The sequence below is a fragment of the Lederbergia galactosidilytica genome (assembly GCF_017873565.1).
Classification (GTDB): domain Bacteria; phylum Bacillota; class Bacilli; order Bacillales; family Bacillaceae_C; genus Lederbergia; species Lederbergia galactosidilytica.
This window is the reverse complement of the sequence record NZ_JAGGKH010000026.1, coordinates 1-50,831: the sequence shown is the minus strand read 5'-3', so window position 1 is coordinate 50,831 and position 50,831 is coordinate 1. Positions and strand designations below refer to the sequence as shown.

Below are 50,831 nucleotides of genomic sequence, written 5' to 3'. Positions count from 1 at the left end.
CGTGTTTGTCAAGAGCGATTGCGGTAGCTTACCACCACATTTAGACCGTAGAGCTACGTTTAGGCTTTTGTTTTCATAGAATTTTTGACACTACCCTATCCTGACTATTATTTACGTCTAAAAAACGAACCAAATATTCCATTTTCCCTACATTTATGTTTTTCACGAATCCTTTCATTTCCTGCATATATTCTTTTTTCAGCATGTGACAAACCTAAATCGGCTAAGGGGAGATTTAAACTTCTTGTTATTCTTTCATTTTCTTTCCTTAATCTTATTGAATGATTGGACGGGGTGATTGTAGGTATTTTAACGCTTACTTTTTTATATTTGACTTGACTACTATTTTTATTTGAATTTATGACTTCTTTGCTGATTGAAGAGCAAGGATCGCTTTCTTTCCTCTCTTCTTTAGTTTGTGGATAGGTAACCTGCACTTTAAAATCTTGCCCCGTCAAATCTTTTAGCACTGCAATAAAATGGTGCACGTATCTTTCTGCAATCCACTCCTTAGCAAATTCACTGGCTGCATTGATTACAATCGTATTACCCTCCGCTATTTGTCCGGATAATGGAGCAATCCACGTGTCGTACATAGGCTTTGATAGTCGTTGTTGTACCTTTTGTAAGACAATCTCCCAAAGCTCCTGTGCTTCGTCCCTGTCCATTTTACCCACCCCTTTAATTTCGATTTGTGCATTAACTTCCCGTGATTCTTTCCATTACATTGACTATAGTCAAAATAAAAAAACACCTGTTTAGTTACAAGTGTTTTTGCTTCAAAATTTTATTAAATTGTGAGATGAATGAATACTGGTTCATTTTCTACACCCTGTTCAATTGATTTATTAACCATATTTTAGCTTTCTATTTTACTATATGCAAGCCCCTTTACCCTTTTAAGCAAGGAGTAATTACTTTCCACTTCGGTCTTTTCTTTTGGAATGCTTTCTTTACTATTTTTTCTCAATCAAATCTCGTAAAAACCCTAAAAAGTCATCATCTTCCAAGTAAAACAAGTCAACAAAAGCCATTGGTTGCTTATCTTTTCTTGAATTCACTTCGTAACCTTTTCGATAACCAAACCCATTATTTTTATTTGAATATTCATGTTCTAGTGAATCAATTAATTGAAAGAAACGCATATCTGGCTGCTGTTCCCATAATTCATTTATAAAATCTAATATTTTCTTCATTCTTTTCGGATCTCTCATCCAGCTATCCCTCCCAATTATCTCTTATTTTCATCCCAAACTGCCTCTACTCCCATTTCACTATGCTTAAATATTGCTTATTTCTTGAACCAAATCTTTTAATGTTTATAATTTTGGTTAATATAACCCAACAGGCACTGATAGTGATACATAAGAAGAATTAACTGCCAATATTTAATAGTTGTTATAATTATAATATATATTCAAAAATTAAGTTCATAACTTATGGGTGTGGAACCGCACTAGATAATGAATACACATTAAGTAAGTGGAAGGAATGTAATGATATGACAATTGATAAAAATAATGAAAAAATTAGAGAGGAAGTAAAGTTAGATATTGCAAAATCCTTAATTGATACACTTTCTGTACCATTCATAGCAGAAAAATTGGATTTAGACATTGAAATAGTACAAGACATAAAAAAAGATTATGTACAAAATGTAAATATCAATAAAGCCAAACAAGAAATAAGAGAGGAAGTTGCTAGATCTTTAGTAGAAAGTCTTGCTGTTCCATTTATTGCTTCAAAAGTTGGTGTTCATATGGAAAAAGTGATGAAATATAGGCAGGAGTATGAGCAGGGGCTGAAGAAGTAAGCCCTGTCTCCTAATCAAAGCAGTGTGGTATTCCTATAAACGCCACACATTTTGGTACCAATATTAGCAAGGTATTTGAAGGGAATAAAAATAGAAAAAAGACTGAGTCGCTATTGGACCCAGCCCAATTTATGGATATAGATTAGCTGATGTTAAAGACAACTATTATTCTTGTCTTTATTTTCAAATCAGAGATTTGACTTTTGCAAAATCCAATAAAATCCCATTTCTAACATCAATTGCGTTTTCTTTCTTACTTTGCATAGATTGTGATTGGAAACCTACACTTAACTCACGAATTACCTTTAGAAAGTCTGGGAACACATTATCGAGATATAGATCATAAATATCCTTCACAATTCTGTAAACTTGAATTTCTTGCAAATAATCACCACTGTACATTGTAAAAGTAAACGCATCTAAATCATTAAAGTGTTGAACGTTAATCCAAGTTTCAACCCCTCACAATATTTTCGGGCGTAAGATGGTCAGGGTTGGGAGTACGCATTAGGTGTCCTTCATAATCAAAATACAGTACTTGGAAGTCTTCTACTAACCCATCAATAATATGTTCCCCCAATTTAGGATCAACACCCCACATTTTCAAATTTTCAGCCTCTTGACCATAAACGGATTTCTTAGCGATTGGTAACATAATAACTTTGTTGTCAGATTTCCCCACCAGCCCCACTTCAATTTCAGTACCGTTTAATAATCTTACATTTTTAGTATTTTTCAATGAAATCACTCCTAAACGCTTTATACTTTAACAATACAACATTCATGCAACATTTCAGTTTCACGCTTTTTCGTCCCTATACAATGCGTTTTTCAATTTGATATGTTAATGTAGCACTTGAATGTTTTACTTTAATTATTAGAAAGTAGGAATGAAAGTAAGATGATCTATTCCCCAAAACAAATTTCAGAATATCTAAATGTTAGCACCACCACATTAAGGCGATATGAAGAACAAGGCTTAATTGTAGATGTGCCAAGAACAAACGGAAACCATAGATATTACACACAGATTCATTTTCAAGCATTTATTACGATACGAGCACTTCTTCAATGCTATGAAATCCCTGTTGTTTATGAAGTGATGAGAAAAATAAAGGTTCAAAATATCAAAGCAGCATTTTGGCTAATCAATGAGCAACAATTCGAATTAGAGAAAGAAAAAAAGCGTGTAGTAGAAATTTTAGACGTGATAAAAACCACGGATTTCAAAAGCTATGAAGGAATAAAAGTAAATGACAGGATGAGTATTGGGCAAGTCGCTGAAATTGCTGGAGTAAACACCTCTGCGATACGTCATTGGGAAAATGAAGGCTTAATATGTTCAAAACGTGATAAAGACAATGGGTATAGAATGTATACCGTAAATGAATTACGCAAAATTCTTCTTATCAGTAGTCTTAGAAAAACTGTTTACTATATAGAAAATATCCGGGAATTACTGAAAGACTTGGATACTAAAAGTTTTAAGAAGATAGACCGCTCATTTACTTTAGCTTTGGAGAACCTTGACAAAAAACTTCAGAAACAATTTTTTGGAATAGGAGAATTGATAAAATACATAGAACTTTTTTAAGTTCGGCAGCAATAAAACTAGTTTATGCTGAAAAGCACGATGTTCACCTAAAATTTTGTTTTAGGGTATGGAACATTTAACCACTACAATTGAGATACCCCCCTATTCGGGGCAGTAATCAAGAAAGCAACAGGAGATAAAAAACAGAATCACCACCTTTTTCCTCCCTTTTCTCCGTAGCTATTATGTATTCTTCCAGACTGTATAGAAAAAAATTAAAACAACATAAAAATACGCATTGCCCCCTCGGACAAGAGATTGAAGAATATCGAACAAACAAAAAGGACTGAACCCTTATTGGATCCAGCCTGAATTTGTATTGAGTTAGGTTGGTAAAAACCAAGGTGAAAGTAAATTTCCTCCTCAACTAATGAAGGAGTTTGCAAAATAAGTATCATTCAAATCCTCGGAGTTTTTCTTCCTGTAACTCCATTCTTCCCTGATGGAACTATGTTTGTATCGAAGTGGAAAAAGAATCAAGAGAAGAATGGTAGAAGCATTTTTTACCGATGAGGTACACATCATTATGCTGGTCCATTACCCTTCATTAAGGTGATAGCAAAGTTGAACAACGCCTGATGAAAATCTTTTTGTTTCAACCAATCTTAGATTCACTCTCTCTTTTATGTCAATAAACAACGGTTTCCCTTCTCCCAAAACAACCGGGTGAACAGATAATCTAAATTCATCGACAAGCCCTAAATTGATAAAACTGGTAATAAGACTTGCTCCACCATATAACCAAATACCTTTGCCAGGCTTCTTCCTCAATTTAGTTACTTCTTCAACAATATTATCTTTTATGAAAGTCACATTTTCTTCTATCCCTTCTTGTGTTCTGGAAAAAACATATTTCTTTTTACTATGAACCAACTTCCAAATTTCCTTATCGGCTTCGGAGTCATCATTGTTTGGAATATATTGTCCCCATGAATCATAGCTCTTTCTGCCATATAAAATAGTATCAATTTGATTCAAAAAATCAGTGAATCCCATATCAGGATCCATAATGCACCAATCAATCTCTCCATTCGGTCCCTCTATAAATCCATCTAACGTAACCGCTAAATCTAAAATTACTCTTCTTGCTCTCTCGTTAATGGTCATACTTTTATCTCCTTTTATTTTATAGTGTTTACCTTGTTGATAACAATCATAAGGTATAAACTATACTATACGTAAAACATGACAAGTAATGACATGATTAAAAGAAAAAGGTGAGAAAAATGTCAAAAGCCAAGCGTCTATTAGATATTCTTATGTTTGTTACCAAAAAACAAAAGTTTACTGCACAAGAAATAGCAGATGAATTTCATATATCCATTCGCACTGTACATAGATACATTTTAGATTTGTCTGATATGGGATTGTCAATTTACTCTGAACAAGGTCGAAATGGGGGATATACAGTATTAACAAGTAGACTTCTTCCTCCTATTTTATTTACAGAAGAAGAAGCTGTTTCTATCTTCTTTGCTTTCCTATCTCTGAATTACTATCGCAACTTGCCTTTTGATACTGAAATTTCCTCGGTTGAACATAAATTATATAGTTCACTCCCAAGTGAAGCTAAAATAAAAGTAGATAAAATTCGTTCTTATATTGCTTTTTGGAACCCTAAAAGAACGATTGATACTCCATTTTTAAATGATGTTTTGAAGCATTCTATTGAGAATAAAAATTTACACATTCAATATGAATCTAAATCAGGTATGAGAAAAAAACATATCCGTCCAATCGGTGTATATGCTCATGATGGATTATGGTATTTGCCTGCTTACGATTATCATAAGAAAAAAATATTACTGTATCGTGTAGATCGCATTCTTTCCATATTATCAACTGAAAAAAATGAAGATGAATTCATGAATTTAAAAGAATGGTTCAACTTTCATGAAGTAAAAAGCCCAATTCGACTGTATGTGCATTTAACTACGGAAGGTGTCCGTCAATGTAAAAGTGTTCCTTATTTAGATGGCATTGTAGTCACCCAAAAAGATGGAACTGGTTACATAGATACTATCATAGATAGAGGTGAAATTAATTTTATAACTTCACTATTTTTAAGACTTGGAATCCATGCACGTATTTTAGAACCAAAGGAATTAATAGTTGGATTACGTAAACAAGCTCAAGAAATCTTATCTATGTATGAAGATAAGGATTAAAGTATTTATTTTTTATCCCCCTAAAACGAGAGGCTACTCAAGTTCTGTAAAAAAACCACCCTTAGCTTTTGGTTGAGCGATTCGGGGTGGTTTTCTTTTTTTATTAACTCATTCTTCTATTCTGTTGCCCTCCCAACTGTATCAATCCGAAGGGCTTTGGATCCCCTCCGATGTTTTTTCAATATCATTTCAATTACTTTCTCCACATTCATTCTTGATTTCCCCCAAAAAAACTTAGAAATTAATGGAGCGTACCCTTTATCAGTATTTGCCACCTAATAGCATTACAGTATTTCTACTATTTCTCCCTCTTATATCCCAAACCCATATTATGGATGAAATATTACAAACCAAACTAAATTCTTTTCTCTACTATGTGTCGAGATTTTAAACTCCTCCGAAATCCCCCACCCCCAACCCGCATTCCTTCGTCCGAGTTAAAATAATGTTTTCCGACCGAACCCCGTTTTCCACCCTTTTTTGGTTCAAAAATGACCGTTTTCCGTCTCTTTTTCACGTGTTTTGTTCACGTTTTTTCAGAGTTAGAATAAAGTTCACCGAGAATGGAAGTAAGAGAAAATCGAGAAATGAGTATTGGAATGAAGAAGAAACCACTGGTAAAACCGCTGGAATGATCTTGGGCTGTTCTTGGAACTGTTATGGAGAGTAAATTGGATAAAGTGAGGAACCACAAGGGATAGAGGAGAAAAGAAGCTGGGAAAGAAGAGATGGTTTGGTGGTTTTGAGTAAGAAAAAAACCCCGGAATTCCTGTTGGGGAAAACCGGGATAATATTGAATTAAACATGGAAATCGGAAATGTTTATTATTATTGAAACAAGAAAAATTGAGCTGAAAATCGGTAAAGTATATTATCTGTCGGAAGTGTTTATTTTAGTTAGACAACTTTCAAAACAAACTTCACTATCACCTCAACATGACTCGTCTGCGGAAACATATCCACTGGTTGCACGTATCGGACTTCATATTGTTTGCTGATCGCTTGCAAGTCTTTGGCGAGTGTGGATGGGTTACAGGATACATAGATAAAGGTTTTGGGTTTAATTTTTAATAAGGTTTTGAAAAATTCAGGATCACAACCAGTCCGTGGCGGGTCGACGATGATGACGTCAGGATGCCACCCTTCCCGCTCCCATTTTGGGAGAATGTCTTCGGCTTTTCCGGTGACATACATCGCATTGTTGAGATGATGTTTGGCTGCATTCTTTTTCGCGTCTTTGATTCCTTCGCCAATGACGTCCATTCCTCTTATTTCTGCTGCTCCCTCTGCTAACCATAATCCTATTGTTCCTACACCACAGTAAGCATCAACGATTTTTTCTTTTCCTGTTAAATTTGCTGCCTTTTTTACTTCATCATATAATTTGATCGTTTGTTCTGGGTTTAGTTGAAAAAAAGCGCGGGCCGATAATTCATAAGAAAAGGCACTCATTTTCTCCTCGATATAGTCTGTACCTGCTAGTTTCTGTGTTTTGTCGCCAAAAACTAGAGACGTTTTCTTTGGATTGATATTTTGCATAACAGAGACGACCTCTGGAAGCCGCTTTTTGATTTCCTTCCCAATCATGTCCTTACGCGGGAGTTCTTTTCCTGTCGTCACAATCACGACTTGCACTTGCCCTGTTTCTACTCCCACACGTACTACGATCGTCTTCACAATCCCTTTTTTCGTTTTTTCATTGTAAATTGGTATACGAAAATCTTCAAGGATTCTTCTTACCTCATTATTCACTTTATTCGTTATCGGGTGCTGGACGATACATTCAGGTACCGAGATGAGTCGATGAGAATTCATGCTATAGAGACCCGAAACAATTTTTCCTTTCATTTCTCTAAGCTGAAATTGACTTTTATTACGATATTTCCATGGGTCTTCCATTCCAATCGTGTCTCGTATTTCTAATTGCTCAACGGAAAACTTCGTATACCGCTCCAGCGCTTGAATCACAATATCACGTTTGGCTTTAAGTTGTTGGGCATACTCTAGATGTTGTAGTTGACAGCCACCACATTGTTCATAAACAGGGCAAGGGGCTTTAACGCGATGTGGGGAACGCTTCCTTACCTTTTTCACGATCGCTTCGGTAAATTTCGGGTGGGCTCTGACCGCTTCTACAACGACTTCTTCTCCCGGCAACGCCCCAGGTACAAACACTACTTGTTTTTTGAAATAGCCGACTCCTTCTCCATTAATTCCAATTCGTTTTATGGTAAGGGGGAATTTCTGATTTTGCTGTATTTTTTCCATATGATCACTCCGCTTGTGGTTCGATGCTTCTCCATAAATAGAGGGTGGCATAACTTAAATATGGTTCCCATTCCCGGCTATACTCCAACATTTCTTCTTTCGTCGGTTTTAGCTCAAGCGCAAATAACTTTTTTATCGCATTTTGAATACCGATATCTGCCATCGGAAATAGATTCGCTCGCCCTAGGCCCGACATTAAGAAAGACTGGGCTGTCCAAGGTCCAATACCGCGAATCTTCACTAATTCTTTCTTAATCTCTTCATCCGAAAGCTTAGCCAATTCAGCTAAATTTAATTCTTTGTTTGCTATTTTCTGCCCTAAGCCAATTACGTATTCTGCTTTTCTCTGACTAAATTTTAAATCCCTTAATTGCTCAGGTTTTAGTTGAGAGATTGTTTCAGGTGTTGGGTAAAAAGGGACCCCATCCATTTGAAAACCAAACCTATGTACAAATTCAGTTGTTAGGCGAATGGCAAATTTCATATGGATCTGCTGGTGAATCATCGCTTTAACGACAGTTGTATAGGGAGCAAAATCCAATACAATCGGTGTTCCGTGATGGAGAATAAAAATATCTTTTAATGAAGTCTTTAAAAAATGGTCATGTATTTCCTTTAAGGAAATATTCCATTGAAAAATCGTAAAGATCCTGTTTAATACTTTTTCTTTTGTTGCTTCTTGATGGCCACTGACTATAAATATAGGCTGATCTGTAGTACCTATCGCTTGGATAGTCGCAACCTCAGGTTTTTCACCATAAATCGGGACACAGGCCCATCTTTCAAAACGATTCAATTGATTTAATGGATCCATTTCTAAACGACTTAGAGCTAAATCAAAATCATAAGGACCGTTAATCGCAATCTTTTCTTTCCACATGAACAAAACCCCAATAAAAATATTTTCTTTAGTATAGCACATGGGAAAAATCAATGAATAGTGTGGTTAATCCTTTTTCCGGGATTTTATCTGGGTTGATTAGCTTATGCATTATCAAAACTAAAAGGCCATCCAAAGCTTGGATAGCCTTTCATTCCTCTACATTGTTAAAGCCGGATTTTTTATTTGTTCTTTCATTACAAAATCATCCAAGCTTTTGAAACTGTAGCCTTGTTTTTTCAAGTCTTGAATGACCTTTTCAAGCGCATCTGCATTGTCCTTTGAAACGGAATGAAGGAGCAAAACAGCTCCTGGATGGACTTGAGCTAAAATCTGGTCATACGCATATTTCCAGCCTTTTTGATGGTTGACCTCCCAATCTTTATAGGCTAATGACCATAGTACATGCGTATACCCCGCTTCTTGGGCAACCTTTAATGTACGCTCACTTAAAATTCCTCTTGGTGGTCGCAGATACTGCATTCCTTTTTGTCCGGTGATTCGCTCAGTTTCTTTTTTTACCTTATTTAATTCTTGTTTAATTTTCGGGACACTCATATTCGTTAAATCTGGATGGCTCCAGGAATGGTTGCCGACAATATGACCTTCATTCACCATTCGTTTTGTTAGATCAGGAGCCGTTCTTAAATAATGTCCTGTGACAAAAAAAGTTGCCGGTACTTTTTCTTTTTTCAATACATCGAGAACTTGTTTTGTATAGCCGTTTTCATATCCATTATCAAAAGTTAAATACAAAATTTTATCATCAGGGCTTCCTTTGTAAAAAGCGCCATATTTCTCAAGTAAGGCTTCGTATTCTTGGCCAGCATCTGCTTGTTCCCCATTTCCAGCTTTCTTAAAGCCCCAATGGATTGCATTATTTGAAATCGCTGATACTGACTGAACAAATCCAAATAGCAGGAAAAATACTAAGCCAATATTAATTACTTTTTTCATCTATTTCTCCTTTCCACCTTTTTCATAGCTTTTTCTTATCGTCCATTTTCATGTGTGACAAAAAGAACCATTTGATCAAGGTGTTACTTGAAAGGTGAAATATAGATGATCTTGGATTGGTAACCATGCCCCTATTTTTTGTGAAGTAACATTTTTCACGACAATTTCACGCTTCATCCCGCGAATGACGACATAGACCTCTCCATAAGTGACTTCCCCTTTTTCGACGATGGCTGGGACATAGGCGTTTAAATGACCAACTTTTTTCGGGTTTACATTATAGACTTGATGATGTTTCGTTCCTGCTCCAACCATTGTTTCCAAACTTAAAGGCAGCTTCGTTTTTTTTCTAGTTTTTAGTAAGATCATGTTCTGCACATCCTCGGCTTGTTCAACCTTGGAAGTTAATCCGCCTTTAATTCTTTTCTGGATTTGTTGAGCATAACTCATTTGTTGATTTACTTTCCCTGAACTATTATCATACGTATTTGTATTCACTTTTTGATACTGCCAATTTGGGGTTGATTGTTCAGATTGATAATTCAATGGGAATGTTCCCATAAAAATTGTCGCCCGCATTCCGAGGGCAAATGGAGATTTATTGATAGATGATTCATTCAATATTTTAATTAAATATGGATTTTCAATTGGTTCATTTGAGGATTCCAGTAATTCTTTCGTAAATTCACTCGGTTTTAAATGAGGAAATTCTTCGTCTTGATTTGGATTTGTGTTTTCTTTTTCAATATTAATGATAGAAGATGGTAGTTCAATGGTTTCTTTTTTGGACTGTTCTTTTGCTAAAGTATAAGAGCTTGGATCACTTAGTAATAAGGTAAAGACCAGTCCAAAAGCTAAGGTGTATTTTAACATAAAGGCAAACCCCTTTCTATTTTGAAATTGTTTAGTTGTTTGCCTTTATGTTTTTCAGAAAGTCTCCAGTTTATCCATACTTACAATAAATAAAACCCAATCCCCATAATTAAATAGGCAGCAACAAGAGTAGCCCCTTCAAACCAATTGGATTCCCCATCATTTGATATCACAATATTAAGAAGAACAGCTGTCACCATTGCGATGATTTCTGGGACGGTAAAAACAAGTGGCATGGATTGTGAGAAAAATAAAGAAATCAGCACTAAGAGTGGGGCAACAAACATCGCAACTTGTAAGGTAGAACCAACAGCAATTTCCACAGCAACATCCATTTTATTTTTAAAGGCCATTAACACTGCGGAAGCATGTTCTGCTGCGTTCCCTACGATCGCTACAATAATAACCCCAATAAAAAGTTCCGTCCATCCCATTTGTTCCCCTACCGTTTCGAAAGTATGGACTAGCTTTTCAGAAATATAAGCAACAACAAGGGTAGCTAACGCAAGAATTAAGATTGCCTTGCCTTTACTCCATTCTGGCTCTTCTGTTACGACATTTTCATCTGCATCCTTCGTATAAACACCACGATGGGTGACTAGTTTAAATAATAAAGCTGCGATATATAATAAAATTAAAATGATCGCAATTCCTACACTTAGAGTCATCGTCTTTGTCTCTGTTAAATTTTGACTAAACATTTCCGGGATAACAAAGGCGACAATGATAGCGAACATTAATAATCCCGAATTATGTCTCGCATCAAACACATTAAATTTTTGTACTTTAAATTTAAGGCCGCCAATAAAAAAGGATAACCCACCAACAAGCAATAAATTCCCAATTACGGAACCTGTTAAGGATGCTAGTACAACTCCGATCAGACCTGCTTTTAATGAAAAGATCGAGATGATTAATTCAACCGCATTCCCGAATGTTGCATTTAACAGCCCACCTACTCGTGGACCTACAACAAGGGTTAAACTTTCAGTTGCTCTCCCCATAAAACTTGCTAGAGCAACGATCGTTAAACAATAAATGATAAACATTAATATGGTTGGAAAATGAAGCAAACCTCCAATAACCGATAAAGGTACTCCGATAATCAACATAATTAGAAATATTCTATTCATAATCGCTTTAGCCTCCTATGAAAGACACAAGCGCCTTGTAAAGCTAGGCGCTTGGAAATCACTCGAAACACGACTCATATTTATATTTCCAAATTCTATCAAAAAAATTCGTCTTTCCAACTATGCCCTATATTGAAAACCGTTATTTGAACTTAATTAGCGATAAACCCTATTTTAAGAGTCGCCTTTCTGATTTTCCCATTAGTTAACTGCTTAACTTACGATTGCAAATGTTTTCTCCATTTCGATTGAGTCTATTATTGATTGAATCATTATTGATTGAATCATTCCACAGTTTCATTCCGTTACGATTAAAGCTTTTTCCATTTTCTTTTTATCTAGATCTTGTCCTTTTATTTTAAAATGAATTGAAATCTTTTGAACGGGTCGAGGCTCTTTCTCACTTCTTTATGCATCAACTTTCGATATCTTCAAATGCCATTCGCATTTTCTCTAACACTTCCCTGAGCATACCAGCACTACAAACAGCAATCGCAGAAATCAATAGCGGATATGGACGAACCCTCTAACTTTCATCCCCCGAAACATCCAACCTTCCGTATGGAAACTCACTATAAAATCCTCCAGCACTCATCTTAAACACCATACATTCCCCCTTCCTGTAACCGTGATCGTTGCTTAAGTGTTTGGTCTTCTATTGTCTTCACGTTCACCTAACAAAGAGTTCAATTCTCCTCCCACCATGATAATGATAGCGGAAAGATAAAACCATAACATCAACACAATCATTGCTCCTAAGCTCCCATATGTAGAAGTGTAATTCCCAAATTTAGATACATAGAAGGAAAAGCCAAAAGAGACGATTATCCAACCAAGACTAGCGAATAATGCTCCTGGTGCCGCAGTCTTAAATTTTACTTTCGTACTTGGTGCAAGTAAGTAAATCGCGAAAAAAATAATAAATAAGATAATCGGCGTTAATGTCCAACGTATGACTCCCCAGATGTGCAGGAATTCGTTAGAATAACCTAAATAGGAAAACACAAACATACCCAATTGTTTCCCGAAAACAGGGACCAATAACGCAAGCAAGAAAACGAAAATCATTGCTAAGGTTAAAATAATCGCCAAACCTCTTGCTAAAATAAAAGGCCTTCCCTCTTCCACGTCATATGCACGGTTCAAAGATCGCATCAGACCGTTCATTCCATTCGATGCAGACCAAATTGTACCGATTATCCCGATCGATAACAGACCACCATTTCGATTAGCCATCACTTCATCTAGTGTTTTGCGAACCATATTAAATGAATCTTCTGGCGCAAATTCTTTTATGACATTAAACAGATCATCCTGACCCAATGGTGTGTAAGCCAAAAGAGTTGTCATAAAGATTAATAACGGGAATAAAGATAACAGAAAAAAATAAGCTAGTTGTGCAGCCATCCCCGTTACATCATTATCCATAATCTTTGTTATTAAGCGTTTAATAAATTTGATCATGAGCTGGGATCTTTTACGCATCTTAATTTTTCGCGTTCGCATACCGCCCGCCTCCATTCCATCCATTGCTGTTATTTTACCTTTTTAAAGCTAAACGAAACATCCTTTTCCGCTTTATTGCTTAGTGTCAGGGTATTCTTGTTTCCTATCTAGACTTTCTGATATTTGACAATTTTTAAAAGTCGTGAAAAGATATGAACGATAGTTACATAGGGAAAGGATGAAATGGGATGGATTTATCACAGAACACACCAGAAAATATTGAATATATGGTCAATCAAATTGTAACGAAAATTAAAATGGTTAATGCCAGTGCGATCCAATATACAGATATGGGGTCGGAAGAATTTGAAGAATTAAAAGAGATTTATGAGATGGTTTTAAGAAAAAACAACTTCAGTCCAAGAGAAATGCAGGCATTAGCCGAGGAATTAGGTCGTCTTCGGAAATAGCCAATTAGCGGGCACCGGGCTTTCTAGTTGCTTAAAATTGTACAACCTCAATAAACAAGCTCTATCAGTGGGGGAATGGCTCCGTTCTTGTGGAATCAGGTAAAACAAAGGCTTACTGTATATACTTTTTAAAAAAAGAGGTTGAGACATAACTAAAATGCTAAGCTGCAAAGGCGAACAACCCATGGCCTAAGGAAAATATACGTAGACCTTCTGCGGGAGTATGGTATCGGTGAGCTCCCGTAGTGCGACTTAAGGATGAAAGGCTAACCGTGGGCATCCTGCCGACAGGCTTAAAGTGCAACTTCCTGTTGCTTCACCTGCACTAGTACATCCTTGTACGTAGCAACGTCTTCTCGACCAACTTTCTTTTGGCTTGAAGCTTACCAACCGCCCGCGGAAAGTCTAGTATATTTTCGGAACTGCTCATATGCATTAGGGTAGTTCTTTTTTCTTTGGTGAGAACATTTTTGTCTCAGCCCCTTTTTATTAGAAAGAATAATCGCTTAATATCGTGGCATCCTCCTTATCTCTGAATCTGGATAAAAGTTCAAGCAGCTTTTTTATATCTTTTTCCGATATTCGATTCATACATGAAATTTGCAGCCAATTCCTCTTTTGTAAATAGCTACTTTCATAATGAAGGAGAAAACCATTTAAAAAGAGATTATCGCCAATCGTTTTTGCTTTCTTTTCTTCTGAAAATTCAATTGTCATAATAAGAGAAGCAGCAACTTCAGAAGGAGCTAATACCTTCCAGCCCATTTCCTCGATTACATTTCTAATTTTCTCAGAACGGTTTTTTATTTGATCATATACATCATTAGGCTGCTCATACTTTTTCAATGCTTGAGCAAGCGCCTCAACTAAATTGGATGATTGGGTATAAGGGACTCCACCCGCTTCCACATATGAGCCTAAGTCTAAATATCGCGGCAGACATAGGCTTGGCCTCACCTTTTCTTGATGGAAAACGAAAGATAGTCCTGTATAGCTTCCTAATGTTTTTCCGCTTACACCTGAAGCAAAAGTGACACCTTCTAAATTAAGTGGAACAGCCCCTAAAGAACTAACACAATCCACACAAAGCTTCAAGTTATGCTTTTGGCTGATTTCTTTTAAGGATTCCAGATTGTTTAACACTCCTGTTGATGTTTCACAATGGACAGTCCATAACCATTGATACTCCTTCTCTTCGATGAGCGCTGATATTCGCTCATATTGAAAGGCCTCTCCCCATTCCACTTCATAATGATCACACGATAGTTGCCAACGCTGCGCATGATCCTTCAGTCTATTGCCAAATTCTCCATTAATCAAAATTAACCCTTTTCCATTCAGTAATGACAATTGCCCTGCAATCACATCATTGGCTAATGTCCCTGTTCCATGAAAAACCTGAACATATTGGGCTTTGGTTAATGTTGTAAGCTGTTCTTGAATATAAGTAAGCTTGTGATCAAATTCTTTGGATCTATGGGAATATGGACTACTTAAAAAAGCTGACTGTACTTCATCCACAATCGTAGCCGGGCCAGGCATAAAATTAACTGGTTCTTTTAAAATTTTCCCAATATCGGATGCTTCAAAAATAGCTTTCGTTAAATACATAGGCTGAAAAGCCGCTTTGTCATCTCCAGTTAAATAAGCGAAAGGTTGAAAGCCTAGATGCTTATAAAGTTTCTGTTGCCTCGTTGTTCCAGAAATAATCGCCGCATCATAACCCATTTTTAAGCAATAGCGAATAAGGGCCTGTGTTAATCCTACAAACACCCTTCCATTGCGATATGCCGGGTCGACGGCTAGAAGTCTAATCTCACAAAGATTTTCAACTTGTACTGGAAGATGTTGTTCCACTTTTCCTATTTTTTGGTCTAGAGAAAAAGGGCGTTGATTTCTCACACAAATCATGCCAATCACTTGTTCTTTTCTCAAACCAATGATATATGTATTTTCTTCATGGAAACGATCACGCAATTTTTGACTTGAATTTTCTCCATGTTGTGGAATTTCTTCTACAAATGTTTGATAGTTTAATCTTTCTATCTGTTCAAATTCCGCGGGATGATCCGCTATTTTAAAGAATAGGCTCATAATCTATTGTCCCCTTCTCCCAAAATTTTCTCTTTAAAGTGGATTTTCAAATTTATCTTTGTTTTCCACTGTCTTCGAATCACAAAACCCATTTTTATTTTTTATCTCGAAGATCAAACAATCTACATGACATACTAATATGAAAAGCGCTGACACCTTTCTATAGGAAGTATAGCTAAATGCACGCAAAATGTGGATGAACTCACAAATTTTCGGGCCTGCTAGCCAACTTATATGTTTTTTATCTTCTTAAAAAGAAGGGAATCTAGAATTCTATTTACCTTTCTTTTGCAGATACTCTTTTATATTCTGCCGATGGGCAAATATTACAATTACAGAAATACAAGCACATAACACAATTGCTGGCAGTTGATAGATAGAGAAGGTCATTATAATTGGATACGATAAAACTGCCACCATCCCTGCCATTGTCAAACTCCTCATAAGTAAATAAAAACAAAGAAATATCAAAATAAATACCATAAATAAAACAGGTTGAAAGACGAGAAATCCTCCAATAAAGGTGGACATCCCTTTCCCTCCATGAAAACGAAAAAAGATCGGAAAGATATGTCCTATGATAACCAAGGATAAGGCGGCAACCTGGACACTAGGAGAAAAATCAAAATAGCGACTAATGAGGACAACTATCCCCCCTTTTGCCGCATCCCCAAGAAAGGTAAACACAAAAGCTGATTTCCCAAAAATCCGGCCTGCATTCCTCGCTCCAGCGTTCCCGCTACCCTCTTTATAAAGATTTTTTCGATAAAAGGATTTTGCAATAATTTGTCCGGTTAATAGATTTCCTAATAAATAGGCAAATAAAAACAGTATTATTTCGCTCATAAGTAAAATCCGTTCTTTTTTTTCATCATACCATGAAATTCCAGTCCATCCTATACAAGATTTAGATTTTTCTATCGGCCCATTTTAAAAATAAAATTTATAGAATTATTTTAGATTTTTAACTTATTGATTAAATTATTGTTGGGACTAAGATAGAAAATTGTCAATTCCTGTTTCCATATTGTGAAAACTTCGTTATTTAAAGGATACACGATCATAGTGGAGCATGTTTTATCATCAACCAGACTACATCATCTGATCACGTTATATACCAGCTTATTATGAATTATTGTAAAATTCCACGTTTGAATGAATTTTCTTAAATCAGTAGTATTATAAGTGCCTGCGTGGGGAAGATATCTTTTTTGAATATTGTCTCATGCAAATAACAAGTTTCTTATCACTTAGGAGGTTTAGGTTTTTGAAGAAATCATTACTTATGTATGTATTAGGAATGGCTCTTATCCTGCTTACAGCATGTGGGTCAAGTGAAGCAGGTGGGGACAAGGAAGATGAAGACAATTCATTAGCCAAATTGAAAGAATCTGGTAAGGTGACAATCGGTTTTGCTAATGAAAAACCATATGCTTATCAAGATGAACAAGGGGAATTGAAAGGCGCTGCCGTCGATATTGCCAAGGCCGTATTTGCCGAATTGGGGATTGATGAAGTGGAAGGTAAGTTATCCGATTTTAGTCAACTTGTATCAGGTGTCAATGCAAGACAATTCGATGTTGTGACAGCCGGTATGGCGATCCAACCAGACCGTTGTGAAAATGTCGCCTTCGGAGAACCGGAAATGCAATATGGAGAAGGGCTTATTGTGCAAAAAGGAAATCCTGCCAATATTAAAAGTTACAAAGATATTGCTGATAATCCTGATCTTGTAGTTTCGGTGATGGAAGGTGCAACAGAGAATGGCTTTTTACAACAAGAAGGTGTAGATGAGAAGCAAATTCAAAGCGCCTCTGATATTCCCGCAACTTTCGCTGCAGTTGAATCTGGCCGTGCAGATGCAACAACAGGAACTGAAGCTACAGTCCGGATGGCCTTAGAATCCGCTAACTCAGATAAGCTTGAATTTGTCGAGGATTTTGAGCAACCAGATATTGAAGGTGTTCCGAGCTATGGAGCTGCTGCTTTTCACCCTGAGGATACTGAACTCCGAGAAGCTTATAATGAAGCATTAGCAAAATTAAAAGAGGATGGAACTGTAGGAGAAATTCTAGACAATAATTATTTTAGTGGGGAAGCCAATAGTGTACCCGATTCAATTACAACCAAAATGGTTTGTAGTGGAGAAGTTCAATAATTTTATATTCATATGAGGTTTAGGCAGTGTTCAAAAAGGAGGATAAGCGGAAGTGGATGCTGGCATCCTGCTAAAGCCAACACGGGGCACATCTGCATTTAATCAAAGATCCCACTACCCATAGTCATTCTTACCAGACTTTTTGAACATTCGCTTATACATGCAAAAACTCCACAGGGTTCTGCTCCCCTACCTAGGGAGGCAGACCCTTTTCAATTCACTACACAAGGAGTGATTATAATTAATGCCATTATCGAAATTTTCCCGGTATTAATGAAAGGACTTAAAGTAACAGTTACCGTACTCATTTTTTCTGCCATACTTGGGTATCTTTTTGCTTTCATTACCGGTCTATTACGTTCTTCCAAATATTTTATTATTCGTTTTATCCCAAATATTTATGTTGAAGTTTTTCGTGGAACTTCTTTAATTGTCCAACTTTTTTGGTTTTATTATGCCTTTCCCATGTTATTCAATTTTCAATTGGGTAGCGATTTAGTGGCAGGTGTGTTAGCGATCTCGCTAAATTATGGGGCCTATATGTCTGAGGTTGTTCGGAGTGCGATCATATCAGTCGATAAAGGGCAAACAGAAGCTGCCACTGCCCTTAATATGACATCCTTCCAAAGGATGCGGTTTGTCATTCTCCCGCAAGCAGTCCGGATGATGTTACCAGAGTTTGGCAACTATCTTATTCAAATGTTAAAAGCCACTTCACTCGTATCCCTAATAGGCATGACAGATATTCTTTATCATGGTGACATATTACGTAGTACAAACTTGTCTATGGCGCCAACGATTTATATTGTTGTTCTATTATTCTTCTTTATTTTAGCGTTGCCATTAATCTTTCTTACTCGCAAGATGGAGAAGTTCGCAAAGAAAGGGGTGGCTAGTCCATGAATTGGAAATCGGATTTATTTTATGAAGCAATCCCTGTCGTGACAAAAGGATTGTATATGTTAATTGGGTTAACTTTTACCTGTTTCTTGTTTGCCCTCCTTTTCGGCTTTGTCTGGGTATTTCTAAAAAGAATCCCTTTCAAACCACTTAATTGGGTTGTAACTTGGGTAATGGAATTCATTCGCTCAACCCCACCCCTTGTACAATTATTTTTCATTTTTTATGCCTGGCCAATGGTTCCACATGTCGGCATGACTTTAAGTCCTTTTACAAGTGCTGTACTTGGTCTCGGTCTTCATTTCAGTACGTATATAGCTGAAGTCTACCGTACAGGGATCGAAAATGTGGATAAAGGGCAATGGGAAGCAGCGAAAGCATTAAATTTTACAACATGGAAAAAGTGGAAAAAGATTATTTTACCGCAAGCAATTCCACCTACCATCCCCATGTTAGGAAACTATTTAATCATTCTTTTTAAAGAAGTACCCCTCGCCGCAACTATTGGCGTTTCTGAGATCTTGCATTTAGCAAATGGATTTGGTGCCCAACATTTTAGATATCTAGAATCTTTAACATTAGTGGCGCTAATCTTTTTAATTCTCAGCTATCCATCTGCTTTATTAGTCAATGCACTAGAAAAGAAATTAAATCGGCGTTTTGATAAAAATGCGGCAATCAAAAGAACAAAGGCACAAGTTTCTGCTTAAAATGAATGCAAAAAATTGTGGGGGACCTAGCTATTCCATAAAGTGTAGGGAGTCGAAAATTATCCTTTGCTCTCCATTGTTCAGCGGGAGAGTGAAGAGCTCCCATTGATTAATATTATCTATTATTTCCAAAACAAAAATAGGAGTGATGGCGTAAATGTCAGAAACAGCTTTAAAAGAAAAGATTCTTTCTTCCCCATCGCAAGATTCCATTCAACCGATCGCAAGTTATAAAGATGTGTACAAATCATTTGGGGAAGTCGATGTATTAAAAGGAATTGACTTAGAGATTAAACCAGCTGAAAAAGTAGCCTTAATTGGCCCCAGTGGTTCCGGTAAAACAACGATTATCCGGATGTTAATGACTTTAGAAGAGCCGACAGCTGGAGAAATCATTGTGAACGGACAGAATCTTTGGCATATGGAAAGAAGAAGAAAACTTGTACGAGCGAATGAGAGTCATTTACGAGAAGTGCGAGGGGATATTGGGATGGTGTTTCAACATTTTAATCTCTTTCCTCATATGACAATTCTTGAAAATTGCATGTCCGCTCCCATCCATGTTAAGGGTGAATCGAAAGAAATGGCTAGGGATTATTCAGTAGAAATGTTAAATAAGGTAGGACTCGGTGATAAATTGGAGAATTATCCAAGTCAGCTTTCAGGTGGACAAAAACAACGAGTAGCCATGGCACGTGCCTTAGTAATGCGACCAAAAATTATGTTATTTGATGAAGTGACCTCTGCACTAGATCCTGAACTTGTTGGCGAAGTTTTAGAGGTAATTCGCCAAATTGCCAAGGAAGGAGAAATGGCTATGGTCCTAGTCACCCATGAAATGGATTTTGCTCAAGAAATTGCTGATCGAGTTGTGTTTTTAGATAATGGAGTAATTGCAGAACAAGGGACACCGGATGAAGTATTAATGCATTCTGAAAATGAGAGACTTGTTAGTTTTCTAAGCCGTTTTCGTAGTTAGAGATTGAAACAATGGATACACTACGGTGCGTTCTGTCTTGCTTTGTAACACTATCAATATTAAGAAAAAGGACACTTTTGATGTATGATGTCAAAAGTGTCCTTGTTATTTTGTAAAAATCAACTTCCATGTAGACCAACTCACCCGCGGAAAGCGAGTCTCTTCTTTGGAAACTACCGTATCTTTGCCCCAAAAAAGTAGTTCATTTTCTCTTTGAAACAGCCCAGTATACATTTTACAGTAATTTTAATGATTCACGGTTAAAAGCAGGAATATCATCTGGTGTACGGCTTGTTACAAGTTGATTGGAACAAACTACAACCTCTTTATCGTGAAAATTAACTCCTGCATTTTCGAGATCCACCTTAATAGATACATAACCAGTTGCATCACGGCCATCCAGTGATTTTGCGGTAATCAATAATTGCGGACCATGACAAATGGCAAAAACAGGTTTTTTAGCATCCATAAAGGCTTTGGCAAATTTAACAAAACGTTCATCGGCCCTTAATTGGTCAGGTGAAAACCCGCCTGGAATAAATAAGGCATCAAATTCATCTGGTTGTACTTCATCAATACCTTTATCAATCATGACTTCTGCTTGTTTATTTTTGCCCTCTATTTTCTTTCCTGCTTCCTTTTCAATTGTCACAACTTCATGTCCCGCTTCTTTAAATGCATCAGCTGGCTCTGTATACTCTGAGTCCTCAAACATATCTGTCAACACTGTAGCGATTTTCTTTCCCATTCCTATCAACTCCTTCAAAAAATATCATCACTTCTATCTTTCCCGAATGAACTAGATTAAAACTTATCCATCATTTTCACTTGTTTGTCATGATTCCCAACACATATATCTGCTAAAATATATATGGCAGCAACAAAAACGCAAGCAGCATAGATGATGGTATGGAGCAAATCTCGTGTTCTTGATATATCAATATCTCTCCCTCTACCTTTATTTTCACAAGCTTGCTCAATCCGATAATATTCTATCTCCAGAGGAAGAGTGGGTGTATGAAAAAGATTATTATTATATATACAAGCACAACAGGTAGCACAGAGGCAATTGCTGAGGCAATTATAGAAGAATTAAAACAAAATAATGAATTAGATTTAACTGTCAAAGACTCGTTTGACGCTACTCCCGCCGAATTGCATGAATATGATGGGATTCTTATTGGGACATATACTTGGGATGGTGGTGTGGTTCCTGATGAGTTTATGGATTTTTATGAGGAACTAGATGAGGAGGATTTAACAGGTAAAATAGCTGCAGTCTTTGGCTCCGGCGATTCTTATTATAGGTATACTTATGGTGCAGCACTTAGCCTCTTCTCAAAGAAATTATCCGAACTAGGAGCTGAAATCGTCCTACCAAACTTTTTAATCGAACTATTTCCTGAAGATAAGGATCTTGCTTCTGCGCAGCAATTTGCCAAACATTTTAGTCAGACACTTCTTATATAAACAAAAGCATCGTGCCGGCAAAACCGTTACACGATGCTTTCTTAATGTTCGCCAATGATTTTTTTATTAAATTGGTAAAGATTTTTTACTCATCTGATTTTACTCTAGGTAAAATAAGCACTTCCACTCGTCGATTTTGGGCTCTACCAAGCTCTGTATTATTATCCGCTATCGGTTGATATTCACCAAAACCCTTTGCGCTAAACCATCTAGGATCAAGTTCTTTATCTTCCAAAAGAATTTTCATAAAATTAATTGCCCTCATCACACTTAGTTCCCAATTGGAATCAAAATTCGCACTGCCGATTGGAATATTGTCTGTATGACCACTAATAATAATATTGCGGGGGGGATCCATTTCTAGAAATTTCGCTAATTCTCTTGCAGTGCCTTTATCTTCCTCCCGCACCTCGGCCTTACCAGATTCAAACAAGACATTATCTCGAATGGTCAGCAATAATCCTTCACCTGTTAGGGAAGTAACAAACTTATTATTAAATTCATTTTCTTTAATATATGAATTGATTCTTGCTTGAATTTGTTCTAATTCTTTTTGTTCTTCTAAATCGAGAATAGGCTCTTGCTTTTGTTGCTCATTTTCTTGTTCAGATGCCGCTCCTGCGTCAGAGTCATCTTTACTATGATCCTCATTTTCGACAGGATTCTGATACTCTATTGGTCCTGTTCCCCCAAGAAAAATACCATTGAATACTTGGGACATTTGCTGAAATTTCTGTGCATCTACACTACTTGAGGCAAATAAAACGATAAAGAGTGCTAATAACAATGTCAATAAATCAGAATACGGTAAAAGCCAAGATTCATTTACCTCTTGCTCTTCTCCTCTTTTTTTCCGTTTACGTCTAGCCATTTTGCATCTCACCGCTTTCCTCTAATATTTCTTGCCGTTCAGAAGCAGGAAGATAAGAGGACAACTTTTGTTCAATGATACGTGGAGCTTCTCCCTCAAGGATCGATAGAATACCTTCCACCATCATACTCTTCAAACGAATTTCTTCTTGAGATTTAATTTTTAGCTTATTAGCAAAAGGATGCCATAGGACATATCCTGTAAAAATCCCTAACATCGTTGCAATAAATGCAGCAGAAATGGCTCTTCCCAATTCCTCTGTATTGTCCATATTCCCTAATGCGGCAATTAATCCAACCACGGCACCAAGAACACCTAAAGTTGGGGCATATGTACCTGCTTGCGAAAAAATTTGTGCTCCGGAATTATGCCTTTCCTCCATTGCATCGATTTCTTCATTCAAAACATCTCTTATGTAATCTGCATTTTGGCCATCCACTGCCAAATTCAATCCATTTCTCATAAATGGATCTTTTACATCGTCAAGCTGTGCTTCCAAAGCTAGAAGTCCTTCTTTTCTTGCTAATTGCGCAAGCTCAGAAAATTCCATGATAACATCTTTTGCTTGGTAGCCTTTCTTTTCCTTAAAGATAATACCGAATAATTTCGGCACCCGTTTAATCTCGGAAGTTGGAAATGCAATAACTACACTAGCCGCCGTTCCGACAATGATAATTAATATCGCCGCTGGATTGAGCAGGGCAGAAATACTAACACCTTTCATAACCATTCCTACTCCAACAGCTACAATTCCCATTATTAATCCAATAAGTGTTGTCTTATCCATCTGTTTCACCCTAAACTTTAATAAAATGTCTTACTGTATATATCGACAACATTTTACATTATTGAATCCTTTTTCCATTTAATGTCTATCTATTATTTTAAAAATTTATCTTCTATTTCATCTTGATATTTTCTAAATACACTTGAGTTGGTTTTCTTGCGTTTTTTCGACATAAGGCGATTGTACTCTAATAATTTCTGATTTAGCTGATTTCCTAAATCTTCTTTTTCCATTTTATTTTCGGAATGGCGAATTAAATCTTCTATGGACATGATCTCTTTCTTAACATCCATTTCATCAGGAGAAAAACCAGCATTTTTCATCATTCGATAGGCCATTTTCAAATCATCGGGAATTCCTTTCAATGGATCCGGTGGCAATGGCTTTCCTGCCCCAGGTAAATGGTCAAAAGCGCCCTCTTCATAAGCCTTACGAATTTTTTCCTCTGTCATATGACTAAATCGATCCATATGATCGCCCCCAGTCTTATCTTTATTCTAAGTATAACGTTTCCTTCATTTCAAGCGCTAAACTGTTTATGTCGATTTTCCAAACGCTTCATTCACAGTTGTTCTTTATGTTTTAGAAGTAAAAAAACACCCCGCAAAATTGCTTACAGGGTGTCTATCTTCTATTAAACTGCCGCTGTTTCTTTCGTAATTTCCATCGCCGGTCCAAAGAATTCATAACGAATATTTTCTTTCGAAACTCCAATATTAGCGAGCATTTGGACAATATTTTTCAGAAATGGAACAGGACCACAAACATAGCACACAGTATTGTTAGCGATTTTATCTTTTAAAAATTCTTCCGTGATATAACCGATGAAATGATGATCTCCATCTGGATTTGTTGGTTTTTCATAACCGTAATAGTAAGTGCCTTTCTTCAATTGCTTTACAAGGTTTTCTGCATCTTTTGCAAATGCATGAACTTCTTCATTTCTCGCAGAATGAATAAAAGTCACTGCTCGATCTGTATCAGATTGTACTAAAGTATCGAGCATGCTCATCATTGGTGTAAGGCCAACTCCTCCACTAATAAGCGCGATTGGTGCCATTTCCTCTTCAACTAAATGGAAGTCGCCTGCTGGTGCGCTCACTTCGATTTGATCACCGACTGAAACATGATCATGAAGATAATTCGAAACTTTTCCATTTGGCTCAAAATCTTTCTCTTTTTTTACAGAAATTCTGAAATATTCCCTACCAGGTGCAACTGAAAGACTATATTGACGGTTTAATGTGTATTTTTCCCCAGGTATTTGCACACGGATCGTAATATACTGTCCTGGTGCATAATTTGGGATAGACATGCCATCAGCTGGTTGAAGGTAGAAAGATGTAATTACTTCGCTTTCTGGTATTTTATCTATTACCTTAAACGGCTTAAAGTCCTTCCATCCCCCTGCTTGTTTCTCAGCTTCATCATACATCTCTTCCTCAATTCCAATAAAGGCTTGAGCAATAACCCCATAGGCTTCAGCCCATGCCTCAATCACTTCATCTGTCGCAGCATCGCCTAGCACCTCTTTGATCGCTTGTAAAAGATGTTCCCCAACAATTGGATAATGCTCAGGTTTTACCCCTAAACCTCTATGTTTAAAGGCAACCTGTTGAACAGCTGGAAGTATTGCTTCTAGTTGATCAATATTCTTTGCTGCTGCGTAAACCATATTTGCCAATGCTGTTTGTTGACGGCCTTGAGATTGGTTCGCATGATTAAAAATATTTAATAGTTCTGGATGATTAGTGAACATATTTTTGTAAAATACGGAGGTAATGTTCACTCCATGAGTTTCTAATACAGGAGCTGTTGATTTTACAATTTCGATTGTTTTTTGTGAAAGCGTCATTTGAATACCCCTTTTAACATGTATTTTAAATATATCTTTACTGTATAACAGCCTATTTTCTAAAGCAATATTTTAAATACATGTTTAAAAAAACTGTCACAAAGATGACTTGGAATGTTCAATATAGTGATTCTCTTATATGATCAAAAGAGTGTCCTCAGTTTGTTACTTACTAATAAGAAAAAGAAAGAGGTGTCCCCTCCTTCTTTTTCTACCATTATTGACTTTTCAGTCGTTCGCTCGTTTCTGTTGTGTTTTATCTAATGCCTCTTTGCACCACTCCTCCACTTCCGTTGATAATGAGAAGCCTTGTTCACCGACCCTCACGAATAACTCTTTAAAGACCATCATCGATTTTTTAGCCATTCGGTGCTTTCCTTTTGTGCCTTCTCCAATGCTTTTTCAGCACTCCTTTCGCCCGTAAGTGCTGCTTCAATTTCAGAAGATAAAATGTATCTTGGTTGGGAAGAACCCCACGGATATCTTGGTGTCCATGGTGTGCTCATTGCTTCAAGCGTTGGTAGCATTAGTGTATCTTTTTCTTTTACACTTTCCCACTCATTGGCAGATTTTACAGCAGGCATTGCACCAACCTCTTCAAAAATATATTTTTGTGTGAAGTCACTAGTAGCGAATTTTAGCCATTCCCATGCCAACTCTTTATTTTTACTATCTTTTGCAATTGTGATTGGACTACCAGCAAATAATCCACCTTTTCCATCCTCATTCTTAAATTCCTGAACAATTCCGATTCGATCTTCAAGCCCTTGTGCATAAGCTTGCTTAACCAAATTACCAGGACCCTGATTTAACATAATGGCAATATTATTGTCTTTTGTTAACCATTTTTCGTTTCCTTGGTTACTCACGATCCCCTTCGGTGCATATTCTTGCATATCCAATAACCAATTTAAACCATTTAACATTTCTGGTGAGTCAAACTCGAATTCGATTTCATCCCAAGCAAAACCTGTTCCCCACTGTCCATTTTGTCCTTCAGCAGTATTTATAAGTCTAAAGGCGGAATCATAATCTCCTCTAAACCATATACCGTAGTTTTGCTCACCTGTTTCAGGATTAGTCCCTGTCATTTGCTTCGCTTTTTCTGTAATTTCCTCCATTGTCGGGTACTCAGATAAGTATTCTACTCCCCATTGATCAAACAGTTCCTTATCAAAAGCGATAAATCGTGCATCCCCGAGAAATGGTAAGCCCCAAATTTCCAGTTCATTACTATCAGGACCTAATGCTTTCCAACCATCCACTTGGTTATCAATAAAAATATCTAAATCAAATTCCTCATCTTCATCAATATAAGACTGTAGCGGTTCCAAGACACCTTGAGGAGCATAGTCTGTTACACCAGGCATTTGATAGACATCTGCCTCACCTGAAGTAATCATTGATTGTGTTTTCTCTGTGTATCCTTCCCATGGCATGAGGATAAACTCCACTTTCGCACCTGGATGTTGTTTTTCAAATTCCTCTTTTAACACCGTTAATCCTTGTGTTTTTTCACCTGTAATTGGGTCTGTTGAGGATTCCATTCCAAAATCGCCAATCATTTGCACCTTAATTTTCTGACCTGACCATTCTCCCTCAGTAGTTTTTCCCGAATCAGTTGATGGCCCCCCCGAGCTTGAACTACAAGCAACAAGGACCGTCACCATTATTGTCATAACAAAAAGCACGACATAATTCCTTTTTGTAAACATATTTTTCATTAGCTTATTCCCCCCTTATATTTACCTTAAATAAGGCCTAAAACTATTCTCCTTTTACTCCACTTAAAGCAATACTTTGAATGACATATCTTTGTAAAAACAGATATAATACAACGATTGGGAGAATACTAACCGTAGCTAATGCCATGGTAAGCCCTCCTAAACTTGTTCCATTTTCAAGAGAAAAGCTTGCTAGATAAAGAGGGACCGTATGTAAATCCTGATTATTTAGAACAACTAACGGCCACATAAAGTCATTCCAACTCCAAATGAAGGCGAGAATAACCATTGTTGCTGCGATAGGACCTGCGAGTGGAAGATAAACTCGAAAAAAAATTTTGAACTCGCCTCCCCCATCCATTTGGGCAGCCTCTCGTAATGTGTCGGGCAATTGATCAAAAAACTGTTTACACAGAAAAATGAGCATCCCATTAATCAGAGTTGGAAGAATTAATGGCCAAAATGTATTTAATAAGCCCACTTTATTGAATAATGTGTATAAAGGAATGAGCCGTGGCTCGATTGGAATCATCAATGTACATAATACGAGAATAAAAAGAATTTTTTTCCCTTTAAATTTTCCTTTAGAGAAGGCATATCCGGCTAATAGAGAGGAAGCTACACCTAAAAACACGGAACTAATCGTCACCATACCTGAATTTATATAAGATTGAATTAATCTTCCGTTTTCAAATACAATTCCGTAGTTAAATGGTGACGCTTCTTCTGGGATTAAGCGTGGTGGAAACGGCATTGTAACGTTTGCTGTTCTATCAAAACCAACACTCACCATCCATATAAATGGAGCCATTAATATAACTCCAAAAATGAATAAGATGATAAATCTCGTCCAGTCTGATAGATTTTCTATTTTCTTATTAGCCATACTATTGATCATTTTGTTTCCCCCTCTCTTGATTATAATTTCATTTTCGAGACTTTTAGATTAATAAATGTGAATACCAGGATAATCAGGAACATAATGTATGTTGCTGCGGAAGCAATTCCAAATTCAAAGCCCGTGAATCCCCTTTCATAAATAAATGCCCCCATCGTTTGCATAGAACGTGCCGGACTTCCACTCGGCCCACCTAAAACATAAACCTCGTTAAATCGCTGGAGAGCACCAATCCAACCAGTGATGAGTAAAAATGCAAAGGTAGGAGCCATATTCGGTACAGTTATAAAAAGCCACTGTTGGATTCCATTTGCGCCATCAATTTTGGCCGCTTCATACATTTCCGTAGAGATCGCTTGCAAATTGGCTAGACAGATGATGATAACAAAACCAATCCAATGCCAAACAGCCAATAAGATCACACCCCACTTAGAAGTAGCGGGAGATGAAAACCATCCCGGTGTCGGCAAGCCTAAAGTATCAAGGACATAGTTGGCAATTCCCATCTCTGGATGCAAAACAAACGCAAATATCATGGCAGCTGCAACAATGGAAGTAACATTTGGTAAAAAGTAGATGACTTTAAAAAAATTCTGCCATCTTTTCGTTGAATTGATTAAGGATGCAAAGATAAATCCTAAAGGGATCGTAATAATTACTTGAAAAATACCAATGAAAAAGGTATTCCAAACGGAATTCCAAAAAGGACCAGAGGATAATACGTTTTTAAAATTAGAAATGCCAATAAACTTTTCAATCGTCCCATTAGATTGATAAAAACTCAACCGCAAAGATTCGAATATTGGATAAACCATAAATAATAAAATCCCCAAAAAGCTTGGAATAAGAAAAAGATACCAAACAATGCTAGAATTTGTTCTATTTTTTCCTATTTTTTGCTTACTTGTTCTTATGTTTGTTTCCGTCTGGCTATTGATCATGTTATTCTCCTTTCTGCTTAAGACACCCTCTTTACAGTCGAATTCTCAAATTCTATGGAACATATTTCGTTCTTCTTGATATGCTACCGCTTTCAAAAAAGACTTGCCTTTGGACATTAATAACATTTTCCTTCCCTTTTTGATTTGTAAGTGATTATAAACTGGGCTTCAATCTATTCCTTTTTCCTATAACTAAATTGTAATGAAATAATAATGATGAAACATAGATATAATTGTGGTATTTCAGAGTAAATTTGCCTCTCGTTGCTTTCCTACTCTTGTGAATAGTCTGATAGAACCACTTGTTTGTACGTGATATCTCGACTTTTTCTATTGGAAATTGAATTTCTTATTCCATTTCCAGTAAATTTTACTGTAGTTTTATTCCGATACTCACTAGGTGTCATGTTAACCTGTTTTCGAAACAAGCGACTAAAATGGGAGGAACTTTCGAAACCTGATTCTAAGCCGACATCTGTAATCGATTTATTTGGATAAATTTCTAGTAAATACTTGGCTTGATTCATTCGCCGACTCATTAAATATTGCATAACCGTATATCCTGTTACCTCTTTAAAAATACGTGACATATAATACTTACTAATATGTAGATTTTCAGAAACATCATCTAAAGAAATATTACTCGTAAAATGCTGATCTATCCAAGATTTAATCCGGTTTACATGTGATTCCTTTTCGGATTCAAAAGAAGACATATTGGTGACACTAAACTTACTTAGCTTGTAAATCTCAATTAAAAGTTGAATAAGGATCACCGCAATTTCAGCTTCTTTTAAGCGACAATTTAACTTTCTTTCATTGATATTTGTCAGGTTATTAGGCTTTTCAGAACTTAACTGAGCAATCATGCCTATTTGTCCCTCTATTTCTCTTAATAGTTTTTTATCTTCACAACGAAACATCATATTATTTAGTTTATTAAATGGGTCTAATAATTCAGGAACATTTAAACGATTTAATATGGGATGAATCCACTCAGCTGAAAATTCAATTACACTACGAATATACGGCATAGTAGGAAATGGATTGGCACGATGTAATGTCATCCCATTCATGATGATAATATCGTTTGGTTTCAACTGATAGATTTGATTGCCAATCAAATACTTACAGTTACCACTATGAAAATAGTATATTTCAAACTTTTCATGAGAGTGAAAATCAAAATCTTTTTCCGAAAACATATTGTCTTCTATCCGATAGAAAGCCTTGACTTTCTCAGCCATTTTCCTATTCCCCCTCTTCGTATAATGTTCACCTATTAGATACTTTTTAGTTCATTAAAGGGAACTCTTAACCTCCTTTTTGAGTAGATATTTTTACCTCTTTTGTCTTTGTGTTTCATTCGCTTTTTACTACTTAATTGCTAAATTTACTCAACCAAGCACATTATATCTCACAGTCCTTGTTTAAATTTGTATAGTTCTGTCGAAGGCATCAACTCTAAGGGATAGCAATAATCCATTGATGACATAATCTAAAACCTTGTCTCTCTATTTAAATATGGATTTCGCTAAAGCATAAGATCTGCCTCGTTTTGAAATTGAACTATCTGTACTTTTCTTTTACCGAACTAAAAAATATCTGTATAATACAGGTTAGGTGATAATCATGAGATTAACGAATTATACAGATTATGCTTTACGTGTTTTAATTTATTTAACAGCTAAAGAGCAAGATCAACTTTCTACCATTTCCGAAATTGCCGAGGCTTACGATATATCAAAGAACCATTTAATGAAAGTTATTCATGAACTAGGGAAATTAGGGATTATTACGACCATTCGTGGCCGTGGTGGTGGGATTAAGCTTGCCCTTCCGCCAGAGGATATTAATATCGGTGCGCTTGTGCGTGAAACAGAGGATGATTTTAAATTAGTCCCTTGTTTTGAAGAGGGGAATCATTCTTGTGCGATTTCTCCTATTTGCGGTTTGAAACATGCACTAAATAAGGCGTTAATTGCCTATTTGCAAGTTTTGGATCAATATACATTAGCCGATATTGTCGTCCAACCTGATCGTTACCGTGCCTTACTTGGAATGAATCAATCTCATTTATAAGCTGAACCACTCGATTTCGGTAATTTAGATTTTATCTAGATTATCTTTCGAAGGGTTCTTTTTTAATATGTGTTAACTATGCGGTCTAATTTTTAGGACGACACCAAAAGTGAAATGCTTGCTATTGGCAAATATCTACAATTTTACATTACGGCCAAACAACATTATAGTTTTGCGGACTTCCACGTTCTTCTCACTTTTATCTTTTAAAGCTAATCATTCTCCTTCAATAGACATTTGTATAAAGTTGGATATATTTTCTATCATTGTTAAAATATAATAGGGGTAAACTACATATTTTATATAAAGGAGAATGGCTATGTCTAGTTTTCAGGAAAACTTAGAAAAATATGCTGCATTAGCTGTCCAAGTAGGGGTTAATGTTCAAAAAGGGCAAACTCTTGTGATCAATGCTGCGATTGATACGGCCGAATTTATTCGTCTTGTTGTGAAAAAAGCTTATAAAGTAGGAGCAAAAAATGTTGTAGTCAACTGGAATGATGACATAATTACCAGATTAAAATATGATTTGGCACCTGATGAGGTATTTACTGAATACCCTATGTGGCGGGCAAAAGAAATAGAGGAGCTTGCTGAAAATGGGGCGGCTTTTATGTCTGTAGTATCTTCTAGTCCTGATCTTCTAAAAGGAGTGGATTCTTCAAAAATTGCCAATTTCCAAAAGGTTGCAGGAAAAGCAATGGAAAAATATCGCCAATATATCCAATCAGATAAAGTTAGTTGGACAGTGATCGCCGCTCCTTCAAAAAATTGGGCGCAGAAAGTGTTCCCTAATGCGACTCCTGATGAGCAAATTTCGCTACTTTGGGAAGCAATTTTTAAAGCAACACGGGTGGATACAGAAGATCCCGTTGCCGTATGGAAAAGGCATGATGAAACACTTCATGAAAAAGTCGACTATCTTAATCGAAAGCATTATAAAAAGCTCCATTACAAAGCCCCTGGTACAGATTTGACGATCGAATTGCCAGCAAAACATCTTTGGGCTGGTGCAGGCAGCTTGAATCAAAGTGGACATGAATTCATGGCTAATATGCCAACGGAAGAAGTCTTTACGGTTCCCGAAAAAAAAGGGGTGAACGGTTATATTTCTAGTACGAAACCTTTAAGCTTTGCTGGAAATATTATTGATGAATTTACGATCACTTTTGAAAATGGACGGATTGTCGATACAAAGGCAAAAGAAGGCGCTGAAATTTTAAAACAATTAGTGGAGACTGATGAAGGTTCCCGCTATCTCGGCGAAGTTGCTCTTGTTCCACATAGTTCCCCTATCTCGCAAGCAAACATATTATTTTATAATACTTTATTTGATGAAAATGCCTCCAATCATTTGGCAATTGGTAGTGCGTACGCCTTTTGTATAGAAGGCGGAAAAGAAATGTCCCAAGAGGAATTAGCTGAGAATGGTTTAAACTCTAGTATTACGCATGTCGATTTTATGGTTGGTTCCGCTGAAATGGATATTGACGGTATTACTGAGGATGGAAAAATTGAACCTGTATTTCGCAATGGAGAATGGGCATTTTAAGAAAAACAAGCGCTTTTGAAGAATGTAGGATTGTTAAAGCCACAACGTCTTGGTGACAGATTCAAACAGCAACATCTGTCGTTAGCACCTATGAGCTTCAGGGGGCCAGAGATACTTTCCCCGATCACAGTACTGAGGCTGGGACAAGGATGTTTTCGCTTAGGAAAAGTCCGAACTACTAGCGCGAAAATAACAATATACTTCGCTAAGGTAATGCATTGTTCGCTTTTGAGGCTTAGTATTTTAGTTATGTCCCATCCTCTTCTTATCCCATTCATAATAATTGGCATTTCATGATTGACTTTTAGGTATTAAGTAAGATCAGTATGCCAAAAATTGGAGTTGTCGACAATGGAACAAGTAAAGAAAAAACCTATGAAAGAAACCCTAACCATTAAAACTAGCCATGTTTTTCCACCTGATGCTAATCATCTCGGGACTTTATTTGGCGGTAAATTAATGGCTTATATCGATGATGTCGCTTCAATTGCAGCGATTAAATTGGCTAGAAATCCTGTTGTTACGGCCTCAACAGATTCCGTTGACTTTATAAAACCGATTAAAATCGGGGATTCTGTGACATTAGAAGCGATTGTCACATGGACTGGCAACACTTCTATGGAAGTATTTGTAAAAGTGATTGCTGAGCAATTACTTACCGGAAAAAAAGCAGTCGCCGCTTTATCCTTTTTGACATTTGTCGCACTTGGAGAAGATGGAAAACCTACTGTGATTCCAGAAGTATTCCCGGAAACAGACGAAGAGAAGTGGCTTCATCAAACGGCAAGTCGGAGAGCTGCCCATCGGAAATCAAGAAAACAAGAAAGTAAAGATTTAGTAGCCTTTTTCTCCCATAATTTTAATTGATCACTAAACTTTTCCAAAAGGAAGCTTTGTTAATAAAAGAGCTTCCTTTTTTGTAACATTTTTACAGCACCGTTAAATTTTGTTAACAGAGAAACGAGTATTTTCTCCCCTTTGCTTGTATTCCCAAGGACTTCTTCATTTTTCATTTGTAACATAACAGTTTTTACCAATTTCTCCCACCTGTTTTTCAAGAAAATATTCTTTATACTATATTTGGTGAACCATTATGAACTATTTGGAGATTACATACAAATTTATGAGATAAAGGATGAATGAATATGTTTGGTAATGCAGAAATCGGAATTGACCTCGGGACAGCCAATGTCCTTGTTTATACAAAAGATAAAGGAATTGTTTTAAATGAACCTTCTGTTGTGGCCATCAATACACAAACCAAACAAGTATTAGCGGTTGGAACAGAAGCAAAAAGTATGATCGGAAAAACACCTGGAAATATTGTAGCTGTAAGACCATTACAAGACGGAGTCATTGCTGATTTTGATATTACTAGCCAATTATTAAAAGCTATTATCAAAAAAGCTGGCAAATCAATTGGGTTTTCTTTAAGAAAACCAGATGTTGTTGTTTGTACTCCATCAGGAGCTACTTCTGTTGAACGTAGAGCAATCCAAGATGCAGTTCGTTCTTGTGGCGCTAAAAATGTTCATCTAATAGAGGAGCCTGTAGCGGCTGCGATTGGTGCCGGGCTTCCAGTGGAAGAGCCCATTGCCAATGTAATTGTTGATATAGGTGGTGGCACGACCGAAGTTGCAATTATTTCTTACGGGGGTGTTGTAACTTGCCATACAATTCGTGTTGGTGGAGATCTATTTGATGAGAGTATCATCCAACATATAAGAAAAAAGTATAATTTATTAATCGGAGAATTTACAGCAGAAACCATTAAGGTGGAAATTGGCTATGCTTTAGTTGAGCATGAAGAAAAAAACATGGATATCCGAGGAAGAGATTTAGTCACTGGCCTTCCTAAAACTGTCAATCTAAGCTCCTATGAAATTCAAACAGCTTTAAAAGAGTCATTGTTAAATATTTTAGAAGCAATTCGTGCGACTTTAGAAGAATCTCCAGCAGAATTAAGTGGAGATATTGTTGAAAGAGGTATTATTTTAACTGGTGGAGGTGCCCTCTTAAACGGAATCCAAGAATGGCTTGGAAAAGAAATCATTGTTCCTGTTCATCTTGCACCACATCCATTAGAGTCTGTCGCTATCGGTACTGGCCAAGCTCTAAAATTCATCCATAAACTTACACCAGCTCGAAAATAATCGGAAACTGGAACTGCACGCGGGTCACATTCTATATATAAATTAAGGTCAGCCCCATATGGAATTGGATGACCTCTTACGTAATCAAGTGCTCGTAGATTTTATTTCTCAGTAAAAAAACTCTCAGGAGAAATTCTCCTGAGAGTTTTTTTTATGTTTATTCTTCTTCATTACCTTCTTGAGTTTGCTCTTTTTGATTGCTTAAGCGCATTTCTTGGGTAAGTTCATCGATGCTACCACGAACGTTATTTTTCCCGGATAGATTCGTTAGTAGTTCTTTCACATCGATACCAGCTGATGCTTTTAGAGATTCCTGCATAGTAGACATTAGGTTAGTCGCATAACCTGTTACTTTATTAGCGCCACTATTTTCTCCGCTAGATCCCGTATCCACAACCGTAATCTTATCAATATTGCTAAGTGGTGCAGATACTTCTTTCGCATATGCAGGTAGCATTTTCAAGACCATGTCGAGAACTGCGGCCTGACCATATTGCTCAAACGCTTCAGCCACTTTGCGTTTGGCTTCCGCTTCAGCAATCCCTTTAAGACGAATAACTTCAGCTTCAGATTCACCTTGTGCTCTTTGAGCATCGGCTTTCGCTTGACCATCTAGGCGCACGCGTTCAGCATCCGCTTTGGCTGTTGCTTCAACGCGGTATTGATGAGCATCTGCTTCTGACATTTGTCTCATCTTCTCCGCATTGGCCGCCTGTTCAACCGCATAACGGTCCGCATCGGCTTTCTTCTTCACTTCTGAGTCATATTGACGCTCACGACGCAAGATCTCCTTCTCTTCCAATTCAATTTGCTTTTGACGTTCAATAATTTTAATTTGCATTTCTTGTTCCGTTACTTCTTGTTTCGAACGAGCTGTTTCTAAATCATACGCTTGGTCGGCACTTGCTCGGGCAATATCTTGTTCACGACGATATTCTGCCATTTTCATCTGATTTTCTTTTTCAGCTTCGGCAATTTCAGTTGCCCGTTCTAATTCTGAACGTTTTGCATCTTTCGCTGCTTCGGCGCGTTTAATTCTTGTTTCTTTATCCGCTTCAGCTGTAGCAATATCAGCATCACGCTTTACTTGTGCAATTCGTGGTTTCCCTAGAGAATCTAGATAACCATTTTTATCGCGAACCTCTTTAATTGTGAAAGATACAATGACAAGACCCATTTTCGCCAAATCCTGAGAAGCAACACGTTGTACTTCTTGAGAGAATTTATCACGGTTTTTATAAATCTCTTCAACCGTCATGGAACCTAGGATAGAACGTAAATGTCCTTCCAATACTTCTTTTGCCTCAATTTCACGATCTTCTTTTGATTTTCCAAGAAATTGTTCAGCAGCTGTCGCAATTTCACCAATCGATCCACCGATTTTAATAATCGCTGTTCCATCAGCCATCACTGGCACACCTTGTTCTGTGTAAACTTCTGGTGTTGTCACTTCTAGTTTACTAGATAGCAAACTTAATGGTTCTGCCTGTTGGAACACTGGCAATACAAACGTACCACCACCACGAATGATTTTAATTTTATTTCCTGATTCATCTGTGTGGACATTTTTTCCACCTAGATAACTACCAGTTACAATCAAAGCCTCATCTGGCCCTGCTGTACGATATTTTGTAACAAATATTCCGAGTAACGCAATTAAGATAAATATAACAATCGCTACAACAATCCAAATTCCCATACTTGCTATATCCATTCATCTTCCTCCTTTTATTTAAAACTAGGTTTGTAAGGTATTACATGCAATACACCATCTCGCACTTCAATCACTAGGACTTCTGTTCCCTCTGAAATATTTGTATTCTCATAACTAGCCGCTGGCTTCGAGATCATCCCACTATAACTCTCAATCACTACTTCTCCAAACCCCTCTGTAGGAATAGACACTATCGTCTTGCCAACTCTTCCTTCCAATGACTTTTCTGTGTAGCTTAGAGATTGTTCAGCTGATTTCAAAGGGACTAAAACAAACACATTTAGGAGTATATCCAACAGCAGTGATATAAAGGCAGAAATTACGATAATCAAATAAGCATTTAATGAAGTTGCCTTTTCTAAAATAAAGCCTCCTGCTGAAAAAAAGGTAATAAACGCTAAAATTAGAACAGGGTTTAAAAAGGGACTAACCTCATCTGCGCCATCTAGGATATCGCCAAAAAATAAATATAAAAGCGTCAATACTCCAGAAACCACAAGCAAAATAAGATAAATTGTTTCAATCGGATAACCAAATAATGTCATCGTCATCACTCTTTTCGATTTGCTTTAGATGTTAAATTACTTCTACACCACCTATCTTTCTGTTGTGTACTAATTTATACGGATCGATGGGTAAATTGGTTTCATTTTTTTATCATTTTTGTTAAAAATTTTACTTTTGTAAGATAACCCATCTAACATTATGTAAAAATGGAGAACTTCATGCATAAGGTGGACTGTAAATAGCTGGAATGGCGGGTCCCCATCCCCATTGGAAAATTTCATTCTGAAGTCCATCACTTTAGCTGGTACTTCTTTTTATATCCGCCAGATAGTCTTATTCCTAAATAGACAAAAGGTGAATCAAGTATGACAACCATGAATTTAATACAATTCATCGCCAATTTGACAGAGACAGTATGTATTTTTAAAAAATCTCATGTAATTTTGCACATTATAGTTAACGCAGTAAGTGCTCTCTAACGATTGTCCACTTTTTCAGGATACATATCATGATTCATAAGACGATGTTCCGCCATTTGTTCATATTTTGTACCTGGTTTTCCATAGTTACAATAAGGATCAATCGACAATCCACCACGTGGCGTAAATTTCCCCCATACTTCAATATAACGGGGATCTAATAATTTGATTAAATCATCCATAATGGTATTGACACAATCCTCATGGAAATCACCATGATTACGAAAACTAAACAAATAAAGTTTCAATGATTTACTTTCGACAATCTTCTTATCTGGAATATAACTAATATAAATTGTCGCAAAATCAGGTTGACCTGTTTTCGGGCAAAGTGAAGTAAATTCTGGACAATTAAATTTAACAAAATAATCTCTTCCTGAATGTAGATTATCAATAGGTTCTAGCACATCTGGTGAGTAGTGGTCCAAATACTTCGTATGTTGATTTCCTAATAAAGTTAAGTCCCCTAATGTTTCTTCATTTCTTCCTGCCATGAAAAAGCCTCCTTAATACAATTAATATAAGCGGTCATTGTTATGGATGAATAAACATTCGTCACATCGTGCACCCCTCAAAAAAAGCCATACCGCGATGGATATGGCTTGAATTGTATTCATCCATAGTTTTTTAAAGAGGGTTAATCGCTATGAACCTCTCCCAATAAGGGCCTATTTAATTCCAACCTTATCTTAAACTTCCCCGTTCTTTTCGTCAATAGCAATTCCTTTTTAATTTTACCGATTTTCCATCAGAGGTAAAGGCATTTTACATCAAACAGGCATTTTTATTATAAAAATTTCTAGTTTGCTTTCTTTTTGCTCATTTTAGGCACGACAAAGAAACGTACAGCCGTACATTTTTAAAAAAGGGTAGTGGAGGGATGGAAATGTTGATTTCCGTTCTGGCCGGACGCTTTCCACGGGGCGTGCCTTGAGGCCCACAGGATGTGGGTCACAAAGGCGTTTCGCCAGGTCGGCGAGTATTTAGCCTTTGGTCCTAATCTTTAAGGCTACGCTCCTGCAGGGTCTCAAGCTGCACGCTCATCCCGTTGGAGTCGCCGGCCGCCACTCCAATCAACGCGTTTCAAAAGGGTATAGACCTCACCCCAATCACCAAACCTTTCTTCCTCTATTTACTTTATACAAAGCTGAAGCACAAGTCGCTTAGATCCTTTCGGTTTTTCTATGTATTTAAAATGCTGAATTCCCGCAGTATCCTTTTCAAGTATTGCTTTTATTCCTGACGAAAATCGGTATAAAAACATCCGGATTTTATCAGGCGATTTAATCCCTCTGCTCTATGGATGACGGCTTGGAAGAAGGTGTTTTTCTTTTCATCGGGTCCTTTCCATAGCCATATACAACAACCATTACATCATATTTGTCCCATATCCTTAAATACATATATGCAAAGGCTTTTTTCTGACTTCAAGACCTTGGAAAGGAAGCATATCCCATTTGGAATTTCAAAAAACAATAACCTATGCTTTTCCGATTACCAAATTAAAATCCGTTTTTAATGGCCTTTTTGCATGTCCTTTATCATTTAAAGACTGCGCTTTAACTTAAACACTCTCTAGTATAAAGTACCCAAAACCATTTTCAAAATAGTTTATACTTTGTTTTTTTAAAAAACTTCTATAAAATAATACTAATCCATCTTCAAAGTATTCCCTTTTCTCAAGAACTCGACAGAATAAACTTACTTCTGTAATATCTCGCAGATGGGCGACCAATGAAGAAATTTACTGGATATTTATTGATCTTTTTGATCATGGACTAGATAGAAAGGATGAAGAAATTGACATTATTATCTGAAGTACTACAATACAATCAAAAGTTTACAGAGGAAAAGCTGTATGAAAGCTTCTCCACAACAAAGTTTCCAGATAAGAAAATGGTCATCTTTACTTGTATGGATACACGACTAATTGAATTGCTTCATAAAGCAATGAATTTGAAAAATGGTGACGCAAAAGTTGTTAAAAATGCTGGGGCAATTTTGACCCATCCTTTTGGAAGTATTATGCGGAGTCTATTAGTCGCTGTCTATCAATTGCAAGCAGATGAAGTATGTGTTATCGGACATCATGATTGTGGGATGAGTGCGCTGAATTCCCAACAAATGATCGAAGACATGAAAGAACGTGGGATTACCCAAGAAACACTTGATACTGTGATCCACTCAGGGATCGATTTAGATCAATGGTTACAAGGGTTTGACAGTGTGGAAGAAAGTGTTACACATAGTGTAGAGATGATCCGCAACCACCCTCTTATGGTCAAAGATGTGCCGATCCATGGACTTGTAATCGACCCAGAGACTGGCAAATTGGATCTAGTTATTGATGGTTATGAACATACAAAATAATAGCAAAAAGTGATATAACCGACTCGGGAAAGATACTGTTTCCTCGGGTGACTGGTGAGCCTCACGTGCTGATGCACTGTGAAGACTCACCAATACCTTTTCGACGAACATAATGTTCTGTTCTAGTGGCGGCGTCGACCACGAGATAGGATGTCAATTTCTTGCAAAGTTGCGAATATCCCTAAAGATAATCCTTATCATTGTTAGCCTAACCTCTTTTTTCTTCTTCATGACCTTTATTCGTAAATCTATTAGGAACAACCATGTTGATTCTTCTTATCACTGTCTTTTTTCTTTTTCTTTGACTTATCCATTCCCTCAGGCAATTCATAGTATTTCACCGCATTAATGTCACCAAACTCCATACCAAATTCTTCATTTGCATTCCGTTTTTTTCTCTTATCCGTCATTCTCGTCCCTTCTTCCCGTACTTTGAATTACGATTTGCTCCCTTCATCGGATCCTCTCCAGCCGCAAACTCAGCAGTAAAATCAGACTCTTGGATATTTTTGACAGGTGTTTTCGCATATTTTTCCACTGCATTTTTTATTGCTTTTCTTTTCACCATAAGACCATCCTCCTAATAAATTATCAACCTTAGCATTCCCGGGAGTATCTCCATTAGCAGCACCAGTATTTCCCAACTATTTTAAAACAGAAAAACTGATGGAATTCAGATCATTAGGAAACCATAAGCTTAATAAAAACAATGGGGTGAAATCATGGAGTTTCCAGTTATTCATACGAATTTTTGGGATGGAGTCATTGCTGTGCCCTTAATCGTAATAATTACCCAACTTTTTAAATTATTCCCCATCCCGCGTCAGTATTTTCCAACGATCGCATCCATACTTGGATTTGCGATTTCAATTTTTTATAGTCATAGACATAACCTCTGGGCCGGCTTATTTATGGGAGGTTTTTATAGTGCAGCAGCTGTGGGTACTTATTCCTCGCTTAAAACATCGTGGATTGCTTTTAAAAATAGAAAAAAGAAGTCCCGAAACCAGAATAATAAATGATAGATCTGATTAGCCATTTCAGCAGATTTAGAACTACTTGATTGTCTTTGTCAAGTTCCTTTTACCTGTAAATAGTGTTCTATGGCATTGAGCTGTGGACTGTTAACATGAATATGAGGGGGATATTTTTCCTTATAAACGTAGAAAAAGCCATCATTAAAATGATGACTTAAAAGATACTTCACGAATTTATATTATAACTTGTTATTTTCCTAAGATAAATTGCCGCGGTTATATTCTTTCTTAAAACCTAAACGACGTAAGCCCTACCTCTCATACATCCTTACGGCTCCGAAGCCGATCCAGTGTGAATAAGTCTTTCTAAAAACAAAGTAAGAACGCCAAATCATTTATTTCATCTAATATATTACCAAGTTCATTCGATAAGTAAACTTCATTATAACATGACAGTTCTTTCTAGTCAAGAAATCGAAAAAGAATTGAGAGATAATACGATCTTGCCTTTATTATTTTAAAGTTCTCTCTACCGTAAATTTATTCTTCAAATAAGTAAAAATAGCGGGAAGCAAAGAGATAATAATGATTAAAATAATAAAGAGGGAAAAATTCTCTTGAACAATAGGTAAATTACCGAAAAAATAGCCTGCTACTGTACAAAGAGTCACCCATAAAGCTCCGCCCACAATATTATAAGCGATAAAGGCACGATAATTCATATGGCTTACACCAGCAATAAATGGGATAAACGTTCGTATAAACGGCATAAAACGAGCCATTACAATAGTTTTGCCTCCATGTTTATTGAAAAAGCTCTCAGCTTTTTCAATTTTCTCCTGATTTATTACTTTATTCATGAATTTATTGCGAGAAATAGATGTCCCAGCTTTTTTCCCAATATGATAATTAACCGTATCACCTAAAACCGCCGCAGCAAAGAACAATAATATTAGTACTACAATATTAAAAGCATCTTTGGCTGCAAATGCGCCACTAGCAAATAATAATGAGTCTCCTGGTAAGAATGGAAAAATAACTATTCCAGTCTCAACAAAAACGATTAGAAACAATATTGCATAAGACCATAAATCGAAAATTTGAATAATCTCTAGCAAATGTTTATCAATATTAATAATGAAATCTACTAAATACATAATTATATTCATATTGTTCTCCCTAATTAAGCCATAGCATAATGAAATTTTTCAGCAAATCTTTCAGTTAATAGAATACCTAGCTTTCAACGGCTTATCGAGCCCAATCCTAAAAAACTTCTAGGATCGTCTCTAGTGATTCTTTTTCACCCAGAACGACTCTTCTTCAGCTTATTCGGCAAGGCTATTGTCATATCAATTTTCTAGAAAAATAGTTAGATTGATCTTTTTCCGAAACGATTCTTATCCAATTAGCTTGTGTAGTCATCTGAATATTGTCCCCATTCCAGCATCATTTACATTAGATAACATCGTTTCAAGAATTTAGCTAAGGGCCATCTGCAAAAAATAGCGTAATTCGTCTATTTTTTATAAAAACCAATAACAGTATAACACGATTGTATCTTTGCACACTTATACCTAAAGACCTATTTTACTAATTGAGATTGTAAACCCGTTTTCATTTTAAAAAGCCGTTTTCTTTCTCTACACATTTCCTTAAAAATCCTTCAATATATAAAGTCGAAAACCCCCAAAAGGCTCCCTTGCCGCGGGCTATTCACTCAGCCGTATCGCCATTTCTTAGAGTCGTTTCGAGGAACTTTTGATTATTACTTCCTAATGACGATAACTACATAAAATAACTCCCCTAAAGCTGAACAGATTATCTTTATCAATCCATTCTGCCTTAGGGGAGTCTATTAGTTAGTTCGTTTTTATTCTCTCTACTTAAGATTATTTATTTTCATTTTTGTCAGTGTCATCCTCAGAGGATAAACCTTGTGTTGCTTTTTTAAATTCTTTCAAGGTGCTTCCTAGTGCCTTTCCTAGCTGAGGTAATTTACTGGGCCCAAAAATAAGTAAAGCAACAATAAGTATAATAATAAGGCTACCGATTCCTGGTCTCACAAAGGCATCTCCTTTTTCATTTATATTATAATCATACTCCTAACTAAAGAATTTTAAAAGTAATTGACGAAAAAGCTAATCTAAACGAGCCTAATGTAAAGTTTATGTAAATTATTCGTTAAGGATATGTTGTAATTTGGTGAATTACGCTATTATAATATAGCTTGATTGATTATAAAGGGGAGAAATATATATAATGTTTAAGAAAAAAGAAGATCAATTTTTTATTCATTTAGCTAATATCTCGGCTAACCTGACAGAAAGCATGAATTATTTCACAGATTATAGGCTAACCGATGTTGAAGGTCTTAAAGTCTTCTCCGAAAAAATGAAAGAGTATGAAACAAAAGGAGACTCACTCGTTCATCAAGTAATACTTGATTTAAACAATGTCTTCATTACACCTATTGAAAGAGAAGATATTTTGGCGCTAGCTATGAATATGGATGATGTGCTAGATGGTTTAGAACAAACAGCAGCACTATTAGATATGTATGGCGTAACCACAGCAGATGAGTACATGCATCAGTTTGTTGAAGCGATCCAAAAATGCGTCATAGAAATTGAAGGTGCCATCGGGTTGTTATCTCCAAAAACTCTTCCTTCAATTAGAAATAAAGCGATAAAAATTAAAGATTATGAATCCCAATGTGATACAATTTTGCGCGTTTCGATTAAACATTTATTCCAAACCGAAAAAGATCCAATACGAATTATTCAGTACAAGGAAATTTATGAGGAGCTTGAGGAAGTGGCGGATTACTGTGAGAATGTCGCTAATACCTTTGAAGCGATTATTATGAAAAATGCCTAAGGAGTAATACAACATGAATACATTCCTGATAATAACGATTTTAATTGTCCTATTTGCAGTCACATTCGACTTTATAAATGGATTTCACGATACTGCAAATGCAATTGCAACTTCGGTTTCAACCAAAGCCTTGCAGCCAAGACATGCTATTATATTAGCTTCTGTTATGAACTTCGTCGGTGCGATGACGTTCACAGGAGTGGCTAAGACGATTACCAAAGATATCGTCGATCCTTTTACACTCGATAACGGCTCTATCATCATCCTTGCAGCTCTGCTAGCCGCAATCGTTTGGAACCTAGTCACCTGGTACTATGGAATTCCAAGCAGTTCCTCTCATGCATTAATTGGTGCGATTGCAGGTGCAGCTATTGCCGCTTCTGGATTTTACTCATTAAATTATAGTGGATTTTTAAATATTATCAAGGCGTTGATTTTATCCCCACTGCTCGCCTTTGCAGTTGGTTTTATCGTTTACGGGATCATCAAGGTTATTTTCAAAAATAGTAATTTGCCTAAAACGAATAAAAACTTCAGGAGAGTACAAATTGCTACAGCGGCTTTACAAGCATACTCTCATGGTACAAACGATGCTCAAAAGGCGATGGGGATTATCACGATGGCTTTAATCGTTAATAATTATCAATCATCTGATGATATTCAATTATGGGTGCAATTTATTTGTGCTTTTGCGATGGCTATGGGAACTGCGTTGGGCGGCTGGAAAATCATCAAAACAGTGGGTGGAAAGATTATGAAAATCCGTCCAGTCAGTGGAGTTGCAGCTGATCTAACAGGAGCTACCGTTATTTTCGGTGCAACTGCAATTGGTTTACCAGTTAGTACAACTCATGTTATTTCCTCTTCCATTTTAGGGGTTGGAGCTTCCCATCGGTTAAGGGGAGTCAAATGGGGAACAGCAAAAACAATGCTCATTACATGGCTGATCACTTTACCTATTTCAGCACTCCTTGCAGCAATCTTCTTTTTTATTCTTAATCTATTTCTCTAAACTGGAAGATTTTCCTTGTAAGTGCAAATAAATTAGTCTAGCTCAAATTCGATAAGAAGATAAAAAAAGCTGGGGTAAAATTATGTTTATTAAAAAAACAACCATCTGCTGATTGATATAAAGAAACTGCTACAAAAGTAGTACTCGCTTAGCTTCATTAGCCAATCAGTGTCTGGCGATTTTAGAAATAATTTTATCCCAGCTCTTCTCTTATTTTTTTATGTTTTAACACTTACACTCGGCAATCTCACTCCTGATAACATTGAATCATATTAGCCATATGGGCATATGCTCCGCCTGCACGGACTGCAGAAGCTACCATAATCGCCTCCGCAAGTTCTTCACCTGTCGCTCCTTGCTTGTCAGCGTTTTTTGTATGAACATCAATACAATATGGACATTGAATCGTATTCGCAACCGCCACAGCAATAATTTCCTTTATTTTGCTACTAAGTTGCCCTGATTTCGTAGCCACTGCACTAAATGCTTGATATCCTTTAAATCCATCTGACGCAAATTTGCCTAATTGACCTAAACTTTTTAAATTCGAACGAGCATAAAGCACATCTGATGCTTCTTTATTTTTCGCATTGTGTACATGTGTACTATGAGTAACTGTACCACCTGCCTCAACTGCAGCAGTTACAAATATAGCTTCACATAGTTCTTCCAATGTCGCTCCTGCTTTCTTGGCAGACTTTGTATGAGATTCAATACAATAAGGGCATTGTGTTACATGAGTAATCGCAACAGCGATAATTTCTTTTTCTTTATTGGACAATGCTCCATCTTTAAGGACATCAGCGTTAAAGTCATTAAAAGCTTTTACCTGTTCTGGTGCAAGCTTTTTTAATTGCGCTAAATTTTGCATGTTTTCTTTTGTGTATAAATCAGACATTTTCAAAACTCCTTATTCATTTTACTTAGTTTAACCTGCGATTAGCTAACTATCCTGATTTCATAAGTCATTCATAATAAATTGTTTTCCCCTCTTCTTTTGTAACAATGCTTGAATATCGAAAACGAAATATGCTCCCTTTCCGCGAGCGACTGTTAAGTTCCCTCAGGCTCCGCCTTAATGGAGTTTAGCAAATCTCATTTGTGAATAGTTATCTCTCCATATTTTCCACACGATAATCCGAATACCCATAAAAACAGATATAAATCCTTGTCAGTATATAATGGTGAACAGTTGAGACATGTACTACTATCCAGCAGAAAAGACTTGGATAATTAGATATTTACCCTAAAAAATCTTTATTACTCTTATTTTCCTAGTCTCTTTTCAGCTATTTTAGAGAATAAGCTAGGCCGTTAATGAATAAATCATTATTCTGTAACATCCTTAGTCCGAAAATTACTTGCTTTGTTAGACATTTCAACATGTCAAAGCAATGATCCATGCCTGCTTCATCTTGTGAGTAAAGTATAAAATCCGCTCCATGTTTTTTAGAACAATAAGAAGCACCATTCTGTCTATATACGCTACAGTATGCAGACAGAATGGTGCTCTCCTTATAGGTTACTTTTGCTTACATGCATTTAGTGCATCTGTAAATCTCGAGATTCCTTCCTCGATTTGCTCTGTTTCTCCACGTCCATAAGTAAAGCGTACATAGCCTTTTCCAGATCCATAGACACTTCCAGGAACAAATGAAACTCCTTTTCTCATCGATTCTTCTAAAAGCTGTTTGTCATTAAATGGTTGATTAAGTCGGCACCAGATATGGATCCCTCCTTCAGGTGTAATAAACTCAACTTCCCCATGTAAATACACGTTTAATCTCCTAACAATTTCATCACGTCGTTTTTTCAGTTCGCGCTTAAGCCTATTGATATGAATATCAAAATATGGATCTTTAAGAAACTCATTGGCTGCCCATTGCGAAAAAATACTATGACCGTAATCCACTTGCTGCTTAGCATCTGCTAAACGGTCGATTACTTTCGGTGGGCCGATTACCCAACCAATCCGCAATCCTGAAGCAACAATTTTTGATAGAGAACTTATATAAAGTATATTCCCATTTTCATCCATTGACTTTAATGTTGTAGCATTTTCGCCTTTAAAAGAAATCAGTGAATATGGATCATCTTCGACAAGGGGAATTCCTAGTTCAGAAGATATCTCGATTATCTTTTTACGCCGTAATGGATGGAGACTTACACCTGTGGGATTTTGAAAAGATGGATTCAAAAAAATCATTCTGATTCGATGTTTTCTATAAAGCTTAACCACATCATCGGGGTTAATACCGTCTTGATCCACTCGTAAATAAAATATTTTTAAACCCGCCGATTGAAAAAGGGGCAACGAATAAAAATAAGAAGGATCTTCAATCGCAATTGCATCTCCAGGCTTCAATAAACATTGTACAATTAGATGAAGAGCCTGTTGTGCACCAGAAGTAATTAAGATTGACGATGGTGAGATATTTATATTTCTGTATTCACTAACATGCTCAGAAACTGCTCTTTTTGCAGCAAAAATTCTTGATTTTCTCGATCAGATTTAAATGATAAGCCGGCTCTTTCAGTAAGTTTCACAAAAGATTTCCCGCGGATTTGAAGGGTAATATGGCCAAAACCATCTATATGTTCAACGACTTCGGGCAGTGAAAAGCAGATCTTACGCACATTTTCAAGCATGTCTCGCCTCTCTTTTTGTGATTTCACGCTTTTTTCTCCACTACAATATTAAAAATCATGTACCGTTACACAAAGCTGTATAACGATTCCAAATGGATCTCGTATAATCGCATACCCGGGGCTGAAGGTATTTTTTTTAAGTGGTACTACTATGGTTACATCTTTATGTTGAACTAGGGATTTATAGAGGTGAGTGATTACATTAGTATCCTGTGATTGAATACATAATGATGAGCTATTACCTAATTGCCAAGGGCGAGATGAATCCATTTCTTCCTCTGCTATCATTAGTTTATTAGCACCTATTTCCAAGACAGAGTGTGTAATATATTGATCCTGGTCCTCTTCATAGCTAAAATGAGGATTCATTTCTTTCATCTCTTTATAATTTTTCTTAAAGAGAACATTTGCTCCTAAATACTTTTCGTAAAATTCAATAGCTGCCGCAGCCTTCCCATTCATTGATAAAAACGGAATTATTTCAAAGTTCATTTTGTTGCCTCCTTTATCATTATTGATTACACTTTCAAGTATAGTCATTAAAGGTGACAAACTATGGCACCATTGAGAGGTGTTTTTATGAAAAAAGCAGAACGTATCAATCAAATGCTGCGCTTTATCAATCAGAAAAAGCAGTTTACACTGCAAGACCTAATGCAGGAATTTAAAATATCAAAAAGAACCGCATTAAGAGACATCACTACATTAGAGGGGATTGGTGTACCAGTCTATGTTGAATATGGTCGTTACGGAGGATATCGTTTACTTAATCAAATGCAGCTACCACCGATTTCTTTTAACAGCCAAGAAGTTTATGCCCTTTACTTTGCTATGAAGGCATTAAGCAGCTTCTCAAATTTACCTTTTCAGGTATCATTTCGTTCCATTCATAAAAAATTTCTTAATGAATTATCGGTAAACCAACGACAAGCCATTGAAAGAATACAAAAGCGAGTTTCTTTTCGACATACCGAGCAAATCAAAGATAGCGAACATTTAGAAATTTTATTGTTGGCAGCTGTCAACAATAAAGTATTAAAAATAGCTTACCAAAAGCCTTCCCAAACCAGTACTCGGATCGTTCAGCCCATTGCCATTTACTTTATGAAAGGCTACTGGTATTGCCGAGCTTATGATATGTGTAAAGAGGCATACCGTGTTTTTCGGTGTGATCGAATTACATCTGCTCAAGTAACAGATATCCAACCATTAGCGGATTTAAATGATATTACGCTGGAAAATGCCCACTCACTCTGGACTCCTTCTGAAAATGCCATTCAATTTAAATGTTTCATTGACCAAAAGGGCGTTGAGCATTTTTACCAAGATCATTACCCCTCAATCAAGTTAATTCATGAGGGAGAAAATATGTATCTCGTCGGTTCATATGAGCCAAACGAGCTTGATTTTATCGTGAAGTATCTTTCCGGCTTCGAACAATCTGTCAAAATAATAAAACCTGAGATATTAAAAGAAAAATTAAGACAGTACTACACGAATTTACTTAATCATATTTAAAGCTCTCATTTATTATTTTTATAGTCAGGTTCTTCCAGATTGCATCCAAAAGTTTCATTATCTATTGAAGGAGTATCATGATGAGTATTTTAGAAAGGTTTCAAACAGTGATTATTTTATTTGCAGTCGGTGTTTGACTTATATTAGGCCAATTTACCTTTTTTGAACAGAATACAGAATCACTTATTATTCCGTTTTTATTACTTATGCTTTACGGATTATTTCACACTATGAGGCTGGGGCAAAAGTGTTTTCGCTTAAGTAAAGTCCGAACTATTAGTGTGAAATAACCCACTCCCGAAATATACTTCGCTTTCCGAAGGCCTACAGGATGTGGGTCATGCAGGCGTTGCGCCAGGACGGCGCGAACTTAGCCTGCGTTCCCTAGTGTCAAGCCTCCTCAGGCTTCGCCTTCCGGGGGCTTGTCGAACTCTTACTTCCCGCAGGAGTCTACGTATATTTCCTCCGCTAAGGCAATGCAATATTCGCTTTTGAGGCTTAGCATTTTAGTTATGTCCCAGCCTCATTTAAATATAGTACATTTTCAAGCACAAACTCACATTCGCTTTATAGATTATATGCAAACACCTTATAAAAGGGAAAAAATAATCTAATAAGCGTTTAAATAAAAGCTAGCAACAATCAACCTTATAACCATTCTGTATTATTATAAGGATTTATTATTCCGTAATAAATTAAGTCTTCATCTTTACCATCTTTTATTACCTGGTCTTTCATTAAGCCCTCTTGAACCATACTGACTTTTTGCATGATTCTTCCAGATGCAGGATTAGACTCGAAATACGGGCAAATACTTTAGGTAATTTCTTTTCCTGAAATGCAAACTCTATTAATGCTTTTGCGGCTCTGTTCCGTAACCTTTTCCCCAGTATTTTTCACCACTCCAATAAGCAATTTCCCCATTATAAAACTTTTGATTGTTAGATAATGAAATAGCACCATACAAATTTCCGCTTATTCTTTCTGTAATGGATGGAAAACTATCAGAAAAATTTTGATGAAAATTGTTCTTATGAATTTGCGGTACATCCTTTACGCCTGAAAAAAACCACTGATTGAAATTACTGAGAATATTCTTTTATAAAACGAATCTTAGTCAGGGGTTTAATAAAACATGGCAAATTCCCCTTAATTTCAATGAAATATTCACAACCGCTAATTACATGAAGAACCAATTTCCAACAACGTTCTTATTCTATAATTCTATTATCATCCAAAATTTCTGGCTTATGTATCATGCTGTCCAGTTCAGTGATTTCTCGGATTACTTTGCATGGGTTGCCAGCTGCAAAGCTATTGCTTGGAATGTCCTTCACAACCACACTTCCTGCCCCAATCACGCAATTATCCCCGATAGTCACTCCCGGACAAACAACGACATTTGCTCCAAACCAGCAATCATTACCAATTTTAACAGGTTTTGCATAACACATATGCTTAGGCACACCGTCTTTATCCATAATTGCGCGACGTTCATCTGGAAGCATTGGGTGTACAGGCGTAACGATCGTCACATTTGGGCCAAAATTACAATGATCACCAATAACGACCCGTGCATCATCTTGAATGGTTAAATTAAAGTTTGCAAAGAAGTGATCGCCAATTTCTGTATGTTTACCGTAGTGGATATAAATGGGGCCTTGTAGACGACCATTCTCTCCAATCTCATGGAAAATATTTGAAATAATCGCTTGTCTTTTTTCAGTTTCATCTTCGAAAGTGCGGTTATATTCTGAACATAGGTTATGGGTTCTGAGCTTTATTTTTTTTAACTCCTGCTCTCCAGGTGAAAAAAGGATTCCTTTTAAAATTTTTTCTTCTTCTCTCATTTTTCTCCTCCTTCAATAAACTTAAGTTTTCTCTCGAATACTCTCTCATTCTCAAAATTTCATAGATGTTTAATTTACGCCCAATAGCTGTCACACCTTA

General features: G+C 36.6%; 54 protein-coding genes and 1 pseudogene. 18 read left to right on the top strand and 37 right to left on the bottom strand.

Translation table 11 applies throughout. From position 1 onward, the window contains the following. Window positions 1-107: 107 nt before the first annotated feature. Window positions 108-668, bottom strand: a complete 561-nt coding sequence (locus J2Z23_RS19920; protein WP_209974949.1) for a DnaA N-terminal domain-containing protein — start codon at window positions 666-668, stop codon at window positions 108-110. Between the two features lie 288 nt (window positions 669-956). Continuing rightward, entirely contained in the window at window positions 957-1,214 is a 258-nt protein-coding gene (locus tag J2Z23_RS19915) for a hypothetical protein (RefSeq protein WP_209974948.1), read from the bottom strand. Between the two features lie 287 nt (window positions 1,215-1,501). Here J2Z23_RS19915 and J2Z23_RS19910 point away from each other — a divergent pair, with 287 nt between their 5' ends. Continuing rightward, the gene (locus tag J2Z23_RS19910; protein WP_209974946.1) at window positions 1,502-1,813 is read left to right on the top strand and encodes a hypothetical protein; all 312 of its coding nucleotides are present in this window, start codon (window positions 1,502-1,504) and stop codon (window positions 1,811-1,813) included. 183 nt (window positions 1,814-1,996) lie between these two features. Here the strand turns inward: J2Z23_RS19910 and J2Z23_RS19905 are convergent, their stop codons facing one another. Together J2Z23_RS19905 and J2Z23_RS19900 are read right to left on the bottom strand one after the other, a co-directional pair. Beyond that, window positions 1,997-2,215, bottom strand: coding sequence for a hypothetical protein (locus J2Z23_RS19905; RefSeq protein ID WP_209974943.1), 219 nt, complete (start codon window positions 2,213-2,215; stop codon window positions 1,997-1,999). Between the two features lie 52 nt (window positions 2,216-2,267). Next, window positions 2,268-2,552: a hypothetical protein gene (locus J2Z23_RS19900; RefSeq protein ID WP_209974941.1), complete on the bottom strand. Its 285-nt coding sequence runs from the start codon at window positions 2,550-2,552 to the stop codon at window positions 2,268-2,270. A 162-nt stretch (window positions 2,553-2,714) separates the two neighbouring features. Here J2Z23_RS19900 and J2Z23_RS19895 point away from each other — a divergent pair, with 162 nt between their 5' ends. Beyond that, window positions 2,715-3,407: a MerR family transcriptional regulator gene (locus tag J2Z23_RS19895; protein WP_209974939.1), complete on the top strand. Its 693-nt coding sequence runs from the start codon at window positions 2,715-2,717 to the stop codon at window positions 3,405-3,407. 537 nt (window positions 3,408-3,944) lie between these two features. Here the strand turns inward: J2Z23_RS19895 and J2Z23_RS19890 are convergent. Further along, window positions 3,945-4,514: a dihydrofolate reductase family protein gene (locus J2Z23_RS19890; RefSeq protein ID WP_209974937.1), complete on the bottom strand. Its 570-nt coding sequence runs from the start codon at window positions 4,512-4,514 to the stop codon at window positions 3,945-3,947. 119 nt (window positions 4,515-4,633) lie between these two features. Between J2Z23_RS19890 and J2Z23_RS19885 the strand changes: the two genes are divergently transcribed. Continuing rightward, window positions 4,634-5,575 carry a helix-turn-helix transcriptional regulator gene (locus tag J2Z23_RS19885; protein WP_209974936.1) on the top strand — a complete coding sequence of 314 codons (942 nt, stop codon included), beginning with the start codon at window positions 4,634-4,636 and terminating at the stop codon, window positions 5,573-5,575. A gap of 896 nt (window positions 5,576-6,471) precedes the next feature. Here the strand turns inward: J2Z23_RS19885 and rlmD are convergent. The 6 genes from rlmD to J2Z23_RS19855 all read right to left on the bottom strand — a co-directional run bounded on the left by rlmD (window position 6,472) and on the right by J2Z23_RS19855 (window position 13,191). Further along, window positions 6,472-7,842 (bottom strand): 23S rRNA (uracil(1939)-C(5))-methyltransferase RlmD, encoded by a 1,371-nt coding sequence (rlmD, locus tag J2Z23_RS19880; RefSeq protein WP_209974934.1) that lies wholly within the window; start codon window positions 7,840-7,842, stop codon window positions 6,472-6,474. Window positions 7,843-7,846: 4 nt separating this feature from the next. Then, a complete protein-coding gene (locus J2Z23_RS19875; protein ID WP_064468324.1) occupies window positions 7,847-8,722 on the bottom strand; it encodes a DNA-3-methyladenine glycosylase family protein in 876 nt (291 codons plus the stop codon). A 159-nt stretch (window positions 8,723-8,881) separates the two neighbouring features. Next, a complete protein-coding gene (gene pdaA, locus J2Z23_RS19870; RefSeq protein ID WP_057987502.1) occupies window positions 8,882-9,679 on the bottom strand; it encodes a delta-lactam-biosynthetic de-N-acetylase in 798 nt (265 codons plus the stop codon). 75 nt (window positions 9,680-9,754) lie between these two features. Further along, a complete protein-coding gene (locus tag J2Z23_RS19865; protein WP_209974932.1) occupies window positions 9,755-10,552 on the bottom strand; it encodes a YfkD family protein in 798 nt (265 codons plus the stop codon). Window positions 10,553-10,632: 80 nt separating this feature from the next. After that, window positions 10,633-11,685, bottom strand: a complete 1,053-nt coding sequence (cax, locus tag J2Z23_RS19860) for a calcium/proton exchanger (protein WP_174517091.1) — start codon at window positions 11,683-11,685, stop codon at window positions 10,633-10,635. A 639-nt stretch (window positions 11,686-12,324) separates the two neighbouring features. After that, a complete protein-coding gene (locus J2Z23_RS19855) occupies window positions 12,325-13,191 on the bottom strand; it encodes a YihY/virulence factor BrkB family protein (RefSeq protein ID WP_083492427.1) in 867 nt (288 codons plus the stop codon). A gap of 188 nt (window positions 13,192-13,379) precedes the next feature. Here J2Z23_RS19855 and J2Z23_RS19850 point away from each other — a divergent pair, with 188 nt between their 5' ends. Then, on the top strand, window positions 13,380-13,601 hold the full coding sequence (locus tag J2Z23_RS19850; protein ID WP_057987496.1) for a DUF1128 domain-containing protein: 222 nt from the start codon (window positions 13,380-13,382) through the stop codon (window positions 13,599-13,601). A 489-nt stretch (window positions 13,602-14,090) separates the two neighbouring features. On the opposite strand, the gene J2Z23_RS19845 is transcribed toward J2Z23_RS19850, so the two are convergent. Both J2Z23_RS19845 and J2Z23_RS19840 read right to left on the bottom strand, forming a co-directional pair. Next, entirely contained in the window at window positions 14,091-15,695 is a 1,605-nt protein-coding gene (locus J2Z23_RS19845) for an aminotransferase class V-fold PLP-dependent enzyme (protein ID WP_057987495.1), read from the bottom strand. A 273-nt stretch (window positions 15,696-15,968) separates the two neighbouring features. Then, the gene (locus tag J2Z23_RS19840) at window positions 15,969-16,541 is read right to left on the bottom strand and encodes a glycerol-3-phosphate acyltransferase (RefSeq protein ID WP_057987493.1); all 573 of its coding nucleotides are present in this window, start codon (window positions 16,539-16,541) and stop codon (window positions 15,969-15,971) included. 421 nt (window positions 16,542-16,962) lie between these two features. On the opposite strand from J2Z23_RS19840, the gene ehuB reads away from it, so the two are divergent. The 4 genes from ehuB to ehuA all read left to right on the top strand — a co-directional run bounded on the left by ehuB (window position 16,963) and on the right by ehuA (window position 20,442). Further along, a complete protein-coding gene (gene ehuB, locus J2Z23_RS19835) occupies window positions 16,963-17,853 on the top strand; it encodes an ectoine/hydroxyectoine ABC transporter substrate-binding protein EhuB (protein ID WP_057987491.1) in 891 nt (296 codons plus the stop codon). 240 nt (window positions 17,854-18,093) lie between these two features. Next, entirely contained in the window at window positions 18,094-18,756 is a 663-nt protein-coding gene (ehuC, locus tag J2Z23_RS19830) for an ectoine/hydroxyectoine ABC transporter permease subunit EhuC (RefSeq protein ID WP_274380126.1), read from the top strand. Next, on the top strand, window positions 18,753-19,463 hold the full coding sequence (ehuD, locus tag J2Z23_RS19825) for an ectoine/hydroxyectoine ABC transporter permease subunit EhuD (RefSeq protein ID WP_057987489.1): 711 nt from the start codon (window positions 18,753-18,755) through the stop codon (window positions 19,461-19,463). The genes ehuC and ehuD overlap by 4 nt, the downstream gene beginning before the upstream one ends. 157 nt (window positions 19,464-19,620) lie before the next feature. Next, complete coding sequence (gene ehuA / locus J2Z23_RS19820; protein WP_057987487.1) at window positions 19,621-20,442, top strand: ectoine/hydroxyectoine ABC transporter ATP-binding protein EhuA; 822 nt, start codon at window positions 19,621-19,623, stop codon at window positions 20,440-20,442. A 235-nt stretch (window positions 20,443-20,677) separates the two neighbouring features. On the opposite strand, the gene J2Z23_RS19815 is transcribed toward ehuA, so the two are convergent. Continuing rightward, window positions 20,678-21,190: a type 1 glutamine amidotransferase domain-containing protein gene (locus tag J2Z23_RS19815; RefSeq protein ID WP_057987484.1), complete on the bottom strand. Its 513-nt coding sequence runs from the start codon at window positions 21,188-21,190 to the stop codon at window positions 20,678-20,680. A 269-nt stretch (window positions 21,191-21,459) separates the two neighbouring features. On the opposite strand from J2Z23_RS19815, the gene J2Z23_RS19810 reads away from it, so the two are divergent. Continuing rightward, the gene (locus J2Z23_RS19810; RefSeq protein WP_057987482.1) at window positions 21,460-21,912 is read left to right on the top strand and encodes a flavodoxin; all 453 of its coding nucleotides are present in this window, start codon (window positions 21,460-21,462) and stop codon (window positions 21,910-21,912) included. 85 nt (window positions 21,913-21,997) lie between these two features. Here J2Z23_RS19810 and motB read toward each other — a convergent pair whose 3' ends face one another. The 9 genes from motB to J2Z23_RS19765 form a co-directional block, all read right to left on the bottom strand. After that, window positions 21,998-22,783: a flagellar motor protein MotB gene (gene motB / locus J2Z23_RS19805; protein ID WP_057987480.1), complete on the bottom strand. Its 786-nt coding sequence runs from the start codon at window positions 22,781-22,783 to the stop codon at window positions 21,998-22,000. Next, window positions 22,776-23,570: a flagellar motor stator protein MotA gene (motA, locus tag J2Z23_RS19800; protein ID WP_057987478.1), complete on the bottom strand. Its 795-nt coding sequence runs from the start codon at window positions 23,568-23,570 to the stop codon at window positions 22,776-22,778. The genes motB and motA overlap by 8 nt, the downstream gene beginning before the upstream one ends. A 92-nt stretch (window positions 23,571-23,662) precedes the next feature. Further along, a complete protein-coding gene (locus J2Z23_RS19795) occupies window positions 23,663-24,040 on the bottom strand; it encodes a DnaJ family domain-containing protein (RefSeq protein ID WP_209974930.1) in 378 nt (125 codons plus the stop codon). 164 nt (window positions 24,041-24,204) lie between these two features. Next, window positions 24,205-25,425, bottom strand: a complete 1,221-nt coding sequence (gene hmpA / locus J2Z23_RS19790; protein WP_064468322.1) for an NO-inducible flavohemoprotein — start codon at window positions 25,423-25,425, stop codon at window positions 24,205-24,207. A gap of 228 nt (window positions 25,426-25,653) precedes the next feature. Next, window positions 25,654-25,791: a hypothetical protein gene (locus J2Z23_RS19785; protein ID WP_165589647.1), complete on the bottom strand. Its 138-nt coding sequence runs from the start codon at window positions 25,789-25,791 to the stop codon at window positions 25,654-25,656. Further along, window positions 25,773-27,149 carry an extracellular solute-binding protein gene (locus J2Z23_RS19780; RefSeq protein WP_057987472.1) on the bottom strand — a complete coding sequence of 459 codons (1,377 nt, stop codon included), beginning with the start codon at window positions 27,147-27,149 and terminating at the stop codon, window positions 25,773-25,775. Before J2Z23_RS19780 ends, J2Z23_RS19785 begins: the two co-directional genes overlap by 19 nt. 43 nt (window positions 27,150-27,192) lie before the next feature. Next, complete coding sequence (locus J2Z23_RS19775; protein ID WP_064468321.1) at window positions 27,193-28,047, bottom strand: carbohydrate ABC transporter permease; 855 nt, start codon at window positions 28,045-28,047, stop codon at window positions 27,193-27,195. Window positions 28,048-28,067: 20 nt separating this feature from the next. Further along, window positions 28,068-28,988, bottom strand: a complete 921-nt coding sequence (locus J2Z23_RS19770) for a carbohydrate ABC transporter permease (RefSeq protein WP_057987470.1) — start codon at window positions 28,986-28,988, stop codon at window positions 28,068-28,070. Window positions 28,989-29,260: 272 nt separating this feature from the next. Beyond that, window positions 29,261-30,235: an AraC family transcriptional regulator gene (locus tag J2Z23_RS19765; protein ID WP_064468320.1), complete on the bottom strand. Its 975-nt coding sequence runs from the start codon at window positions 30,233-30,235 to the stop codon at window positions 29,261-29,263. A gap of 385 nt (window positions 30,236-30,620) precedes the next feature. Here J2Z23_RS19765 and J2Z23_RS19760 point away from each other — a divergent pair, with 385 nt between their 5' ends. From J2Z23_RS19760 to J2Z23_RS19750, 3 genes are all read left to right on the top strand, one after another. After that, on the top strand, window positions 30,621-31,070 hold the full coding sequence (locus J2Z23_RS19760) for an RrF2 family transcriptional regulator (protein ID WP_057987468.1): 450 nt from the start codon (window positions 30,621-30,623) through the stop codon (window positions 31,068-31,070). Between the two features lie 319 nt (window positions 31,071-31,389). Next, window positions 31,390-32,622, top strand: a complete 1,233-nt coding sequence (locus J2Z23_RS19755) for an aminopeptidase (RefSeq protein WP_057994821.1) — start codon at window positions 31,390-31,392, stop codon at window positions 32,620-32,622. Window positions 32,623-32,973: 351 nt separating this feature from the next. After that, window positions 32,974-33,489, top strand: a complete 516-nt coding sequence (locus J2Z23_RS19750) for an acyl-CoA thioesterase (protein ID WP_057987465.1) — start codon at window positions 32,974-32,976, stop codon at window positions 33,487-33,489. 29 nt (window positions 33,490-33,518) lie between these two features. Here J2Z23_RS19750 and J2Z23_RS19745 read toward each other — a convergent pair whose 3' ends face one another. Beyond that, window positions 33,519-33,659, bottom strand: a complete 141-nt coding sequence (locus tag J2Z23_RS19745; protein ID WP_165602820.1) for a hypothetical protein — start codon at window positions 33,657-33,659, stop codon at window positions 33,519-33,521. A gap of 108 nt (window positions 33,660-33,767) precedes the next feature. On the opposite strand from J2Z23_RS19745, the gene mreBH reads away from it, so the two are divergent. Continuing rightward, the gene (gene mreBH / locus J2Z23_RS19740) at window positions 33,768-34,775 is read left to right on the top strand and encodes a rod-share determining protein MreBH (RefSeq protein WP_057987463.1); all 1,008 of its coding nucleotides are present in this window, start codon (window positions 33,768-33,770) and stop codon (window positions 34,773-34,775) included. 157 nt (window positions 34,776-34,932) lie between these two features. Here mreBH and J2Z23_RS19735 read toward each other — a convergent pair whose 3' ends face one another. From J2Z23_RS19735 to queF, 3 genes are all read right to left on the bottom strand, one after another. After that, window positions 34,933-36,489, bottom strand: a complete 1,557-nt coding sequence (locus J2Z23_RS19735) for a flotillin family protein (protein ID WP_209974928.1) — start codon at window positions 36,487-36,489, stop codon at window positions 34,933-34,935. 14 nt (window positions 36,490-36,503) lie between these two features. Then, window positions 36,504-37,034 carry an NfeD family membrane protein gene (locus tag J2Z23_RS19730; protein ID WP_057987459.1) on the bottom strand — a complete coding sequence of 177 codons (531 nt, stop codon included), beginning with the start codon at window positions 37,032-37,034 and terminating at the stop codon, window positions 36,504-36,506. 437 nt (window positions 37,035-37,471) lie between these two features. After that, window positions 37,472-37,969, bottom strand: coding sequence for a preQ(1) synthase (gene queF / locus J2Z23_RS19725; RefSeq protein ID WP_057987457.1), 498 nt, complete (start codon window positions 37,967-37,969; stop codon window positions 37,472-37,474). Between the two features lie 1,297 nt (window positions 37,970-39,266). Between queF and J2Z23_RS19720 the strand changes: the two genes are divergently transcribed. Beyond that, the gene (locus J2Z23_RS19720) at window positions 39,267-39,845 is read left to right on the top strand and encodes a beta-class carbonic anhydrase (RefSeq protein WP_057987455.1); all 579 of its coding nucleotides are present in this window, start codon (window positions 39,267-39,269) and stop codon (window positions 39,843-39,845) included. Window positions 39,846-40,096: 251 nt separating this feature from the next. Here J2Z23_RS19720 and J2Z23_RS19715 read toward each other — a convergent pair whose 3' ends face one another. Both J2Z23_RS19715 and J2Z23_RS19710 read right to left on the bottom strand, forming a co-directional pair. Continuing rightward, on the bottom strand, window positions 40,097-40,255 hold the full coding sequence (locus tag J2Z23_RS19715; RefSeq protein WP_165589646.1) for a hypothetical protein: 159 nt from the start codon (window positions 40,253-40,255) through the stop codon (window positions 40,097-40,099). Then, window positions 40,252-40,413 (bottom strand): hypothetical protein, encoded by a 162-nt coding sequence (locus J2Z23_RS19710; protein ID WP_165589645.1) that lies wholly within the window; start codon window positions 40,411-40,413, stop codon window positions 40,252-40,254. The genes J2Z23_RS19715 and J2Z23_RS19710 overlap by 4 nt, the downstream gene beginning before the upstream one ends. A gap of 154 nt (window positions 40,414-40,567) precedes the next feature. Between J2Z23_RS19710 and J2Z23_RS19705 the strand changes: the two genes are divergently transcribed. Beyond that, on the top strand, window positions 40,568-40,867 hold the full coding sequence (locus J2Z23_RS19705) for a hypothetical protein (protein ID WP_057987453.1): 300 nt from the start codon (window positions 40,568-40,570) through the stop codon (window positions 40,865-40,867). A gap of 467 nt (window positions 40,868-41,334) precedes the next feature. On the opposite strand, the gene J2Z23_RS19700 is transcribed toward J2Z23_RS19705, so the two are convergent. Then, on the bottom strand, window positions 41,335-41,991 hold the full coding sequence (locus J2Z23_RS19700; protein ID WP_209974926.1) for a DedA family protein: 657 nt from the start codon (window positions 41,989-41,991) through the stop codon (window positions 41,335-41,337). Window positions 41,992-42,714: 723 nt separating this feature from the next. Next, window positions 42,715-42,888 (bottom strand): twin-arginine translocase TatA/TatE family subunit, encoded by a 174-nt coding sequence (gene tatA, locus J2Z23_RS19695; protein ID WP_057987449.1) that lies wholly within the window; start codon window positions 42,886-42,888, stop codon window positions 42,715-42,717. Window positions 42,889-43,084: 196 nt separating this feature from the next. Between tatA and J2Z23_RS19690 the strand changes: the two genes are divergently transcribed. Both J2Z23_RS19690 and J2Z23_RS19685 read left to right on the top strand, forming a co-directional pair. Beyond that, entirely contained in the window at window positions 43,085-43,702 is a 618-nt protein-coding gene (locus J2Z23_RS19690; protein WP_057987446.1) for a DUF47 domain-containing protein, read from the top strand. A gap of 13 nt (window positions 43,703-43,715) precedes the next feature. Continuing rightward, window positions 43,716-44,714, top strand: a complete 999-nt coding sequence (locus tag J2Z23_RS19685; protein ID WP_057987444.1) for an inorganic phosphate transporter — start codon at window positions 43,716-43,718, stop codon at window positions 44,712-44,714. A 247-nt stretch (window positions 44,715-44,961) separates the two neighbouring features. Here the strand turns inward: J2Z23_RS19685 and J2Z23_RS19680 are convergent, their stop codons facing one another. The 4 genes and pseudogenes from J2Z23_RS19680 to J2Z23_RS19665 form a co-directional block, all read right to left on the bottom strand. Next, on the bottom strand, window positions 44,962-45,612 hold the full coding sequence (locus tag J2Z23_RS19680) for a carboxymuconolactone decarboxylase family protein (protein ID WP_209974924.1): 651 nt from the start codon (window positions 45,610-45,612) through the stop codon (window positions 44,962-44,964). Between the two features lie 624 nt (window positions 45,613-46,236). After that, a pseudogene (locus tag J2Z23_RS19675) lies at window positions 46,237-47,193 on the bottom strand (aminotransferase-like domain-containing protein); the annotation flags it as partial. Further along, window positions 47,151-47,390 (bottom strand): MmcQ/YjbR family DNA-binding protein, encoded by a 240-nt coding sequence (locus tag J2Z23_RS19670; RefSeq protein ID WP_057987439.1) that lies wholly within the window; start codon window positions 47,388-47,390, stop codon window positions 47,151-47,153. The pseudogene J2Z23_RS19675 and the gene J2Z23_RS19670, both read right to left, overlap by 43 nt. A gap of 21 nt (window positions 47,391-47,411) precedes the next feature. Further along, window positions 47,412-47,855 carry a VOC family protein gene (locus tag J2Z23_RS19665; RefSeq protein ID WP_057987437.1) on the bottom strand — a complete coding sequence of 148 codons (444 nt, stop codon included), beginning with the start codon at window positions 47,853-47,855 and terminating at the stop codon, window positions 47,412-47,414. Between the two features lie 87 nt (window positions 47,856-47,942). Between J2Z23_RS19665 and J2Z23_RS19660 the strand changes: the two genes are divergently transcribed. After that, window positions 47,943-48,881 (top strand): helix-turn-helix transcriptional regulator, encoded by a 939-nt coding sequence (locus tag J2Z23_RS19660; RefSeq protein WP_057987515.1) that lies wholly within the window; start codon window positions 47,943-47,945, stop codon window positions 48,879-48,881. 850 nt (window positions 48,882-49,731) lie between these two features. Here the strand turns inward: J2Z23_RS19660 and J2Z23_RS22460 are convergent. Together J2Z23_RS22460 and J2Z23_RS19650 are read right to left on the bottom strand one after the other, a co-directional pair. After that, the gene (locus J2Z23_RS22460; protein WP_238482870.1) at window positions 49,732-49,848 is read right to left on the bottom strand and encodes a GNAT family N-acetyltransferase; all 117 of its coding nucleotides are present in this window, start codon (window positions 49,846-49,848) and stop codon (window positions 49,732-49,734) included. 244 nt (window positions 49,849-50,092) lie between these two features. Continuing rightward, window positions 50,093-50,731 carry a sugar O-acetyltransferase gene (locus tag J2Z23_RS19650; RefSeq protein WP_057987432.1) on the bottom strand — a complete coding sequence of 213 codons (639 nt, stop codon included), beginning with the start codon at window positions 50,729-50,731 and terminating at the stop codon, window positions 50,093-50,095. Between the last annotated feature and the right edge of the window lie 100 nt (window positions 50,732-50,831).

Bases quoted from the DNA above. Each gene is read 5' to 3' on its own strand.
- J2Z23_RS19920 (WP_209974949.1), bottom strand. From the start codon at position 668: ATGGACAGGGACGAAGCACAGGAGCTTTGGGAGATTGTCTTACAAAAG.
- J2Z23_RS19915 (WP_209974948.1), bottom strand. From the start codon at position 1,214: ATGAGAGATCCGAAAAGAATGAAGAAAATATTAGATTTTATAAATGAA.
- J2Z23_RS19910 (WP_209974946.1), top strand. From the start codon at position 1,502: ATGACAATTGATAAAAATAATGAAAAAATTAGAGAGGAAGTAAAGTTA.
- J2Z23_RS19905 (WP_209974943.1), bottom strand. From the start codon at position 2,215: ATGTACAGTGGTGATTATTTGCAAGAAATTCAAGTTTACAGAATTGTG.
- J2Z23_RS19895 (WP_209974939.1), top strand. From the start codon at position 2,715: ATGATCTATTCCCCAAAACAAATTTCAGAATATCTAAATGTTAGCACC.
- J2Z23_RS19890 (WP_209974937.1), bottom strand. From the start codon at position 4,514: ATGACCATTAACGAGAGAGCAAGAAGAGTAATTTTAGATTTAGCGGTT.
- J2Z23_RS19885 (WP_209974936.1), top strand. From the start codon at position 4,634: ATGTCAAAAGCCAAGCGTCTATTAGATATTCTTATGTTTGTTACCAAA.
- rlmD (WP_209974934.1), bottom strand. From the start codon at position 7,842: ATGGAAAAAATACAGCAAAATCAGAAATTCCCCCTTACCATAAAACGA.
- J2Z23_RS19875 (WP_064468324.1), bottom strand. From the start codon at position 8,722: ATGTGGAAAGAAAAGATTGCGATTAACGGTCCTTATGATTTTGATTTA.
- pdaA (WP_057987502.1), bottom strand. From the start codon at position 9,679: ATGAAAAAAGTAATTAATATTGGCTTAGTATTTTTCCTGCTATTTGGA.
- J2Z23_RS19865 (WP_209974932.1), bottom strand. From the start codon at position 10,552: ATGTTAAAATACACCTTAGCTTTTGGACTGGTCTTTACCTTATTACTA.
- cax (WP_174517091.1), bottom strand. From the start codon at position 11,685: ATGAATAGAATATTTCTAATTATGTTGATTATCGGAGTACCTTTATCG.
- J2Z23_RS19855 (WP_083492427.1), bottom strand. From the start codon at position 13,191: ATGCGAACGCGAAAAATTAAGATGCGTAAAAGATCCCAGCTCATGATC.
- J2Z23_RS19850 (WP_057987496.1), top strand. From the start codon at position 13,380: ATGGATTTATCACAGAACACACCAGAAAATATTGAATATATGGTCAAT.
- J2Z23_RS19845 (WP_057987495.1), bottom strand. From the start codon at position 15,695: ATGAGCCTATTCTTTAAAATAGCGGATCATCCCGCGGAATTTGAACAG.
- J2Z23_RS19840 (WP_057987493.1), bottom strand. From the start codon at position 16,541: ATGAGCGAAATAATACTGTTTTTATTTGCCTATTTATTAGGAAATCTA.
- ehuD (WP_057987489.1), top strand. From the start codon at position 18,753: ATGAATTGGAAATCGGATTTATTTTATGAAGCAATCCCTGTCGTGACA.
- ehuA (WP_057987487.1), top strand. From the start codon at position 19,621: ATGTCAGAAACAGCTTTAAAAGAAAAGATTCTTTCTTCCCCATCGCAA.
- J2Z23_RS19815 (WP_057987484.1), bottom strand. From the start codon at position 21,190: ATGGGAAAGAAAATCGCTACAGTGTTGACAGATATGTTTGAGGACTCA.
- J2Z23_RS19810 (WP_057987482.1), top strand. From the start codon at position 21,460: ATGAAAAAGATTATTATTATATATACAAGCACAACAGGTAGCACAGAG.
- motB (WP_057987480.1), bottom strand. From the start codon at position 22,783: ATGGCTAGACGTAAACGGAAAAAAAGAGGAGAAGAGCAAGAGGTAAAT.
- motA (WP_057987478.1), bottom strand. From the start codon at position 23,570: ATGGATAAGACAACACTTATTGGATTAATAATGGGAATTGTAGCTGTT.
- J2Z23_RS19795 (WP_209974930.1), bottom strand. From the start codon at position 24,040: ATGGATCGATTTAGTCATATGACAGAGGAAAAAATTCGTAAGGCTTAT.
- hmpA (WP_064468322.1), bottom strand. From the start codon at position 25,425: ATGACGCTTTCACAAAAAACAATCGAAATTGTAAAATCAACAGCTCCT.
- J2Z23_RS19785 (WP_165589647.1), bottom strand. From the start codon at position 25,791: ATGGCTAAAAAATCGATGATGGTCTTTAAAGAGTTATTCGTGAGGGTC.
- J2Z23_RS19780 (WP_057987472.1), bottom strand. From the start codon at position 27,149: ATGAAAAATATGTTTACAAAAAGGAATTATGTCGTGCTTTTTGTTATG.
- J2Z23_RS19775 (WP_064468321.1), bottom strand. From the start codon at position 28,047: ATGATCAATAGTATGGCTAATAAGAAAATAGAAAATCTATCAGACTGG.
- J2Z23_RS19770 (WP_057987470.1), bottom strand. From the start codon at position 28,988: ATGATCAATAGCCAGACGGAAACAAACATAAGAACAAGTAAGCAAAAA.
- J2Z23_RS19765 (WP_064468320.1), bottom strand. From the start codon at position 30,235: ATGGCTGAGAAAGTCAAGGCTTTCTATCGGATAGAAGACAATATGTTT.
- J2Z23_RS19760 (WP_057987468.1), top strand. From the start codon at position 30,621: ATGAGATTAACGAATTATACAGATTATGCTTTACGTGTTTTAATTTAT.
- J2Z23_RS19755 (WP_057994821.1), top strand. From the start codon at position 31,390: ATGTCTAGTTTTCAGGAAAACTTAGAAAAATATGCTGCATTAGCTGTC.
- J2Z23_RS19750 (WP_057987465.1), top strand. From the start codon at position 32,974: ATGGAACAAGTAAAGAAAAAACCTATGAAAGAAACCCTAACCATTAAA.
- mreBH (WP_057987463.1), top strand. From the start codon at position 33,768: ATGTTTGGTAATGCAGAAATCGGAATTGACCTCGGGACAGCCAATGTC.
- J2Z23_RS19735 (WP_209974928.1), bottom strand. From the start codon at position 36,489: ATGGATATAGCAAGTATGGGAATTTGGATTGTTGTAGCGATTGTTATA.
- J2Z23_RS19730 (WP_057987459.1), bottom strand. From the start codon at position 37,034: ATGACATTATTTGGTTATCCGATTGAAACAATTTATCTTATTTTGCTT.
- queF (WP_057987457.1), bottom strand. From the start codon at position 37,969: ATGGCAGGAAGAAATGAAGAAACATTAGGGGACTTAACTTTATTAGGA.
- J2Z23_RS19720 (WP_057987455.1), top strand. From the start codon at position 39,267: ATGAAGAAATTGACATTATTATCTGAAGTACTACAATACAATCAAAAG.
- J2Z23_RS19715 (WP_165589646.1), bottom strand. From the start codon at position 40,255: ATGACGGATAAGAGAAAAAAACGGAATGCAAATGAAGAATTTGGTATG.
- J2Z23_RS19710 (WP_165589645.1), bottom strand. From the start codon at position 40,413: ATGGTGAAAAGAAAAGCAATAAAAAATGCAGTGGAAAAATATGCGAAA.
- J2Z23_RS19705 (WP_057987453.1), top strand. From the start codon at position 40,568: ATGGAGTTTCCAGTTATTCATACGAATTTTTGGGATGGAGTCATTGCT.
- J2Z23_RS19700 (WP_209974926.1), bottom strand. From the start codon at position 41,991: ATGAATATAATTATGTATTTAGTAGATTTCATTATTAATATTGATAAA.
- J2Z23_RS19690 (WP_057987446.1), top strand. From the start codon at position 43,085: ATGTTTAAGAAAAAAGAAGATCAATTTTTTATTCATTTAGCTAATATC.
- J2Z23_RS19685 (WP_057987444.1), top strand. From the start codon at position 43,716: ATGAATACATTCCTGATAATAACGATTTTAATTGTCCTATTTGCAGTC.
- J2Z23_RS19680 (WP_209974924.1), bottom strand. From the start codon at position 45,612: ATGTCTGATTTATACACAAAAGAAAACATGCAAAATTTAGCGCAATTA.
- J2Z23_RS19665 (WP_057987437.1), bottom strand. From the start codon at position 47,855: ATGAACTTTGAAATAATTCCGTTTTTATCAATGAATGGGAAGGCTGCG.
- J2Z23_RS19660 (WP_057987515.1), top strand. From the start codon at position 47,943: ATGAAAAAAGCAGAACGTATCAATCAAATGCTGCGCTTTATCAATCAG.
- J2Z23_RS19650 (WP_057987432.1), bottom strand. From the start codon at position 50,731: ATGAGAGAAGAAGAAAAAATTTTAAAAGGAATCCTTTTTTCACCTGGA.